Annotated in this window: 55 protein-coding genes, 2 tRNA genes and 2 pseudogenes (2 of these 59 running past the window's edge); 24 read left to right on the plus strand and 35 right to left on the minus strand. The window is 63.9% G+C overall.

Features of this window, described 5'->3' with window-relative positions; all coding sequences use genetic code 11:
* Positions 1-681, plus strand: partial view of an ABC transporter ATP-binding protein gene (locus HYN69_RS08085; RefSeq protein ID WP_108435293.1) — the 3' portion only. Its footprint begins 408 nt before the window's first position; the window shows 681 of its 1,089 coding nt (coding positions 409-1,089); its start codon lies beyond the left edge, outside the window; its stop codon occupies positions 679-681.
* An 11-nt stretch (positions 682-692) separates the two neighbouring features.
* Here the strand turns inward: HYN69_RS08085 and HYN69_RS08090 are convergent, their stop codons facing one another.
* Positions 693-1,577: a LysR family transcriptional regulator gene (locus tag HYN69_RS08090; protein WP_108435294.1), complete on the minus strand. Its 885-nt coding sequence runs from the start codon at positions 1,575-1,577 to the stop codon at positions 693-695.
* 88 nt (positions 1,578-1,665) lie between these two features.
* On the opposite strand from HYN69_RS08090, the gene HYN69_RS08095 reads away from it, so the two are divergent.
* Together HYN69_RS08095 and HYN69_RS08100 are read left to right on the plus strand one after the other, a co-directional pair.
* Positions 1,666-2,454, plus strand: coding sequence for a phytanoyl-CoA dioxygenase family protein (locus tag HYN69_RS08095; protein WP_108435295.1), 789 nt, complete (start codon positions 1,666-1,668; stop codon positions 2,452-2,454).
* A 67-nt stretch (positions 2,455-2,521) separates the two neighbouring features.
* Complete coding sequence (locus HYN69_RS08100) at positions 2,522-3,511, plus strand: TDT family transporter (RefSeq protein WP_108435296.1); 990 nt, start codon at positions 2,522-2,524, stop codon at positions 3,509-3,511.
* Positions 3,512-3,515: 4 nt separating this feature from the next.
* On the opposite strand, the gene HYN69_RS08105 is transcribed toward HYN69_RS08100, so the two are convergent.
* Together HYN69_RS08105 and hemB are read right to left on the minus strand one after the other, a co-directional pair.
* Positions 3,516-4,073 (minus strand): lipid-binding SYLF domain-containing protein, encoded by a 558-nt coding sequence (locus tag HYN69_RS08105; RefSeq protein ID WP_108435297.1) that lies wholly within the window; start codon positions 4,071-4,073, stop codon positions 3,516-3,518.
* Between the two features lie 157 nt (positions 4,074-4,230).
* Positions 4,231-5,244 carry a porphobilinogen synthase gene (gene hemB, locus HYN69_RS08110; protein ID WP_108435298.1) on the minus strand — a complete coding sequence of 338 codons (1,014 nt, stop codon included), beginning with the start codon at positions 5,242-5,244 and terminating at the stop codon, positions 4,231-4,233.
* A gap of 149 nt (positions 5,245-5,393) precedes the next feature.
* Between hemB and HYN69_RS08115 the strand changes: the two genes are divergently transcribed.
* A complete protein-coding gene (locus HYN69_RS08115; RefSeq protein ID WP_108435299.1) occupies positions 5,394-5,918 on the plus strand; it encodes a component of SufBCD complex in 525 nt (174 codons plus the stop codon).
* A gap of 37 nt (positions 5,919-5,955) precedes the next feature.
* Positions 5,956-9,405: a transcription-repair coupling factor gene (gene mfd, locus HYN69_RS08120; protein ID WP_108435300.1), complete on the plus strand. Its 3,450-nt coding sequence runs from the start codon at positions 5,956-5,958 to the stop codon at positions 9,403-9,405.
* A gap of 9 nt (positions 9,406-9,414) precedes the next feature.
* On the opposite strand, the gene HYN69_RS08125 is transcribed toward mfd, so the two are convergent.
* The 3 genes from HYN69_RS08125 to HYN69_RS08135 all read right to left on the minus strand — a co-directional run bounded on the left by HYN69_RS08125 (position 9,415) and on the right by HYN69_RS08135 (position 12,880).
* Positions 9,415-10,659, minus strand: a complete 1,245-nt coding sequence (locus HYN69_RS08125) for a multidrug effflux MFS transporter (protein ID WP_108435301.1) — start codon at positions 10,657-10,659, stop codon at positions 9,415-9,417.
* Positions 10,660-10,757: 98 nt separating this feature from the next.
* Positions 10,758-11,396, minus strand: a complete 639-nt coding sequence (locus HYN69_RS08130) for a DsbA family oxidoreductase (protein ID WP_108435302.1) — start codon at positions 11,394-11,396, stop codon at positions 10,758-10,760.
* Positions 11,393-12,880, minus strand: coding sequence for a class I adenylate-forming enzyme family protein (locus tag HYN69_RS08135; RefSeq protein WP_108435303.1), 1,488 nt, complete (start codon positions 12,878-12,880; stop codon positions 11,393-11,395). Before HYN69_RS08135 ends, HYN69_RS08130 begins: the two co-directional genes overlap by 4 nt.
* Before the next feature lie 64 nt (positions 12,881-12,944).
* On the opposite strand from HYN69_RS08135, the gene HYN69_RS08140 reads away from it, so the two are divergent.
* Positions 12,945-13,568 carry a helix-turn-helix domain-containing protein gene (locus HYN69_RS08140; RefSeq protein ID WP_108435304.1) on the plus strand — a complete coding sequence of 208 codons (624 nt, stop codon included), beginning with the start codon at positions 12,945-12,947 and terminating at the stop codon, positions 13,566-13,568.
* Here HYN69_RS08140 and HYN69_RS08145 read toward each other — a convergent pair.
* From HYN69_RS08145 to HYN69_RS08155, 3 genes are all read right to left on the minus strand, one after another.
* Positions 13,565-14,101 carry a four-helix bundle copper-binding protein gene (locus tag HYN69_RS08145; protein ID WP_108435305.1) on the minus strand — a complete coding sequence of 179 codons (537 nt, stop codon included), beginning with the start codon at positions 14,099-14,101 and terminating at the stop codon, positions 13,565-13,567. The genes HYN69_RS08140 and HYN69_RS08145 overlap by 4 nt on opposite strands.
* A 116-nt stretch (positions 14,102-14,217) precedes the next feature.
* Positions 14,218-14,340 (minus strand): entericidin A/B family lipoprotein, encoded by a 123-nt coding sequence (locus tag HYN69_RS08150; RefSeq protein ID WP_108435306.1) that lies wholly within the window; start codon positions 14,338-14,340, stop codon positions 14,218-14,220.
* 7 nt (positions 14,341-14,347) lie between these two features.
* Entirely contained in the window at positions 14,348-16,171 is a 1,824-nt protein-coding gene (locus tag HYN69_RS08155) for an extracellular solute-binding protein (RefSeq protein WP_407925251.1), read from the minus strand.
* Positions 16,172-16,498: 327 nt separating this feature from the next.
* On the opposite strand from HYN69_RS08155, the gene HYN69_RS08160 reads away from it, so the two are divergent.
* Entirely contained in the window at positions 16,499-17,272 is a 774-nt protein-coding gene (locus tag HYN69_RS08160; protein WP_108435308.1) for a 3-hydroxybutyrate dehydrogenase, read from the plus strand.
* A 119-nt stretch (positions 17,273-17,391) separates the two neighbouring features.
* Here the strand turns inward: HYN69_RS08160 and HYN69_RS08165 are convergent, their stop codons facing one another.
* From HYN69_RS08165 to HYN69_RS08180, 4 genes and pseudogenes are all read right to left on the minus strand, one after another.
* Positions 17,392-18,075: a DUF502 domain-containing protein gene (locus tag HYN69_RS08165; protein ID WP_108435309.1), complete on the minus strand. Its 684-nt coding sequence runs from the start codon at positions 18,073-18,075 to the stop codon at positions 17,392-17,394.
* Positions 18,076-18,128: 53 nt separating this feature from the next.
* Positions 18,129-19,037, minus strand: coding sequence for a pseudouridine-5'-phosphate glycosidase (locus HYN69_RS08170; RefSeq protein ID WP_108435310.1), 909 nt, complete (start codon positions 19,035-19,037; stop codon positions 18,129-18,131).
* Complete coding sequence (locus HYN69_RS08175) at positions 19,038-19,625, minus strand: DUF1349 domain-containing protein (protein ID WP_216824672.1); 588 nt, start codon at positions 19,623-19,625, stop codon at positions 19,038-19,040. It lies immediately after the preceding gene.
* Positions 19,622-20,535, minus strand: a pseudogene (locus HYN69_RS08180) (PfkB family carbohydrate kinase). The gene HYN69_RS08175 and the pseudogene HYN69_RS08180 overlap by 4 nt, the downstream one beginning before the upstream one ends.
* A gap of 160 nt (positions 20,536-20,695) precedes the next feature.
* Here HYN69_RS08180 and HYN69_RS08185 point away from each other — a divergent pair.
* The 3 genes from HYN69_RS08185 (at position 20,696) to tsf (ending at position 23,448) form a co-directional block, all read left to right on the plus strand.
* Entirely contained in the window at positions 20,696-21,502 is an 807-nt protein-coding gene (locus HYN69_RS08185; RefSeq protein ID WP_216824673.1) for a homocysteine S-methyltransferase family protein, read from the plus strand.
* Positions 21,503-21,703: 201 nt separating this feature from the next.
* Entirely contained in the window at positions 21,704-22,468 is a 765-nt protein-coding gene (gene rpsB / locus HYN69_RS08190; protein ID WP_108435312.1) for a 30S ribosomal protein S2, read from the plus strand.
* Positions 22,469-22,539: 71 nt separating this feature from the next.
* Entirely contained in the window at positions 22,540-23,448 is a 909-nt protein-coding gene (gene tsf / locus HYN69_RS08195) for a translation elongation factor Ts (protein ID WP_108435313.1), read from the plus strand.
* A gap of 295 nt (positions 23,449-23,743) precedes the next feature.
* Here tsf and HYN69_RS08200 read toward each other — a convergent pair whose 3' ends face one another.
* Positions 23,744-24,571 carry a helix-turn-helix transcriptional regulator gene (locus HYN69_RS08200; protein ID WP_108435314.1) on the minus strand — a complete coding sequence of 276 codons (828 nt, stop codon included), beginning with the start codon at positions 24,569-24,571 and terminating at the stop codon, positions 23,744-23,746.
* Positions 24,572-24,630: 59 nt separating this feature from the next.
* On the opposite strand from HYN69_RS08200, the gene HYN69_RS08205 reads away from it, so the two are divergent.
* Positions 24,631-25,803 carry an NAD(P)/FAD-dependent oxidoreductase gene (locus tag HYN69_RS08205; RefSeq protein WP_108435315.1) on the plus strand — a complete coding sequence of 391 codons (1,173 nt, stop codon included), beginning with the start codon at positions 24,631-24,633 and terminating at the stop codon, positions 25,801-25,803.
* A gap of 37 nt (positions 25,804-25,840) precedes the next feature.
* Here the strand turns inward: HYN69_RS08205 and rpe are convergent, their stop codons facing one another.
* Positions 25,841-26,542 carry a ribulose-phosphate 3-epimerase gene (gene rpe / locus HYN69_RS08210; protein ID WP_108435316.1) on the minus strand — a complete coding sequence of 234 codons (702 nt, stop codon included), beginning with the start codon at positions 26,540-26,542 and terminating at the stop codon, positions 25,841-25,843.
* Between the two features lie 967 nt (positions 26,543-27,509).
* Between rpe and HYN69_RS21910 the strand changes: the two genes are divergently transcribed.
* The 6 genes from HYN69_RS21910 to HYN69_RS08240 all read left to right on the plus strand — a co-directional run bounded on the left by HYN69_RS21910 (position 27,510) and on the right by HYN69_RS08240 (position 29,743).
* Entirely contained in the window at positions 27,510-28,187 is a 678-nt protein-coding gene (locus tag HYN69_RS21910) for a phage integrase central domain-containing protein (protein WP_159082404.1), read from the plus strand.
* Entirely contained in the window at positions 28,114-28,290 is a 177-nt protein-coding gene (locus HYN69_RS20975) for a hypothetical protein (RefSeq protein ID WP_174213584.1), read from the plus strand. Before HYN69_RS21910 ends, HYN69_RS20975 begins: the two co-directional genes overlap by 74 nt.
* Positions 28,290-28,544: a hypothetical protein gene (locus tag HYN69_RS08225; RefSeq protein ID WP_159082405.1), complete on the plus strand. Its 255-nt coding sequence runs from the start codon at positions 28,290-28,292 to the stop codon at positions 28,542-28,544. The genes HYN69_RS20975 and HYN69_RS08225 overlap by 1 nt, the downstream gene beginning before the upstream one ends.
* Positions 28,545-28,618: 74 nt before the next feature.
* Positions 28,619-29,116, plus strand: coding sequence for a hypothetical protein (locus tag HYN69_RS08230; RefSeq protein WP_159082406.1), 498 nt, complete (start codon positions 28,619-28,621; stop codon positions 29,114-29,116).
* A complete protein-coding gene (locus tag HYN69_RS21355; RefSeq protein WP_230426530.1) occupies positions 29,113-29,631 on the plus strand; it encodes a hypothetical protein in 519 nt (172 codons plus the stop codon). Before HYN69_RS08230 ends, HYN69_RS21355 begins: the two co-directional genes overlap by 4 nt.
* A 38-nt stretch (positions 29,632-29,669) precedes the next feature.
* Positions 29,670-29,743 (plus strand) — tRNA-OTHER (locus HYN69_RS08240).
* Positions 29,744-29,840: 97 nt separating this feature from the next.
* On the opposite strand, the gene HYN69_RS08245 is transcribed toward HYN69_RS08240, so the two are convergent.
* The 11 genes from HYN69_RS08245 to iscR all read right to left on the minus strand — a co-directional run bounded on the left by HYN69_RS08245 (position 29,841) and on the right by iscR (position 38,370).
* Positions 29,841-30,122 carry a hypothetical protein gene (locus tag HYN69_RS08245; RefSeq protein ID WP_108435321.1) on the minus strand — a complete coding sequence of 94 codons (282 nt, stop codon included), beginning with the start codon at positions 30,120-30,122 and terminating at the stop codon, positions 29,841-29,843.
* A gap of 347 nt (positions 30,123-30,469) precedes the next feature.
* A tRNA-Arg gene (locus tag HYN69_RS08250) sits at positions 30,470-30,546 on the minus strand.
* Between the two features lie 54 nt (positions 30,547-30,600).
* A complete protein-coding gene (locus HYN69_RS08255; protein WP_108435322.1) occupies positions 30,601-31,824 on the minus strand; it encodes a cysteine desulfurase in 1,224 nt (407 codons plus the stop codon).
* Positions 31,825-31,827: 3 nt separating this feature from the next.
* A complete protein-coding gene (locus HYN69_RS08260) occupies positions 31,828-32,412 on the minus strand; it encodes a YIP1 family protein (protein WP_108435323.1) in 585 nt (194 codons plus the stop codon).
* Complete coding sequence (locus tag HYN69_RS08265) at positions 32,412-32,891, minus strand: YIP1 family protein (RefSeq protein WP_108435324.1); 480 nt, start codon at positions 32,889-32,891, stop codon at positions 32,412-32,414. The genes HYN69_RS08260 and HYN69_RS08265 overlap by 1 nt, the downstream gene beginning before the upstream one ends.
* 1 nt (position 32,892) lies before the next feature.
* Positions 32,893-34,179, minus strand: coding sequence for a Fe-S cluster assembly protein SufD (gene sufD / locus HYN69_RS08270; protein ID WP_108435325.1), 1,287 nt, complete (start codon positions 34,177-34,179; stop codon positions 32,893-32,895).
* Complete coding sequence (sufC, locus tag HYN69_RS08275; RefSeq protein WP_108435326.1) at positions 34,179-34,934, minus strand: Fe-S cluster assembly ATPase SufC; 756 nt, start codon at positions 34,932-34,934, stop codon at positions 34,179-34,181. Before sufC ends, sufD begins: the two co-directional genes overlap by 1 nt.
* Positions 34,935-34,967: 33 nt before the next feature.
* On the minus strand, positions 34,968-35,279 hold the full coding sequence (locus HYN69_RS08280; protein ID WP_108437102.1) for a YbjQ family protein: 312 nt from the start codon (positions 35,277-35,279) through the stop codon (positions 34,968-34,970).
* A gap of 17 nt (positions 35,280-35,296) precedes the next feature.
* Positions 35,297-36,832 carry a Fe-S cluster assembly protein SufB gene (gene sufB, locus HYN69_RS08285; protein ID WP_108435327.1) on the minus strand — a complete coding sequence of 512 codons (1,536 nt, stop codon included), beginning with the start codon at positions 36,830-36,832 and terminating at the stop codon, positions 35,297-35,299.
* Between the two features lie 37 nt (positions 36,833-36,869).
* Positions 36,870-37,889, minus strand: coding sequence for a cysteine desulfurase family protein (locus tag HYN69_RS08290; RefSeq protein WP_108435328.1), 1,020 nt, complete (start codon positions 37,887-37,889; stop codon positions 36,870-36,872).
* Positions 37,890-37,896: 7 nt separating this feature from the next.
* A complete protein-coding gene (iscR, locus tag HYN69_RS08295) occupies positions 37,897-38,370 on the minus strand; it encodes a Fe-S cluster assembly transcriptional regulator IscR (RefSeq protein WP_108437103.1) in 474 nt (157 codons plus the stop codon).
* A gap of 153 nt (positions 38,371-38,523) precedes the next feature.
* On the opposite strand from iscR, the gene HYN69_RS08300 reads away from it, so the two are divergent.
* From HYN69_RS08300 to typA, 5 genes are all read left to right on the plus strand, one after another.
* Positions 38,524-39,183, plus strand: a complete 660-nt coding sequence (locus HYN69_RS08300) for an alpha/beta hydrolase (RefSeq protein WP_108435329.1) — start codon at positions 38,524-38,526, stop codon at positions 39,181-39,183.
* Between the two features lies 1 nt (position 39,184).
* The gene (locus tag HYN69_RS08305; RefSeq protein ID WP_108435330.1) at positions 39,185-39,448 is read left to right on the plus strand and encodes a hypothetical protein; all 264 of its coding nucleotides are present in this window, start codon (positions 39,185-39,187) and stop codon (positions 39,446-39,448) included.
* Complete coding sequence (locus HYN69_RS08310) at positions 39,448-40,038, plus strand: HD domain-containing protein (RefSeq protein WP_108435331.1); 591 nt, start codon at positions 39,448-39,450, stop codon at positions 40,036-40,038. Before HYN69_RS08305 ends, HYN69_RS08310 begins: the two co-directional genes overlap by 1 nt.
* Before the next feature lie 225 nt (positions 40,039-40,263).
* A complete protein-coding gene (locus HYN69_RS08315; RefSeq protein ID WP_108435332.1) occupies positions 40,264-41,478 on the plus strand; it encodes an NADP-dependent isocitrate dehydrogenase in 1,215 nt (404 codons plus the stop codon).
* A gap of 210 nt (positions 41,479-41,688) precedes the next feature.
* Entirely contained in the window at positions 41,689-43,506 is a 1,818-nt protein-coding gene (gene typA, locus HYN69_RS08320) for a translational GTPase TypA (RefSeq protein WP_108435333.1), read from the plus strand.
* Here typA and HYN69_RS08325 read toward each other — a convergent pair.
* The 4 genes from HYN69_RS08325 to recA all read right to left on the minus strand — a co-directional run bounded on the left by HYN69_RS08325 (position 43,503) and on the right by recA (position 48,739).
* Positions 43,503-44,378, minus strand: coding sequence for a LysR family transcriptional regulator (locus HYN69_RS08325; RefSeq protein WP_108435334.1), 876 nt, complete (start codon positions 44,376-44,378; stop codon positions 43,503-43,505). The two genes, typA and HYN69_RS08325, sit on opposite strands and share 4 nt — an antisense overlap.
* Positions 44,379-44,565: 187 nt before the next feature.
* Positions 44,566-44,856 (minus strand): DUF1330 domain-containing protein, encoded by a 291-nt coding sequence (locus HYN69_RS08330; protein WP_108435335.1) that lies wholly within the window; start codon positions 44,854-44,856, stop codon positions 44,566-44,568.
* Between the two features lie 3 nt (positions 44,857-44,859).
* The gene (alaS, locus tag HYN69_RS08335; RefSeq protein ID WP_108435336.1) at positions 44,860-47,514 is read right to left on the minus strand and encodes an alanine--tRNA ligase; all 2,655 of its coding nucleotides are present in this window, start codon (positions 47,512-47,514) and stop codon (positions 44,860-44,862) included.
* Between the two features lie 151 nt (positions 47,515-47,665).
* Entirely contained in the window at positions 47,666-48,739 is a 1,074-nt protein-coding gene (gene recA, locus HYN69_RS08340) for a recombinase RecA (protein WP_108435337.1), read from the minus strand.
* A gap of 202 nt (positions 48,740-48,941) precedes the next feature.
* Here recA and HYN69_RS21915 point away from each other — a divergent pair.
* Positions 48,942-49,540 (plus strand): annotated as a pseudogene (locus HYN69_RS21915) (hypothetical protein).
* Here HYN69_RS21915 and HYN69_RS08350 read toward each other — a convergent pair.
* From HYN69_RS08350 to HYN69_RS08365, 4 genes are all read right to left on the minus strand, one after another.
* The gene (locus HYN69_RS08350; RefSeq protein WP_108435338.1) at positions 49,513-51,240 is read right to left on the minus strand and encodes an ATP-binding response regulator; all 1,728 of its coding nucleotides are present in this window, start codon (positions 51,238-51,240) and stop codon (positions 49,513-49,515) included. The pseudogene HYN69_RS21915 and the gene HYN69_RS08350 sit on opposite strands and share 28 nt — an antisense overlap.
* Positions 51,241-51,297: 57 nt before the next feature.
* Entirely contained in the window at positions 51,298-52,437 is a 1,140-nt protein-coding gene (locus HYN69_RS08355) for an RsmB/NOP family class I SAM-dependent RNA methyltransferase (RefSeq protein ID WP_108435339.1), read from the minus strand.
* Positions 52,434-53,180 (minus strand): SDR family NAD(P)-dependent oxidoreductase, encoded by a 747-nt coding sequence (locus tag HYN69_RS08360; protein WP_108435340.1) that lies wholly within the window; start codon positions 53,178-53,180, stop codon positions 52,434-52,436. The genes HYN69_RS08355 and HYN69_RS08360 overlap by 4 nt, the downstream gene beginning before the upstream one ends.
* An 88-nt stretch (positions 53,181-53,268) precedes the next feature.
* Positions 53,269-53,568 carry a hypothetical protein gene (locus HYN69_RS08365; RefSeq protein WP_108435341.1) on the minus strand — a complete coding sequence of 100 codons (300 nt, stop codon included), beginning with the start codon at positions 53,566-53,568 and terminating at the stop codon, positions 53,269-53,271.
* Between the two features lie 74 nt (positions 53,569-53,642).
* Between HYN69_RS08365 and HYN69_RS08370 the strand changes: the two genes are divergently transcribed.
* On the plus strand, positions 53,643-54,119 hold the full coding sequence (locus HYN69_RS08370) for a BON domain-containing protein (protein WP_108435342.1): 477 nt from the start codon (positions 53,643-53,645) through the stop codon (positions 54,117-54,119).
* A 75-nt stretch (positions 54,120-54,194) separates the two neighbouring features.
* Here the strand turns inward: HYN69_RS08370 and guaB are convergent, their stop codons facing one another.
* On the minus strand, positions 54,195-55,378 hold the 3' portion of the coding sequence (gene guaB, locus HYN69_RS08375; protein ID WP_108435343.1) for an IMP dehydrogenase. Its footprint extends 265 nt past the window's final position; 1,184 of the gene's 1,449 nt are visible here — the last part of the coding sequence; its start codon lies off the right edge, out of view — the gene reads right to left on this strand; its stop codon occupies positions 54,195-54,197.

Here is a 55,378-nt window from a genome sequence, read left to right on the forward strand (position 1 = left end):
GGCCAGCGCCAGCGCGTCGCCATCGGGCGGGCCATCGTGCGCGACCCCAAGGTCTATTTGTTCGACGAGCCGCTCTCCAACCTCGACGCCGCCCTGCGCGTGGCAACCCGGATCGAGATCGCCCAGCTCAAGGAAAACATGCCCGACTCGACGATGATCTATGTGACCCACGATCAGGTCGAAGCCATGACGCTGGCCAGCCGAATCGTCGTTCTGGCGGGGGGCGGCATCAGCCAGGTCGGCACCCCGCTCGAACTTTATGAACGGCCCGAAAACGAATTCGTAGCACAATTCATCGGCTCTCCGGCGATGAACCTGCTAGCGGGCGAAATCACCGGCACGGGGGCCGTGACCACGATCAAGCTCGACAACGGCGGAACCGCTCGGTCCACCGTGCCCACCACCGACAAGGACATGGGCCTGCGCGTCAACATCGGTGTGCGCCCCGAAGACCTGACCGCCGCCACGGGCGACGCGCTGTTCAGGGGCGAGGTCGAGATTACCGAAGCCCTGGGCGAGGTGACGCTGCTTTATTTCAAGCGCGACACGCCCGACGCCGCGCAACTGGTCGCCAAACTGCCCGGCATCCATGCGGGCCTGCGAAAGACCCATGTCGCCCTGACTGCAATTCCTGAAAAGGTGCATCTCTTTGCGGGTGGCCGGTCGCTGTTGTATCGCTGACCTCGGCAGGGTCATTCGACTTCGGGTGCCGCCAGCAGCGGTGCCAACAGATCGGCAAGCTCTGCCGCCTGTCCGGTCAGCGGGGCGGCATGGGCCAGAACGATCGGCTCGGTCCCCGCATCGGCAATCGGAACCGTGATCACCCGTTGCCCGTCATGGCTGTGGCGCGAGGCGGGGCGCGAATAGCTGATGCCCACCCCCAGCCCGTTTGCAGCAAAGCTCCGCATCAGTTCAAGCGACGCCGTCCGGTGCGCTATGCGCGGGCCAAGCCCCGCACGGCTGAACAACCCCCGCATATGGCCGACCGACAGGCCCTGATCGGTCAGGATCAGCGGCCATTCTGCCACCTCGGCCAGCGTAGCGCCTCGCCGCAGCGTGGCCAGCGGATGCCCCTTGCCCACCACGGCATGCGGCGCGACACGGGCCAGCACGCGCCGCGCTACCTCGTCGCCAAGGCCAAGGTCCCAGGTCAACGCAAGGTCGATCCGCCCTTGCCGCAGCGCCTCGGTCATTGCCTCGAAGCCGGTCACCACCGGCTCGACCCGTATTGCGCTGCCCTCTATCGCGCGCAGCACCCGTGCCAGCAGCGAGGGGGCGAGGTCTTCAAAGCAGGCCAGCCGCAACGGTACCGTCGCCACATCGCCCGCCATCAACCGCCCGAACCCTGCCAGCAGGGTCTGCGCCTCGGCCAGCCAGCCACGCCCGAAGGCGGTGGTGGTGATCGGCCCGCCCGGCCGCCGCAGGAACAGCGGTTGGCCCAAAGCCCCTTCAAGTTGGCCAAGAGCCACCGAAAGCGCGGGCTGCGACACGTTCAACGCCTCGGCCGCCGCCGTGACGCCGCCGAACCGCGCAACCGCGCAGGCATATTCGATCTGTCGCAGCGTGGCATTGAGCATCCCTATGGCCCCGATGAATTCATATTATTTGAAGCTATAAAGCCGGTCTGTCATTCCTGTCACCAGCAAAAGACAAAGGGGGGCGCAGATGGTCACGGTCACGGAACAGATGGTTCAGGATTACCAGCGCGACGGGGTGGTACTGGTCAAGGGCCTGTGGGCCGACTGGGTCGAAACCCTGCGTGAGGGCATCGCCCGCAACATGGCCGAACCGGGCCCCTACGCTGCCGAAAACCTGAAACCGGGCGAGGGCGGTCGCTTTTTCGACGATTACTGCAACTGGAACCGCATCCCCGAATTCGAACGCGTCATCCGCGAAAGCGAAGTGGCCGGGGTCGCGGCCAAGCTGATGCAATCGCGTCGCGTGCAGCTTTTCCACGACCACGTTCTGGTCAAGGAACCCGGCACCTCGAAGCCTACGCCGTGGCATCAGGACGGCCCCTATTACTTTGTGCAAGGGCAGCAGACCGTCAGCTTCTGGTCGCCGCTCGATCCCGTGCGCGAGGCGTCGCTGCGCTGTGTGGCTGGGTCGCACCGCTGGGAGAAAGAGGTTTTGCCAACCCGCTGGCTTGCCGAAACCAGCTTCTACCCCGACAGCGACCGCTACATGCCCGTCCCCGATCCCGATGCCGAAGGCATGTCGATCCGCGAATGGCAGATGGAGCCGGGCGACGCGGTCGCCTTCAATTACCGCACGCTGCACGGCGCGCGGGGCAACGAAACCGCCCAGCGCCGCCGCGCGTTTTCGCTGCGTCTGGTAGGCGATGATGCGGTCTATGTCGAACGCCCCGGCCGCACCTCGCCGCCCTTTCCGGGCCATGACATGCAGCCGGGCCAGCAATTGCGGAGCGATTGGTTCCCCGTGTTGCGCGGCTAGCGGCTTACCATCGGCGGCTTCCCTTTCCGGCACTTGCCCCTATGCTTGCGCCCCAAAAGGAGCCGCCATGGAACCCGCACGCCATCGTCCCAAACTGTTCCCGCCGCCAGAATTTCCGCCGCGCAAGAAGGCCATCTTTTCCCGCATGCCGCCCGCGGTCTTTCCCGCGATCCTGGGATTTGTCGGCCTTGGCCTTGCGATGCGGCGGGGGCTTTCTTCGCACGGTTTCGACGCCACGCCAGCCGATCTGCTGCTTGCCATGGCATGCGCGCTCTGGGCTTTTGCGAGTTTTGCCTATCTGGTCAAGCTGTCCCGCAGGGCAGGGGTGCTGGCCGAGGATCTGCGCGTGCTTCCCGGCCGCAACGGCCTTGCTGCCGCCACGATGGGCGGCATGGCGGTCGCCGCCGCCCTCGTCCCCGTCGCGCCACATGCCGCAGCGATCCTGCTGGTCGTCTCGCTTCTGGTCCATACCGCGCTGACCGTGTTCTCGGCGCTCATGGCCTGCCGCCTGTCGCCCGAGGCGCGGCCCGTCGATCCGGGTTGGCACCTGCGCTTCGTCGGCTTCATCGTCGGCGCGATTGCCGCGATCGGCCTTGGCTGGGCTGCGCTGGCAAACGCGCTGCTCTGGCTGACCATCCCGCTTGCCGTGGCGATCTGGGCTGCGTCGGCGCACCAGTTCCGCCACGCCGCACCGCCCGCCCCGCTGCGCCCCCTGCTTGCGATCCACCTCTCGCCCGCAGCGCTTTTTGCGACCGTCGCCGCGATGCTCGGCCATGATGGCGTGGCGACCGGCTTCCTCGCGCTCGGCACCCTGCTGTTGCTGGCATTGCTGGCCTCGGCCCGCTGGATCACTGCCGCAGGCTTCACGCCGCTGTGGGGGGCCTTCACCTTTCCGCTTGCCGCCTATGCCTCGGCCCTTTTCGCCAATGGCCTTATATGGGCAGGCACAGCCCTTTTTCTGGCCGGAGCCGTCATCATCCCGGCAATCCTGTGGAAAACGCTTACCCTCTGGGCCGCAGGCAGCCTCGCCGCGAAAACCAACGCGGCCGAGGCCTGATGCCTTACGGGATGATGCGCGTGTATTTCACGCCCGCAAGCGTGGCCCCCGCAATCAGACCCTGCTGGCCAAAGACGAAGGGGATGACCGGATCGAGTTCGGTCGTTTCCTTGCCGATGCTGGCGCCCTGTTCGGGTGTGGCATAGCGCAGATCGCCGCTTGCCGCCCAACCCGACCCGCGCCGGAATTCGGCCAAGGCCTGATCGGTCATGAAGAACAGCGCATGGGCATATTGCTGCGCCCCGATCTGCAAGCCGATGCTGGCCTTGGTCGCCGAATAGTAATCGACCGTCACGCCGCGGATCCGCAACGCGCCGCGCCCATAGGCCCCGCCGTAAAGGAACCCCGCCTCGGTGACGAGCGGCATGTAAAGCACCCCCGCCGCACGGTCGGCCAATTCGCGCGTGCCGGGATAGCGCCCGAACAGGTATTCTTGCGTCGCATCCACCCGCGCATCGATCTGGCCCCCGCCGTTCGATCCGACACCGTTGTTGCAAGCGGCCGTCAGCAACAGCGCCGCTCCGGCCCCGCCCAAAAGCGCCCTGCGTGATACATGGTCCATCTTGTCCGCCCTCTCTGGCCTCATCCGGGGCTCTCTGGCCCCGCTCGTCACGCCTAGATTAACCCTTTTCACCGCGCCTGTCATGCCCCGCCATCGGCGCGGGCGGGGATCGGCCCATCACGACACGGCGATCAGGATGGGCGATCAGGATGGGCGATCAGCCCCAGACCCAGCCCGCGCGCAGTTTGCGCGCCACCGCAGGCGCGAAATAGGTCAGGACCCCGTCGCATCCGGCCCGCTTGAAGCACATCAGGCTTTCCATCATCGCCTTGTCGCCGTCGATCCAGCCACGGTCGGCAGCACCCTTGATCATCGCGTATTCGCCCGACACCTGATAGGCATAGGTCGGCGCACCAAAGGCGTCTTTCACGCGGCGGCAGATATCCAGATAGGGCATCCCCGGCTTGACCATCACCATGTCGGCCCCCTCGCGCAGGTCACGTTCGACCAGACGCAGCGCCTCGTCGCCGTTGGCGGGGTTCATCTGATAGGTCTTCTTGTCGCCCTTCAACGCGCCCGATGCCCCCACCGCATCGCGGAACGGCCCGTAAAAGGCGGATGCATATTTCGCCGCATAGGACAGGATCGCCACATCGCTGTGGCCCGCACTTTCCAGCGCCTGACGCATCGCGCCGATCCGCCCGTCCATCATATCCGACGGCCCGATGATATCGGCCCCGCAGTCGGCCTGCACCAGCGTCATCCGCACCAGCGCCTCGACCGTCTCGTCGTTCAGGATCACCCCGTCGCGCACCAAGCCGTCATGACCGTTGGCGTTATACGGGTCGAGAGCCACGTCGGTCATTACCGCAATCTCGGGCACTGCGGCCTTGATCGCGCGGATCGCGCGGTTCGCCAGATTGTCGGGGTTCCACGCTTCCTCGCAGGCTTCGGTCTTCAGCGACGGGTCGGTATAGGGAAACAGGCAGATCGCCGGTATCCCCAGCCCCGCCGCTTCTTCCGCCGCCTTGACCACCTGATCGACCGACAGCCGTTCCACCCCCGGCATCGACGCGATCGGCTCGCGCAGGTTCACCCCGTCACGCACGAAGACCGGCCAGATCAGATCGCCCACCGAAACCACGGTTTCCTGCGCGAGCGCCCGCAGGGCAGGGGTCCGGCGCATACGGCGAAAGCGCGTCATCGGGGTCGGGGCGGCAATCGGGCGCAAGGGAGGTTCCTTTCTGGTGACGGGCAAGCGTATAAGGTCCAAAGGCATAGGTTCGAGGGCTTGCGGTCTTTGCCTCTGACTGCCAGAGAAGAGCATGCGCCTCAAGCCATGTCGTAACGGGCGCAGGACAATCGGGCGGAGAACGCGTCTTGCAATGGTATCAAACCATCTTCGAACTCATCGACATGCGGTCTTTTTCGAACCTGTGGTACTGGGTCGGCCTTTCGGTCTTCTGGTCCACCGTCGGCCATTGGGTTCTGGGCGTGCCGCATGACCTGATCCGCCGCGCCGAAAAGAACGAGGATTTCGCCCGCCACGATGTCGAAACCCTTGTCGCGGTCTATGTTCGCCGGTTGCTCTTTATCGTCCGCACCGCCGGTATCTGGATGGTGGCGGTCCTCTCCTTCGTCCTGAGCGGACTGATGCTGCTGGCAACGCGCTACAATGTCGAATTCGCCCAAGCCGTGCTCTGCCTGTTGCTGCCCGGCTGCATCGTGTTTCTGCTGACGCTTCGCACCGCGCGGATCATCGAGGCGGGCGAGAATGCGGGTACACCGCTTTTGCAGCGCCTGCGCCGCCACCGGCAGAGCGTGCAGGTTGTGGGCATGATCTCGATCTTCTTCACCGGGGTTTTCGGCATGTACCAGAACATGTTGATCGGCGTTTACGGCTAGTGCTTGACCCTGCCGCAGGGGCGGTTAAGTCAGGCCCATGCAGACAGGTCCGAAAATTCTCCTCGGTGGTGCGCCCGAAGGCTATGACGCGCGGCTTCTGGCCCGCGAACTTGCCAAGGGCCAGCCGGTCATCCACATCGCCCGCGACGACAAAAGGGCTGAAGCGATGCGCGCCGCCCTTGCCGTCATGGCGCCGGGTGCGGTGGTGCTTGACCTGCCCGCGTGGGATTGCCTGCCCTACGACCGCGTCTCGCCCAACCCCGAGATTTCGGCACGCCGCATGGCCACGCTTGCAGCACTCGCCGATGGCATCAAGGGCGCGTTCGTCCTGCTCACCACGCTTTCCGCCGCGACCCAGCGCCTGCCCGCGCGCAGCGTGATCCGCGACGCCGCCTTTTCCGCCCGCGTGGGCGACAGGGTGGATGAGGCGCGGCTCAAGAACTTCCTCGTCCGCATGGGCTTTTCGCCCTCGTCCACCGTGGCCGAACCGGGCGATTACGCGCTGCGCGGCGGCATCATCGACATCTGGCCGCCGGGGTCACGCTCGCCCATCCGGCTCGATTTCTTCGGGGACGTGCTCGACGGTGCGCGCCGTTTCGACCCCGAAACCCAGCGCACCACCGAAAAGCTGACCCAGATCGATTTCGCCCCGATGTCCGAGGTCATTCTCGACGAGGCCGCGATCACCCGTTTCCGCCAGACCTATCGCATCGAATTCGGCGCGGCAGGCACCGACGACCCGCTTTACGAAGCGGTCAGCGCAGGCCGCAAGCATCAGGGGATGGAGCATTGGCTGCCCTTCTTCCACGAACGGCTGGAAACCCTGTTCGACTATCTGCCCGATGCCACCGTCATGCTCGACGACCAGTTGACCCCCGCGCGCCTGTCGCGGTGGGAGGGTATCGAGGACCAATATGACGCCCGCAAGGATGCGCTTTCCGCCAAGGGGCGGCTCGATTCCGTCTACAAGCCCTGCGCCCCCGCGTTGCTTTATCTCGACGATACCGCATGGGAGGCCGCAATCGCGCCCCATCGCGCGATCCAGCTATCCCCAAACCCGCAAGCCCCCGGCCCGAACGTACTCGACGCACAGGGCCGGATGGGGCGCAGTTTCGCACCCGAGCGCCAGCAGGAAAACATCAGCCTTTTTGGAGCCTTGGCCGATCATCTTAAGACATTGCTTCAAGACGGCAACGTCATCATCGCCTCATGGTCCGAAGGTGCCCGCGAACGGCTTGAGGGGCTGCTGCAAGACCAAGGCGTAAGCGGCTCGAAACGTGCCAAGGATTTCCGCGACGTGGCCGAGGGTAAGGGAAACCTGTACCTGATGGTCTGGGCGCTCGAATCCGGCTTTACCGCCCCCGGCCTTGCGGTGATTTCCGAACAGGATGTGCTGGGCGACCGTCTGGTCGGCAAACCCAAACGCAAGCGCAAGGCCGAGAATTTCCTGCGCGACGCCGACACGCTGACGCCCGGCGATCTGGTGGTCCATGTCGAACACGGGGTGGGGCGCTACCTTGGCTTGGAAACCATCACCGCCCTTGGTGCGCCGCACGCCTGCGTGGCGCTGGAATATGCCGAAGGCGCAAAGCTGTATCTGCCGGTCGAGAACATCGAACTGCTGTCGCGCTACGGGCACGAAGAAGGCCTGCTCGACCGTCTGGGCGGCGGCGCTTGGCAGGCGAAAAAGGCCAAGCTGAAAGAGCGTATCCGCGAAATCGCCGACCGCCTGATGCGGATCGCTGCCGAACGCGCCCTGCGCCACGCCCCCATTCTGGAAGCCCCCCATAACCTGTGGGAGGCCTTTGCCGCCCGCTTCCCCTATACCGAAACCGACGACCAGCTTTCCGCCATCGCCGATGTGGTGGCCGATCTCGAATCCGGCCGCCCGATGGACCGTCTGGTCGTGGGCGATGTGGGCTTCGGCAAGACCGAGGTTGCGATGCGCGCGGCTTTCGTCGCAGCCCTCGCCGGCATGCAGGTGGCGGTGATCTGCCCGACAACGCTTCTGGCCCGCCAGCACTACCGCAGCTTTGCCGAACGCTTCCGTGGCTTTCCCATCACCGTCCGCCCGCTGTCGCGCTTCGTGTCGCAAAAAGAAGCCAACGCCACCCGCGATGGCCTTGCCGATGGCACGGTCGACATTTGCGTCGGCACCCATGCGCTGCTGGCCAAGGGCATCCGCTTCAAATCGCTGGGCCTTTTGATCATCGACGAAGAACAGCATTTCGGCGTGACCCATAAAGAACGCCTGAAAGAGATGCGCTCGGAAATCCATGTCCTGACGCTGACCGCAACGCCCATCCCGCGCACCTTGCAACTGTCGCTTGCAGGCGTGCGCGACCTGTCTATCATCGCCACGCCCCCCGTCGACCGTCTGGCAATCCGCACCTACATTTCCGAATTCGACACCATCACCCTGCGCGAGGCGCTCTTGCGCGAACGCTACCGTGGCGGCCAATCTTTCATCGTCGTCCCGCGCATTTCCGACCTGCCTGAGATCGAGGAGTTCCTGCACACCCATGTGCCGGAATGCAGCTACGTCATCGCCCACGGCCAACTCGCCGCAGGCGATCTCGACGAGCGGATGAACGAATTCTACGACGGCAAATATGACGTGCTGCTGTCCACCACCATCGTGGAAAGCGGTCTCGACATCCCCACCGCCAACACCATGATCATCCACCGCGCCGACATGTTCGGCCTGTCCCAGCTCTACCAGATCAGGGGGCGCGTGGGGCGGTCAAAGACCCGCGCCTATTGCTTCCTCACCACCAAACCCCGCGCGCCGCTGACGCCCCAAGCCATGAAGCGCCTGCGCCTGCTCGGCGGGCTGGACAGCCTTGGCGCCGGTTTCAACCTCGCCTCGCACGACCTCGACCTGCGCGGCGCGGGCAACCTTCTGGGCGAGGAACAGTCCGGCCATATCAAGGAAGTGGGATACGAACTTTACCAGCAGATGCTGGAAGACACGATCGCCAAGATCAAATCGGGCGAACTCTCTGGCCTGTCCCCCATCGACGACCAATGGGCGCCGCAGATCAACCTCGGCGTGCCTGTGCTGATCCCCGAAGATTACGTGACCGACCTCGACGTGCGGCTTGGCCTTTATCGCCGCCTGTCGTCCTTGCAAACCAAGGTCGAACTCGAAGGCTTCGCCGCCGAATTGATCGACCGTTTCGGCGCATTGCCGAAAGAGGTGAACACGCTGCTCTTGATCGTCCGCATCAAGTCGATGTGCAAACGCGCAGGCATCAGCCGGCTTGATGCAGGGCCAAAGGGCGCGACCGTGCAGTTCCACAACGACAAATTCGCCAACCCCGCAGGTCTGGTCGATTTCATCAAGGCCGATCCGGCGGCAAAGGTGAACGGCAACAAGATCGTCATGCTGCGCGACTGGAAAACCGAAGGCGACCGCATCAAGGGCGCCTTCGCCATCGCCCGCGATCTGGCGGAAAAGGTGGTCAGGCCAAAGGCTAAGGCCTGACCTCGGCGGTCAGCGCCCAGCCTTTGGCAGCCAGCGCATCAAGGCCAGATTGACCACCGAAAACGCCAGCACCCCCAGCATCAGGGGCAGGGGTGATCCGTCAAAGGCCAGCCCCACCGGCACCGCCAGCACGACCGAAAGCACCGTCGACACCGCCCCGATCACGCTTGATGCCATGCCCGCCTGATGTCCCACAGGCTCCATCGCCATGGCGTTCAGGTTGCCCATCGTCAGGCTGGTGACGAAAAACACCGAAGCCGACCACAAAAGATGCGCCCAAAAGGCAGCACCCGCAGGCCAGACGCCAAAGGCCCATGCCGCCGTCATCACCGCCGTAAACCCCGCATGCGCGACGAGCGACCGCGAGATCATCCCGCGCATCCCCACCCGCATCACCAGACGCGCATTGATGAAAGCGGCCGTCGCCGAACACAGCGCGATCAGCGCGAACCACACGGGGAATTCATCGGCCCGCCCGAAGGTCACGTCGAAAATCGGCTGCGTCGCCGAAAGCGTGGCAAAAAGCCCCGCCAGAAACAGCGTCTGCATCGCGGTCGAGATCACCACCACGCGGTGCGACAGCACGATCTTGAACGCCTCCCACAGCGCGGCCGCCTTCAGGGGGTGGCGGTCCTCGGGGTGGATCGTCTCGGCCTGCCGCAGCCCGATCCACAGGCAGGACACCAGCGAGAACACGAGGAAGGCAAGGAAGATCGTCCGCCAATCGGCAACCGCGATGATGCCCGCCCCCATGAAGGGCGCGATGGCGGGCACCAGCATGAACACCATCATGGTGAACGACATGATCCGCGCCATCTCGCGCCCTTTGAACAGGTCGCGCACCAGCGCCATCGACACCACGCGCGGCCCCGCAGCGCCAAGCCCCTGCACCAGCCGCGCCAGCAGCACGGTTTCCAGCGTGGGCGCGAAATAGGCCGCGACCGCCGCCACGCAGTAAAGCACCGCACCGGCCATGATCACCGGCTTTCTGCCGAACGTGTCCGACAGCGGCCCCGCAAACAGCGTACCGATCCCCATGCCAAAGACAAAGGATGTCAGGATCAACTGCGCCGCATTGGGTGCATCCGGCGTCAACTCGGCCGCGATCTGCGGCAGGGCGGGCAGCATCGCGTCTATGGAAAACGCGATGGTGGCGAAAAGCATCGCGATCATCGCGATGAATTCGGTCTGCCCCAGACGGGCGACAGGCGGACGGGCAGGGGCGGGGCGGGTTGTGTGTATGGTATCGCTCATCCGACCCACGTATCCACGCGCGCCCGCGCAGGCAATCCGGCACCGGCGCACAGAGCGCCCTGCGATTTGGCCCGAAACCCGCCGCGCGAACGCGCGCGCTACTCTTTCGCTTTTGCGGTCAATTCGTCGATCACGCCCTGCCATAGATGCACGGGCTGCGCGCCCGAGACCACATATTGCTGCGCGATCAGGAAGGTTGGCACCGCCGTTACCCCCTTTTGTCGCGCATCCTGATCCCGCGCAAAAAGGTCGTCGCGGTCCGCATCGGTCGCCAGCAGCCGCGCCACGGCGGCAGAGTCCATGCCGACCTCGCCCGCAATCCGCGCCAGAGTGGCGTGGTCGCCGACATCCAGCCCCTCGCGCCAATGGGCGCGGAACAGGCGGGACACCATCGCCGTCTGCCGCCCCTCGATCCCGGCCCAATGGATCAGCCGGTGCGCGTCAAGGGTGTTGGGAAGATGCGCGACCTTGTCGATCTCCATCTCGGCCCCGGCCTCTTTCGCGGCCTTGGCCACGTTCTGCATCATGGAAAGCGCCCGTTCGCGCCCGCCGAATTTGCCCGCCAGATAGTCCACATGCCCCACCCCTTCGCGCGGCATGTCGGGGTTCAGCTGGAACGGATGCCATTCGATGCGGAACGGATGATCCGCCCGGCTTTCCATCGCACGGTCCAGATGGGTCTTGCCGATGTAGCACCACGGGCAGACGATGTCGGAGAAAATATCTAAACGGATCACGGTACAGCCCTTTCGGCATAAAGCGCCCTCAGGGCGCGGCGGTTGAGCTTGTTGTTGGCCGAACGGGGCAGGGCGTCAACCCGCATCCACAGCCGCGGCTGCTTCCATCGCGCAAGCGTGAGCGCGGCGCGTTCCTGCAAGGCGGCTTCGTCGGCGTCGCCTGTATGGAACCCCGCGATCACCCGCACGCCGGGTTTCACCTCGACCTCGGTCACCGCGACCTCGGCCAGCCCCGCAAAGGCCGCTTCCACCTCCAGCGGCGACACGCGAAACCCGCCCGCATTCATCATCTCGTCGGCGCGTCCCAGATAGGAGATCGCCCCGTCTGTCGCCTGCCGCACGATATCGCCGGTCGCGAACCATTCGCCCCGATACCGCGCCTGTGTCGCCGCCTCGTCGCCCAGATAGCCCAGCATCAGCCCCGGATCGCTGCGATGCACCGCCAGAACCCCTTCACCCTCCACGGCATCGAGCACCATCACCCTCCGCCCGTCTTGCGGATAACCCGCAGCCCCCCGTGGCGCGGGCCGAAGGGGTGAACCGGAAACAAAGGTCGAACACTCCGACATGCCCAGCGCCTCGTGCACATCCGTCCCGGTCCGCGCCCGCCATTCGTCGGCCAGCGCCACCGGCATCGACTCGCCCGCCACCAGCGCGTGGCGCAGGCGCGGCAGCGCGGGCAAAGCCCCCCGCAGCACCTGCCGCACCACGCCGGGGGCGGCGGCAAAAATCGTCGCATCGAAGCGTTTGAGCAAAAGCCCCAGCGCCTCGACCGGCACGCCCGCCGCAGGCACCAATGCAGTCGCGCCCACCGTCCACGGGTCCATCAGCCCCGTGCCCAGCGTATAGGTCCAGTTCATCGCCCCCGCATGCAGCAGGCGGTCGGCCTCGGCCAAGCCCTCCCAGCCCTGATGCATCATCCGACGCGCCCAGATCGCACGGTGCGCGTGGCCCACCGCCATCGACCGCCCGCTGGTGCCGCTGGTAAAGACCACGTAGCCCAGCCGTTCCGGATCGCCCATGGCCCAGTCGCAGGGCGGCAGCGCCTCCATCGCCAGCACGTCGCGCGCCGCCATGACGGGGCAGGGCAGCGGGTCGGGCAGTGCCACGCCGTCCTCGGCCACGATCAGCGCAGGCCCGATACCCCCCGCCATCCGCGTGATCTCGGCCACCGTCAGTGCGGCCGAGGTCGGCACCGGCACCAGCCCCGCCGCGATCGCCCCCAGAAACAGCACAGGGAATGCGACGCCGTTGCCCACCCGCATCAGCACGCGGTCGCCCGGCTGCAGACCCCGCGCCAAAAGCCCCGTCCCGCAGCCCCGCGCTGCCGCTTCCAGCCGCGCGTAACTCCACCGCTCGGCACCCGTTTCGCGCAACACCTGCAGCGCAATCTTGTCGGGCAGGCGCGCGGCACTGTCGCCCAGCACATGACGGGCGAGGTTGAAGGGCGCGGGGCAGGGGTCGGCGGGCGGGGTGACTGTCATGGTCTCCGTTCTAACGCAGCCCTCCACGGTTGCAAGCAAGCGCGCCGCCCTGTAAGGGCCTGCCATGGCCGGAAGCGACCCCAAATCCATGATCCGCATCGCCCGCGAAAGCGGAGACGAGACGCCTGCGCTTCCGCTCGATCTTGGTTTGCGCGTGCGCGAATTGCGAAAAGCCAAGGGCTGGACGCTGGAACAGGCCGCCGTGCAGGCAGGGCTCGCCCGCTCGACCTTGTCCAAGATCGAAAACGGCCAGATGTCGCCCACCTACGAGGCGTTGAAAAAGCTGGCCGAGGGCCTGTCGATTTCGGTGCCACAGCTGTTTACCCCGCCGTCGCGCGCGCAGGTTTCGGGCCGGATGACCACCACCAAGGCGGGCGAGGGGGCAGGTCACGCAACCGCCACCTACGAGCACGAACTTCTTGCCGCCCAGATGTCGCGCAAGCAGATGCTGCCCTATCGCGCCCGCATCCGTGCCCGCGATGTTGCCGAATTCAACGGCTGGGTCCGTCACGACGGCGAGGAATTCCTGTACGTCCTGACCGGCGTTGTCCGGCTTTACACCGAATTTTACGAACCCGTAGACCTGCGACGCGGCGACAGCGCCTATTACGACGCCAGCATGGGCCACAACGTCATCAGCTTGTCGGATGAGGATGCGACGATCCTCTGGGTCACCTCGCTGGTCTAGATCGCAGTGCTTCGGCCGGCTCCATCCGGTCCGTCGTCGCCGATGTCCATGCCCTCCGGCACATCGATCGCTGCCCCGGCATCCTGACCCGGATCGTTCCCTGCCGATCCGACAACCCGATCCGAAGGACCACCCCCGACATCGCCGATCGCCCTCTGGCAGGCATCGGCGCAGGCGCGGCAGGCTTCCGCGCAGATGCGGCAATGGTCGTGCATGGTGGCGTGGCGCTCGCATTCCTCGGCGCACAGGTGGCAGGCCGTGGCGCAAACCGACAGCATCTGCGCGATCAACTGCGCGTTCGATCCCGTCCGCCGCGTCGCCAAAAGCCCCGTGGTCGCGCAAATATCGGCGCAATCGAGGCACAGCCGCACGCATTGGCGCAACCTCTCGACCATGTCCTCGGCCAGACAGGCATCGGCGCAACTGGTGCAGGTCTGCGCGCAGGACAGGGTTTCTTCGATGGCCGCGATCAGCAGATTGGCGGTGCCGCCCTTCACATCGGGATGGGCGGCGATGATCTCTTCTACGCGCATGGGTCGGCTCCTCTGGCGGGTTTGTTCCGGTCAACGCCGCCCCCGCCCCCCTGTTCCGCGCAAATGCAAGGGGCCGGACATAGCTGTCCGGCCCTTTGGCATCGCTGGAAACCGGTTCAGCCGCCGAACCAGCCCTGCACGGTCTGGGCACCTTGCGACACATCCTGCCCCACACCCGAAACCGTGTTGCAACCCGTCAGGGCCGCAGCCAGCATCCCGATAAGCACGATCTTCTTCATCCTGTCCTCACTCCTCATACCACCAGACATCCGGCTGCCAGCCCGGCCAGTCGCCATAGATCGGCAAGCGGTCGGGGTGGCGCAGGCCCTTGGCATAGGCCAGCCGTGACACGTCCGAATACCAGATCGGTATGACATAGCGCCCCGAGGTCAAGACACGATCCAGTGCCTCGACATGGGCGTCGAACTCGGCAGGGTCCGCCGCCGCAAGCATCCCCGCGATCAGCGCCTCGGCTGCGGGGGAATTCATCCCCATCCAGTTGCGCGATCCGGGTTCGGTGATGCCCGCAGCACCCCAGTAAAGCGTCTGCTCGTTGCCCGGCGACAGCGACAAAGACCGCACGTAATGCGTCATGTCGAAATCGTAATTCGTCGTCCGTTCCTTGTATTGCGCCGAATCGACGGTGGTTACCCGCGCGTCGATGCCCAGCCGCTTGAGCGCCTCGACATAGATGGTCGCGGCATTGATGATGTCATCGGCCCCGTTCGTGATCAGGATCTCGAAGCTGAACGGTTCTCCCGCAGCGTTCTGCAACACACCATCCGTCACCGTCCAGCCGGCCGCCTCCAGCAGCTTGGTCGCCGCCCGCACGTTCTTGCGGTTCGGCTCGGTGCCATCCGAAGCGGGCAGGGTGTACCCCTCGATCGCGCCGGGCAGCAGACCGGCCTTGAACGGCTCAAGCAACTCGGCCACGCGCGCTTGGGCGGGCGCACCCGCCTGCATCCCCAGCGTGGAATTGCCGAAATAGCTGGTGATCCGCGGCGGGATGCCCCCGTTCAGCGTCTTGTTCACCAGCTCGAAGTTGAACGCATAGGTCAGCGCCTCGCGCACCCGCCAATCGGCAAACATCGGCTTTCGGGTGTTGAACACAAACCCTTCGATCCCCGAGGGGCGCCGATGCGGGATCACCTCTTTGATGACCTTGCCTTCGGTCACCGCCGGAAAGTTGTAATTCTGCTCCCATTTCACCGGATTGGTCTCGCGCCAGCTGGTGATATCGCCGGCCTTGAACGCCTCGAACACCACGCCGGCATCGCCGAAGTATTCAAAGCGCACCTCGTCGAGGTTATAAAGCCCGCGGTTGAAAGGCAGATCCTTGCCCCACCAGTCGGGATTGCGCTTGTAAGCGATCGATTTGCCCGGATCCACCGAGTCCACCACATAAGGCCCCGACCCGATGACCGGATCGAGCGTTGATGCGGTGAAATCCTTGCCCTCCCACTGGGCCTTTTTCAGCACTGGCCTGAGGCCGAGGATCAGCGGCAACTCGCGGTCGGCTGTGTTGAAGGTGAATTTCACCGAACGCTCGCCCGTCACCTCGGTCTTGGCGATCTTTTTCCATGCGGTAGCGTAGCGCGGCTGCCCGAGCGTGCCGAGCGTCTCGAACGACCAGACCACATCTTCGACCGTCACGGGTGATCCGTCAGAGAATCGGGCCGCGGAATTGATCGTGAATTCCACCCAATTGCGCGCTTCATCGGTCCGAATCGACTCGGCCAACAGACCATAAAGCGTGAATGGCTCGTCAATAGAGCGGCCCATCAAAGTTTCGACCGTGTAGCCGGTGATCCCGCTCGGCGCGATTCCGTTCACGATAAAGGGATTGAGCGAATCGAACCCGCCACTCTCGCCGAAGATAATCTTTCCCCCCTTCGGTGCGTCGGGGTTGGCATAGGGCAGCGACACAAAATCAGGGGGCAAAGCCGGTTCGCCATACATAGCTATGCCATGCCGGGGCGCGGTGTCCTGTGCCGAAGCCACCGCGACACAACCCCAAAGTGATACGGCCACCGCCGCCCCGCGCATCGCTTGAAAAACGACCTGTCTCATACCGGCAACAATCCCTCGCGGTGTTTTAGCGTTCCGGCAAGCCTAAGCGCCTGTCACGGCAGTTTCAAACTTTTAACTTGGCCGCCGCGCGCAGGCGGCGTATATAGGGTGCACTGCTCGATAGGTTTCTTGCCTGTATGAAACCTGCCTCAATAACTTAACGCCGGCCTCGTGCCGGCGTTTTTTTATGCCCGAAGCGCAGCCATCCGGTCGGCATCTGCCCAATCCCCATGCAATCCGCGAACCCTCCGCGCAGGCCCTTGGCGCTGGATTTCGCACCCGCAGCATGTCATCCTCGCTGCAAAGCAGCATGACGCGAGGCCCCCCATGACCCTCTTTGGCAAGACCGCCATCATCACCGGCTCGAATTCCGGCATCGGCCTTGGCGTTGCCGAAGAACTGGCCCGCGCCGGTGCGGATGTGGTGCTGAACAGTTTCACCGACCGCCCCGAAGACCACGCGCTTGCCGCGCGCATCGGCTCGAACTACGGCGTCAAGGCGCGCTACATCGCAGCCGACATGTCCAGGGGCACCGATTGCCGCGCCCTGGTCGAGCGGGCAGGCGGCTGCGACATCCTCGTGAACAACGCAGGTATCCAGTTCGTCGCCCCCGTCGAGGAATTCCCGACCGAGAAATGGGACCAGATCATCGCGATCAACCTGTCTTCGGCCTTTCACACCAGCGCCGCCGCCTTGCCCTTCATGCGGGCCAAGGGCTGGGGCCGCATCGTCAACATCGCCTCGGCCCACGGGCTGACCGCAAGCCCGTTCAAATCGGCCTATATCGCCGCCAAACACGGGGTGGTCGGCCTGTCCAAGACCGTGGCCCTCGAAACCGCGGGGCAGGGCATCACCTGCAACGCCATCTGCCCCGGCTATGTGCTCACCCCGTTGGTCGAGGCGCAGATCCCCGACCAGATGAAGGTGCATGACATGGACCGCGAAACGGTGATCCGCGAGGTGATGCTGCAGCGCCAACCGTCGCGCCAATTCGCCACCACATCGCAGATCGGTGGCACAACGGTCTTCCTGTGCTCGGAAGCCGCCGACCAGATCACCGGCACAACGATCAGTGTCGACGGCGGCTGGACGGCGTTGTAGGCGAAGTTTGACGCAAACTTCGCGCCGGAATTTTACGAAAATTCCGGTCCCACCCGCGCGCCCCCGATTTCTGCGTCAGAAATCGTCGCGGAATTTGCGTCAAATTCCGCCTGCGGCGATCATTTTGCCGCCGCAACATCCTTGACCGCCGGATAGACCAGCCCGCCCGATACGATCAGCTTGGCCGCCTCGTCCGGTTTCATGTCCAGAAACACCACCTCGCGCGCAGGAACGAAGACCAGCATCCCCGAGGTCAGCGGCGTCAGCGCAACGAAAACCGCGATCATCTCGTCGCCCTGCGGCAGGCGCGCCGCGATCTCGCCCTTGGGCTTGGTCGCGACCAGCCCCACGGCCCAGCACCCCTCGCGCGGGAATTGCACAAGGCAGGTCCGGTCGAACGACTTTTCCTTCTGGCTGAACACGGTTTCGGTGATCTGCTTCAATCCGCCATAGATCGACCGCACCACCGGCACGCGGTCGACCAGCGTTTCGGCCTGACGCACCAGCGTGCGTCCGATCAGCCCGCGGGCCATCCAGCCGATGATGACGGTAAAGACCAGAAACACCGCGACCCCGACCCCCCGCAGCGGAAAGGCGGATTCCGGCCCGAAGATCCGGTGCATGATCTCTTCGGGCTGATAGGCCGCAGGGATCAGCGGCAAGATCCACGCATCGAGCCAGCCTATGGCCGCCCATGTCAGCCATAGCGTCAACCCGACAGGCAGCACCACCACCAGACCGGTCAGGAAACTGGCCCGCAGCCCTGCAAGAAAGCCGCGCTTTTGCGGTGTGGTCGGTGTCATGTTCTGCCTGTCCCCTTTGGCGCCAATCTAGGCGCGCCCGCGCCCCCGCACAATCACCCTGCCGCCAATGCCTTGGCGATTGCCGCAGCGAGCCGCGCATTGTTCAGCACAAGGGCGATATTGGCGGCAAGCGAGCGTCCTTCGGTCAGTTCGAAAATCCGGCCGAGCAGGAAGGGCGTCACCGCCTTGGCCGCAATCCCCTGCGCCGCCGCTTCCGCAAGCGCGGTCTCGATCACCGGACCGATCAGCTCGCGCGCGATCTCGGCTTCTGCGGGAATGGGGTTCGCCACCAATTGTCCGCCCGGCAGGCCGAGCAGGGCGCGCATCCGGTGTGCTGCCGCAATCGCTTCGGCGCTGTCCATCCGCAGCGGGGCCTTCAGCCCCGAGTCCCGCGACCAGAAGGCGGGAAAGGCATCCTGACCATAGGCGATCACCGGAACCCCTGCCGTTTCCAGATATTCCAGCGTCTTGGGCAGGTCCAAAATCGCCTTGGCCCCTGCAGCCACCACCGTCACCGCCGTCTGCGCCAGTTCGGCAAGGTCGGCCGAGATGTCGAACGAGGTTTCCGCCCCGCGATGCACCCCGCCGATGCCGCCGGTGGCAAAGACCGAAATCCCCGCAAGCCGCGCGCAGATCATCGTCGCGGCCACCGTCGTGGCCCCCGTGCCGCCCGTGGCCACGCAAGCCGCAAGGTCGGCGCGGCTGAGCTTGGCCACATCCCGCGCCTGCCCGAGACGCTCCAGTTCCGCATCGGTCAGCCCGATATGAATGCGCCCGCCCATCACCGCCATCGTCGCAGGCACCGCGCCCCCGTCGCGCACCGCCGCTTCCACCGCGCGCGCGGTTTCCACGTTCTGCGGCCAGGGCATCCCGTGGGTGATGATGGTCGATTCCAGCGCCACCACGGCATGGCCCGCCTTCAATGCGGCATCGACTTCGGGGGAATAGACCAGCGGCAACATTCAGTGATCCTCGTGCAAGGCGCGGGGTATGGCAGGCCCGCAGGTGTAATCCGAAAAAACCGCCCGAAATCCCGCGCGTTCCGGCGAACAGGCCATGATGCCGACCCGTGCCGGACCATCGGGCAGATATCCCAGCCGCGCCATGATCCAGCCGCCCGCAGGGTCTTGCACCTGCACCCGCACCGCATCGCCATGCCGCGTCAGGCGCAGCCGCAAGCGGTCAGCCGCAAAGGGCAGGGGCATCACGGCCCAGTCCGACCGGCCATTGGTCAGCACGGTGGAAAACACCGCCCGCCCGTCGGTCACCTCGACCCCGCATTTGATCCAATGCGTTTCCGAAACGATCAGCATCAGCCCCGCCTGATCGTAAAGCGTGTCATAGGCCCCCGTCACCGTGACCTCGGCGCTGAAATCACCCGTCACGGCGTGGTGCAGCACATGGCCCGAGTGGCGGGTGAAACCATAGAATGTCTCGCGCCAGAAATCGGTCGCCCCCGCTGTCACCACCGCCAGCCCGTCCGGCCCTTCGGTGCAGGTGGCCGGAGGGTTAAGCCATTCCATTGCGTGAAAGCCCGTCTTCGAATTCATGCCGGAACCTCTCCTCCCACATAGACCGCCGCCGCCTTGATCGCTGCGGCCAGCGCCGCCTCGCGCCCCTCGCCACGGCGTTCGGCCACGATATGCGCCGCCATAAAGGTATCGCCGGCCCCTGTGACGCGCGTAACCAGCACCTTGGGGGCGTGCCCGATATGACGCCGACGCCGGCTGTTCCCTCGGCGCAGGTGCGCCCGCCATCCGTCACCAGCACCCGCGCGGCGCCCAGCGCCAGCAACCCCGCCGCCGCCGCCGCTGCATCGGCAAATTCGGTCCGCGCGATCAGCCCCGCTTCTTCGAGGTTGACGTAAAGCACCGCGCCGCCATGCCCCAGCATCGGCACCAACCGCTCGGCCTTGCCCGGTGACGCTGGCGCTATCCGCAAATCCGCCGCCGCAAACAGGGCCGAGCCCGCAATCTCGGCCAGCAAAGCCGCCGTCAGGTTGCCGTCAAGCGCAATCGGCCCGCGCCATGGCGCTTGCGCCGACCCCAAAGACCCATCCGCCAAGGGTCGCAAGATCTTGTCGCCCGCCGCTTCCAGCGAATGTGCATCGGCAATCGCCGCGATCAGCCCGTTCGCCCCCTCGACCGCCATGTAGCGGTCGGTCGGCAGATCGTCCGACCGATAGGCATAGCCCGTGGCGACCCCCATGCGCTCGCAGGCTGCGACCAGTTCGTCGCCTTCGGCATCGCGGCCGATCGCGGTCAGCACCGCTGGCCGCATCCCGAATCGCGCCAGCGTCATGGCGATGTTCATCGCCACGCCCCCCGGCAGCCGCGTGATCCGGCCGGGCACGTCCGACCCTTGCCGCATCGCCAGATGCGACCGGCCGATGATATCCCACAGGATGGACCCGATGCACAGGATGTCGGGCAGGGCAGGGTAAGGGGCGTCATGTTCCATGGACCGCCTTCTAGGGCCGTCACGCCCCGTCTTGCAAGCCTGCCACAGTCGCAGCCCAACTCGACCGGGCAGTTAAAACTGCTTTTCGCCTTTGCCTGCCGTGCTAACCTTGGTTGGTAATATGAATGAACGAAAAGGGCGCGATGATTCCCGCTTGAACATGACCGGGCAGAACATGGCAGCTACCCATCTTCTCCGTTTCATCCACAACCGCGCAGTTTGGCTGGCAACCGATGGCATCGATGCAGGCACCGCGCAGACAGCCGTAACGCTGGACCCCGTGCTTGCGCTCGTGCGGCGGACGGGTGGCGGTCTGGTGATCGAGACGACGACAGTCTGGGCAGGGCAGCCACAGGGCGAACGCCTCGGCCTGTCGGCGCAAGGTATCGCGCATCTGAACAGCAAAGCCGTTGCCTATGCCATTGGCCTGCGGGCGCGCTTCCCCGATGTGCCGTCTGTCATCAACGGCATGGTCGGCCCCTCGGGCGATACCGCAAGCGGACAGGATATCTCGGCCTGGCACGCGCGCATGGCCCATAGCGCACAGATCGCCGCTCTCGCCCAAGCGGGTGCCGAGATGGTCACGGCAAAGGGCATGACCCATGTCGCGGAAGCTATCGGTATCGCAGGTGCCGCAAGCGCGGCGGGCTTGCCTTGCGTGGTATCCTTTGTGATCGACGCAGAAGGCCGCCTTCCCTCGGGACAGGCGCTGGACGAGGCGATCTATGATGTCGAACAGCTTGATGCGGCCCCGCTCTGGTATGGTGTCGAAGGTGCAGACCTGCCCGCCGACCTGTTCCACCCCGCGCAACACTGGACCCGCCGCATCGGTGCCCTGCGCTTGCAAGGGGTCGGCCTGTCCCACCTGATCAACCGTCTGCCGCACCTGCGCGTGATCGCAGCCCCCGTGCCCGCCCTGCAAAGCGCCCTTGCCCCAAGGCGCAAAGCCGCCGCCTCGCGCGCCTGACCCCCGCGCCCCTCTGACCCCCGGCCCCTCTGGCCCGCGTGCAACGATCCGCTTGCACACCCCCCCGAAACCCGCTAAGGCACCGCCACTTCACAGGCGAGGCTTGGGCTGTGCGGGGAGAAATCCCGTATGGTCCGCCGGTTGGGGGCATCCGCCCCTGAAGACGGCTTCGCCAAGGTTCAAACCGGAAAAGGATAAGACATGGCTCTTCCCGAGTTTTCCATGCGTCAGCTGCTTGAAGCAGGCGTTCACTACGGCCACCAGACCCAGCGCTGGAATCCGCGCATGGGCGAATACATCTACGGCGACCGCAACGGCATCCACATCATCGACCTGACGCAGACCGTCCCGATGCTGGATCAGGCGCTCAAAGTCGTGCGCGACACGGTTGCCAAGGGCGGCCGCATCCTGTTCGTCGGCACCAAGCGTCAGGCGCAAAAGGCAATCGCCGAAGCCGCCGAAAAATGCGCCCAGTTCTACATGAACCACCGTTGGCTCGGCGGCACGCTGACCAACTGGCAGACCGTGTCGAAATCGATCCAGCGCCTGAAGCAGATCGACGAGCTGATGGCACACGGCGCCGAAGGCCTGACGAAGAAAGAGCGCCTGAACCTCGAGCGCGAGCAGGGCAAACTGCAAGCCTCGCTCGGCGGTATCCGTGAAATGGGCGGCACCCCCGACCTGATCTTCATCATCGACGTGGGCAAGGAAGACCTCGCCATCCTCGAAGCGCAGAAATTGGGCATCCCGGTCGTCGCCATCGTCGACACCAACTGCTCGCCCAAGGGCGTCGATTACGTGATCCCCGGCAACGACGACGCCGCACGCGCCATCGCGCTGTACTGCGACCTGATCGCCCGCGCCGCCCTTGACGGCATGTCGGCCCAGCTTGGCGCCGCAGGCGTCGACCTCGGCGCGCTGGAAACCGCGCCCGAAGAAGAAGCTGTCGCCGAAGTCGAAGCCTGATCGGCTGTCACACCAAATTCACCCGGCAGCGATAGCTGCCGGGTCATTCAATCCGAATTATGGAGTCTGACATGACCGTCACCGCTGCAATGGTCAAAGAACTGCGCGATTCCACCGGCGCAGGCATGATGGATGCCAAAAAGGCACTCACCGAAACCGATGGCGACATGCAAGCCGCCGTCGATTGGCTTCGCACCAAGGGCCTTGCCAAAGCCGCCAAGAAAGCCGACCGCGTCGCCGCCGAAGGCCTTGTCGGCGTGTCGGTCAAGGATGGTCGCGGCGTCGCCGTCGAGATCAACTCGGAAACCGATTTCGTCGGCAAGAACGCCGATTTCCAGTCGCTCGTGCGCGAAATCACCAAGCTCGCGCTTGAAACGGGTGAATCGATCGACGTGCTGAAATCGACCCACTTGAACGGCGAGCCGGTCGAAACCGTGATCCAGAACGCCATCGCCCGCATCGGCGAGAACATGACCCTGCGCCGCATGCACGTTCTGGATGGTGACACCGTGGTGTCCTATGTCCACAACGCCGCGACCGAAGGCATGGGCAAGATAGGCGTGCTCGTCGCGCTCAAGGGCGACGCTGCCAAGGCGCAAGCCATCGGCAAGCAATTCGCCATGCACATCGCCGCGACCTCGCCGCTGGCACTCTCGGAAGCTTCGCTCGACCCGGTCGTCGTGGAACGCGAACTCGCCGTGCAGACCGCCAAGGCGCTGGAAGAAAACGCAGCCTCGGCCAAGCCCAAGCCCGAAGCCGTCATCCAGAACAACATCATCCCGGGCCGGATGAAGAAGTTCCTGTCGGAAGTCACGCTTCTGGGTCAGGCCTTCGTCATCAATCCCGATGTGACCGTTGAACAGGCCGCCAAGGATGCTGGCGTCGAAATCACCGGCTTTGCCCGCGTCGCCGTCGGCGAAGGCATCGAAAAAGAAAAAGAAGACTTCGCCGCCGAAGTCGCGAAAATGGCGCAAGCCTGATCGCAGCGGGGCAGGGGCCGGTTGTCCGGCCCCTCTTGGCGCAAAAAATAACGGTGCAACCGCAAGGCTGCACCGTTTTTTCATGCCTTCGGGGAAAGAAGGCACTCTACGCTAAACGGATGGCGGGAATGTCCACCCGGTACTGAAAGATCGGTCCGGCCGGGGAAAAAGCCGAACCGCAACGGCGTATTGCGGGACCAATAATCCGCAACGGCCGTGTGCCCTTCTTAAAAAGGCACCCCGACCATCAGACTTTCCGTCACGGAACGTAAGTATGGAAAACCCTACCGCAGACTTACGCGCCGCGCAGGAAGATCATGTTCAAAAGCGCGGCCTTCGCCACCGCCTGCGCTGTCGTCTCGACATCCAGCGCCTCGCGGGCCAGCCTCAGGTGCTTTTCCACCATCGCCGCCGAAACCCCCATCAGCGTGGCGATATCTCCGGCCGTCTTGCCATCCGCCACCCATTCCAGCGCCTCGCGCTGCCGGTCGGTCAGGTTGCGCCTGCGGTTCTGCGCGGGCATCTGGCTGATCTTGAGATGCATCATATGCGCGACCGATTGTATCTCGGCCCCGCGCCGCGCCCAGATATCCTCGACATCCTCGGTCGTCAGCCCCACGTCGGCGATCAACCCCAAGGCGCCCTTCGCCCGTGCCGAGCTTTGCGGAAAGCTGATCGTCACCCCCGCCGTGATCCCCATCGCGGCATTCTGCATCACGGCGTCGATTTCGTCGGGCGACAACTCGCCCCGCGCCAGCTTTTCGCGCACCCATCCCCAGGTGCAGCAGCCGGTATTGGCCTGCGCCCATTTCCAGACAGGCGTGCGCGCATAAAGCCCCTCGGCAAAGTAGCGCCGCGCATATTCCGGCCCCGCGGTCGTCAGGTAAACCACATCGTCGGGGTTCCCGATCGACCGTTCATAGCGGAAGCGCGTGAACCCGTAATTGGCCCGCGAGAACCCGCATTCGCGGTAAAAGTGCGCTGCCACGTCCCAAACCGCACCTGTCGCCCCTGCTTCCGCGATCCGGATCAGCAGGTCGAGCACCTTTTCCAAAATCGTTTCCCCTGCCCAAATCACCGGCGCAATTTCCGGTTCGGCTTGTCCTGCCAATACAACTGTCATACCCAAGCATCCGACAGGCTGTCGAGTTGGTATGCGACAAAAAACGGGAGCAGACGCAAATGCAAGCGGACGTGGTGGTGATCGGCGGCGCGGTCATGGGCGCATCGGTTGCTTTCTGGCTTACCAAACTGCACCCCGGCCTCGATGTGCTGGTGGTCGAACGTGACCCCAGTTTCGCCCGCGCCTCGACAGCCCTTTCAGCCGCAGGCATCCGCCAGCAGTTCACCACCGCGATCAATGTCGAAATCTCGCGCTTCGGCATTGATTTCATAAAGAATTTCCAAGAGTGCCTTGGCCATGACGTGGGCATCCCCTCGCTTGGGTTGCGCGAAAACGGCTATCTCTTCCTCGCCACCACCGACACCGCACTTGCCACGCTGACCGATGTCGCCGCCATGCAACGCGAGCACGGCGCCGCGACCGAGATATGGGGCGTCGACCAGACTGCCGCACGCTTCCCGTGGCTGAACACCGACGATCTGACAGGCGCGAGCTTCGGGCCGCGCGACGAAGGCTTTTTCGACAACATGGGCCTTCTGTCAGGCTTTCGTGCCGCAGCCAAGGCACAGGGCGCAAGGTTTCTCACTGACACCGTCACCGGCCTTACCATCTCTGCGGGGCGCGTTACGGGGGTCACATTGGGGCAGGGGGGCCACGTTTCCTGCGCGCACGCAGTCAATGCCGCAGGCCCTCGTGCTGCCGAAATCATGGCGATGGCGGGCCTGCCCTTGGCGGTCGAGCCGCGCAAACGCACCGTCTTTGTGATCGACGCCCCGAACGCCCGCCACCCCGACGCGCCCTTGATGATCGACGCCGATTACTGGATCCGGCCCGAACACGGCCAATGGATCACCGCGACCGTCCCGTCGGATGACGGACCCTGCGACGCGACCGATTTCGACGCCGATTTCCACCTGTGGGAAGATGTGATCTGGCCCGCGCTCTGGCACCGCGCGCCGGGTTTTGACGCGGTCAAGGTCGTGCGCCACTGGGTCGGCCATTACGCCTATAACACGCTCGACCAGAACGCGATCCTCGGCCCGCATCCGGCGTTGCCGAATCTTTACCTGATCAACGGCTTCTCCGGCCATGGCCTGCAGCAATCGCCAGCTGTAGGCCGTGGCATTGCCGAACATATCCTGCACGGCGGCTGGCGCAGCCTCGATCTGTCCGACCTGTCGGTTGACCGGATGCTATCGGGCAAACCTTTCGCAGAACTTGCCATCGTCTGAAAAAGCTGTGCATCGGTTGTGCATCCGGGCAGACCGGTCAAACCAACCCCGGAACCGCCATTTCCGCCGCCTTGCGGATCGCCGCGATGTTGCGCCCGTAAGCCTCGGGCGCATCGACCGATCCGCCGGTGAACACCGCAGAACCCGCCACCAGCACATCGGCACCCGCCGCCGCGACCAAGGGCGCGGTCTCGACGGTCACGCCGCCGTCGATTTCGATATGGATCGGGCGCGCCCCGATGACGCTACGCAAGGAACGCACCTTATCCACTTGGGAATGAATGAATTTTTGTCCGCCAAAGCCGGGGTTGACGGTCATGACACACACAAGATCGATCAGGTCGATCAGATGCGCCACCTGTTCGATCCCGCTGCCCGGATTGATCGCCAGACCTGCTTTTTTCCCTGTGTTCCGAATAGCTTGCAGCGTGCGGTGAATGTGCGGCCCGCTTTCCAGATGCGCGGTGATCACATCGGCGCCGGCGGCGGCATAGGCCTCGATATAGGCATCGACCGGCGCAATCATCAGATGCACGTCCATCACGCCCTTGATATGCGGGCGAATGGCTTTGCAGGTCGCAGGACCAAAGGTCAAATTCGGAGCGAAGTGCCCGTCCATCACATCGACATGCACCCAATCGGCACCTTGCGCCTCGATGGCGCGGCACTCGGCACCGAAATTCGCAAAATCGGCCGACAGGATCGACGGGGCGATCTTGATACTGCGCGAGAACGCCATGGAAACCTCCGCTTAAGCTTTCTGTGCTTTGGTGTACAGCGTGAACGGGAGCAGGGCCAGTGCAACGCGCGGCGAATTCTTCTGCGAAGAATTCCGGTGACGAAGTTTCTGCGAAACTTCACCGCGTATCTGATCCATCGCAAAAAGATCACCGGCAGGGGTTTTCGGTTCAAAACCCGGGCCGGCCAAACGGTACAATTCAGATTTATTACATAATATTCATTATGCGAAATATGGATTTACGGGGGACGGAGAGCGAGGCTTCGCGCGGCCTCGTGGGCAAGTACGTCGACACCGTTGCTTGGCCGGATGAGCGGTTCGAAGTGCGCTCGAAAGGGTTTTCACTGCCCTGCGGCCGAAGCGGCAGCTCACGCGGCCGAATGAGCCTGACCGCAGGACCGGTCAGGTCTGCGATATTCAGGTCTGCGATATCGGGGGTCTCCGCCCTGCCCGGTCCTGCTCCGACAGCGAAACGCGACAGTTCTACTTTGCACGGCTGACGACGAATAAACTTGGTGACAAGAATGACAAGCTAAACCAACAACCCAACCGCTCGAACGATCATATGGAAATTGGCGCACCCGGAACGTGCCGAATTCATCTTTTTGCATTTGTTCATCCTCGTGCGTTTTGGCATAAAGATGTAAATCTTATCAGATGCTTGTCGTTCGAACTTTGCGCGCCGCCTCAGTTCATCTTGTATATATTAGTCTAAGTATGTTTAAATTAGTCAATCCATTTATGGCTATGCAGTCGGCTATGCCGCTTTTCGGGAAAAAGTTCGAATCCCGATTTTTGCGGTAGGCCGACGGTCTGAGGAGTAACCAGTGCCCAAGCGAGCGAAGGAACTTTCGGCGATCGAGATTCGCCGCGCGTCTCATCCCGGAACGCCAGACCGCAACATTTGGTTTCCCGTCGGTGGTGTCTCCGGTCTGTTGCTGCAGATCACCCCCCGTCAGGCAAAGTCGTGGCTGCTACGGACAACCATTGGAGGGCAGCGTCGCGGGATTGGGCTGGCCCCTACCCCGAGGTTGGCATCGCTCAGACCCGAGAGCGGGCGCGGGACGCAAAGGAGAAGATTGCCTCAGGTATCGACCGAGTAGAAGCTCGGCGCGCTGCTAGGGCCGCTCTGGCGGCCGCGCAGCGCCGTGGTCTGAAGGTGGACAATGCTCTTGATCGATGGATCGAAGCGAAAGGCCCTCAGATCGGGAACGAGAAGGCCGTCAAGTATCTCCGGGCATCGTTCGCGTCCTACGTGATGCCCCACATCGGCGACATGGCCGTGCACGAGGTTGCGACCCAAGACGTGCTTCGGATCCTGCAGCCCATATGGGCGGAGAAGAACGAAACCGCCCGCAAGGTTCGCATGCGTCTTGAGGCTGTGCTTTCGTGGGCCGCCGTCGCTGGCCACCGGCCACACGACCAACCCAACGCCGCCCGGTGGAAGGGCAACCTCGCCGAGCTTTTCCCCGCGCCCGAAAAAGTAGCGTCCAAGGTGAACCAACCGGCCATCGGGCAGGCTGACCTTGCGCCGTGGTGGGCATCCCTCGCCCGGCGCGGCGGTATGACCTATGGCGCGGCGCGGTTCGAGTGCCAGAGCGGGGGGCAGGGCCTATCGCCCCGCCCCCTTCCTTTCCGAGGATGACGAGCTGCTCATGGTGGAACTCGCCGATGCCCTCGCCTTCACTCTCGAATGGCTGGAATGGGCGGCCTCAGCCTCGCGCGGCGCCTCATGGAGGGGCCGATAATGGCCCGCAAAGGCGCAGCGGTGGACAAGCGCGTCCGCAAGATCGAAGGCCGCTTGCGCGACCGTCTGGCGCGCATGTTCCCCCAGGTGGACGCACACGACCTGATCCTAGAACTTCGTCCCCTGATCCACGAAATCGCCCGTGACGGGGTCGAAGACCATGACGCCCTGTTTCGGCGGGCGGCGACGGAACCGAAGTTCCGCGAACTGGTCGCGCGGATCGGCGAAAGGATTGCAGCGAAGACCCGCGCATAACCGGCGGTTGCATCGGAACGCGAGCAAGGCGAGAATTCGGCCTGCCCCTGTCCCCCTCTTTGCGAGTGCCCGCCATGCCCGAGCCGTTCCTCCCCCTTCTGGACCGTCAGGCCACCATCCGAGGGCGCGAGGTCGTCTTCACTTGCGGCGACGCCACCGAGGCCGCCGCCGCGCTGGCACAGGCGCGAGACCGCGCTGCCCGAGGCGAAGACGCCATCGCGACGCTCCTGTCCATAGCCGAGACCATTGAGCAATGGGGCAAGGCTGAATTGGTCGACGGCAAGGGGATCGGCAACGACCTTCTGGACCTCGCCGACATCATCGGCGCCGAAGACGCCGCCCGAGCACGTGGCCTGTCAAAGTTCTTGCCGTCTCGCAGCCAAACCTACCGCGACGGCGCGCGTTGGGCGCTACGTCGCTGCATTGCGTGGCTTCATGCCGAGGCCGCGTCGATGAACGATCCCAAAGCGCGGAGCGTGCTGCACTCCGCAGCCTTCGGCATGGGGTGCTGGAAGCGGAAGGCGCTGGAAGACGCGCCCGACAGCGTCTCACGCGCTGGCGGTTCGCTATGACCGCCCGCACGCCAAAGCCCCGCCTCGCGCGTGTGGCGGCCCTGCCAGAGCCGCAATGGACGCCCGAGCTTGTCGGCGACGCGCTGGTCACCGCGATGCGCTGGGCCGCCTCTCAGGGGCCGGTGGGGCCTCGGGGCTACAACCATGTCAGGTTTGCCTTCTCTGCCTCTCTGGACGACCATCTGGACGAAGGCTGGGGATTGCCCGAGGTTGCTGGTCAGGACGAACCGCCCGAAGACCGGCCGCTTCGCCTCATGCTTCCCCCGGCGGTCGTCTCGCGTCATCGCGCGGCGCTGGAATGGCCCGCAACCTACCTCTGCCCCGCCCATGTGGGCAGCGCCCGCGCCCTTGGCCTGTGGGCAGCCTGCAAGGCCACGGGGCGGTCCTTCGACGGGGCACTCAAGGCGCGGGCCACCATGCACCGATCGGTGGCTTACAGACTACGGGACAAGGGCCTGTCGCTGGTGAGCGTGGGCCTTGCCCGCGACGGAGTGCTGGTTGACGTTGCCGCATAGGCTTGGCAGGCGGTGGGCAGGCGATGTAGCCTGCCCTTCTGCCCGTGGGCGAACTGGTGAAGCCATATGGTCGATAGGCCTAGGATTGGGGGTTCGAATCCCCCCGGGCAGTCAAAAGGCGGGCCGGATAGACCGGCCCGCCAGGTAACATGCCGGGTAGCGCAAAGGGCCGCCCGGTGATCCGGGCGGCGCATGTGTTTCGGGTGTGCTCAGGCGTTCAGAAGAGCGACTTCCTCGACCAGCTTGGCGACGCGCGGGAAGTCGTCGTCATTGATCTGGTCAAGCGCCCAAAGACCGCCCGTCACGCCCCTGTAGATCATCAGGGAACGCGCCTTGAGGGCGAGGTCGTCGCGGCTTGTCGAAGGGATATCCATGACACGGTGCCACGCCGCATAGCTGGCGTCGATGACCGCAGGCTCTTCGGACAAGGCCGCCGCCCGGTTCGCCTCAACGAATGCGTCAAAGGCAGCGGTTACAGTGGTCGCATTCATGGCTTCACCTCGTAATGTTGAACGTCAGGCAAGCATCGGCGGCTGCTGAAAATCTGTCAAGTTATTGTTTTTGTTGGTTTTTATCCAACATTTTGACGGGCTTTCTGCGGAGAAGTTGGTTTTTATCCGGCAAAATCCGCGATGCAGCGCACAAACGGGCGGGCGATGTTGGATTGTATCCAACATCGACTCGGTCACACCGCAGCGCGACACGGTGCGACAGGCTGTCGCACCAAAGAGGCAGTCAGCCGTCGGCTCCTACCGTTTTCATGTTGGCTCTGTGATTGGCTAGCGGCGCGTGCCGCGATCAATAAATCGCAGTAAAAACAAGCACATATGCATGATATTGGCGCACCCAGAAGGATTCGAACCTTCGACCTCTGCCTTCGGAGGGCAGCACTCTATCCAGCTGAGCTATGGGTGCGCGCTGTGCGAACCGATTACCGAAAACGGCGGTCGGTTGCAACGCCTTACCGCATCAGCCGTTGAAAAGTTCGTTCGCCAGTTCCAAGGCCGACACCAGCGCATCGACCTCGGCCTTTGTGTTGTAAAGCCCGAACGACGCACGGCATGTCGCGCCAACGCCCATATGCTCCATCAGCGGCATCGCGCAATGCGTTCCGGCCCGAACGGCGATCCCGCGTTTGTCGAGGATGGTCGAGATGTCATGCGCATGCGCCTGCCCCGCCAGCGTAAAACTGAAGATCGCGCCCTTTGTTTCGGAATTTCCCTGCACGTTCAACCAGTTCAGCCCCGCCAACCGGCTGCGGGCATAGTCGCGCAAATCCCGCTCATGCGCTGCGATATTTGCCATGCCAAGACCCATCATGTAGTCCAGCGCCACGCCAAGCGCGATCTGGGACACGATGCTGGGCGTGCCAGCCTCGAACTTCATCGGCGGATCGTTCCATGTCACCGCATCGCGGCCAACCTCGCGGATCATGTCACCGCCGCCGATGAACGGCCGCATTTCCGCCTGCCGCTCGGCCCGTACGTAGATCGCGCCCGATCCGGACGGCCCATAAAGTTTATGCCCCGTCACGGCATAGAAATCGCAGCCAATCGCCTGCACATCGACCGGCATATGCACCGCCGCCTGCGACCCGTCGACCAGCACGGGCACGCCCTTTTCGCGCGCGCCCCGGCAAATGGCGGCCACATCGACCACCGTGCCCAGCACGTTCGACATATGCGTGACCGCCACCAGTTTCGTGCGCGGCCCGATCGCATCGATCACCGCCTGCGGGTCGAGGTCGCCATTGGTGTCACAGTCGACCCATTTCAGCACCACCCCCTGCCGCTCGCGCAGGAAATGCCACGGCACGATATTGGCGTGATGCTCCATGATCGACAAAACGATCTCGTCCCCCGCCTGCAAGCGGGGTGCGGCCCAGGCATAGGACACCAGATTGATCGCTTCCGTCGTGCCGGAATTGAAGATGATCTCGTCTTCCGAAGCGGCGTTCAGAAACCGTTTGACGATTCCGCGTACGCCTTCATACCGTTCGGTCGCAAGGTTGGAAAGATAATGCAAGCCACGGTGAACATTGGCATATTCCATCGAATAGGCCTGTGTGATCGCATCGATCACCACCTGCGGCTTTTGCGCCGACGCGCCATTGTCCAGATAGACCAGCGGCTTGCCGTTGACCTGACGCGACAGGATCGGAAAATCGCCGCGCACCGCATCTACATCATACATGGCCTAGATCCCCGCCGGAAAGAACGGCAACAAAACGACCGTCATCACCAGCACCATCACCACAAAGGTCGCAATCACCCCCGCCAGAACCATCCCCACCGACCGGAACCCGTGCAGCTCGGCCACGAAATTGGTCAAGAGCCACAGGAAAATCACCACCGAGGCCACTTCCAGCAATGACGCCAAGGGCGGCATCACCACCAGCAACACCATCTGCATGAAAACCAGCGCAAGCTGCACCACCTGCAACCAAGCGACCAGCAGCACCGCATCGGGCAAAGACCCGCTGCCCCCGCGCCACCGCCCGACCCCGTAAACCAGCAGCGCCGTCACCCCCATGCCGAACCCGACCATCCCCGCCCAGAAGAACGGGCCGGGCATCGCGATCACCTCGCCATCCGGCCCGATGGTGGGCGCCATGGCCGACACGGCATACATCACGATGGCCGAGGCCACCGCCATCAGCACAAGTGCCGCCCAACGCGCGTTGTCGGGCAGGCCCGATTGCACGATCATCGCCGCCGCCTTGCGCGGGTTCTGAAACGTCAGCTTCAACAGTGCGACCAACCCGCCAACCGTCACGTCCATCACCGCTCCGCCTCGATCAGCATGTTGATCCACAAGTATAAAAACCCCGCCGCTACGGCGATGCCAACTGCGGTCAATGCCGCACCCTGCCCCAGAAAGCCCGCGACCAGCCCGTTCAGAAGCATCAAAGGGGCCACCGACAGCAGCGCCCAGAACAGCGCCAAGCGGGCCGAAAACCACGTTCCCTTGCCACCGAAAAGCCGCGCCACTAGGTGACTTAGCGCCGCCACCGCGTAAAGGAACAGGGGCAGCAGGAACACCACCCCCATCAACGCCCCGACCATCCGCGCTTCCAGCGGCACCTCGGGCTGCAAGAACGCCTCGCGCGACAGGCGCGGCCATTGCGACACGAAGATAAGCGCGCAAGCCCCCATCACGGTTGCCAGCGCGCGGTCTTCCCGCGGGCCGTCGGCCAGCTTGGCGCGGATCACCCCGCGCGGGTCGCGCCAAGACCGCAGCATATCCAGCGTGACAGGCATATCAGTGCTCGTGCCGCGCCAGCCAGCCTTCCAGCCGCGCGCGGATATCCTCGGCAATGGTCTCGTCCTCGATCTCGGCAATCGCCTCGGCAAGGAAGGCCAGCACCAGCAACCCCTGCGCCTGCCGCAGCGGCACGCCGCGCGATTGCAGATAGAACAGTGCTGTCTCGTCGATCGCGCCACTGGTCGATCCGTGCGAACACTTCACGTCGTCGGCGTAAATCTCCAACTCTGGCTTGGCGAGGAACTGGCTATCCCCGTCCAGCAGAAGCGACTGGCTGATCTGGTAGCCATCGGTCTTTTGCGCGCCCTGTTTGACAAGGATCTTGCCCTGAAACACACCCACGGCACCGTTCTTCAAGACCTTCTTGAACACCTGACGGCTTTCGCAGCGCAGTCCCGCATGGGTGACAAACACCGTATCGTCGTGGTGGAAGGCCCCGTCCCCGACCGCAGCCCCCGCGACATGGGCCACCGCATCATCGCCCAAAAGCTCGATCACCGCCTCGTTGCGCGTCAGCACGCCATTGGCGGTCAGCGTGAAGGATTTGAACAGCGCCCCCTCGGCCAGACGGGCAAAGACATGGGTCACCGCGCGGCGTTCATGGTCGCGGCCCTGCGACCGGATATGGTGGAACCGCGCGCCCTTGGCGACATCGACCTCCATCACCTTGTTGAACCGCGCCGCGGCGGGGCCGTTTTCCAGAATGGTGATCTCGGCGCCTTCCTCCAGCTTCACGCAATGGTGCAGGGTCGCATCGGAAACTTCTGATTTATGGTGATAAATCAGCGAAACCGGACGCGCCGCCTTGCCCGTCACGCGGATCAGCACGCCGTCGGTCGCAAAGGCCGTGTTCAGCACCGCGAGCGGCCGCTCGACCGGAACCTGCCCCCGCGCCTCAAGCACACCATACAAGCCCTGCGCCCAGTGGATATCGCGCCCGCCCGCATCGCCCAGCCGTTCGATCTCGACCCCGGCAAGCGACAGATCGTCCGACTGCGCCGGATCGAAGACACCATCGACAAAAACCAGCTTCAGCCGGTCCAGACCGGCAAAGGTCATCGGCTCGTCATCCGCCGCGAATAGCGCCGCCTTCGGTGCTGCCGCCGCCGTCAAACTCGCCGGATCGGTATAGCGCCAGTACTCGTCACGCTTTCCCGGCAATCCCATCGCCGACAACCGCGCCAGTGCCCCTGCCCGCGCGGCCCCCAGCCACCCGTCGGGCGCAAAGGACAAACCGGCGATCCGCGCCGCCAGCGCGTCCTGCTTTGCGACAGCCAAAGCCATCACGCGCCCTCCGCAAGCAGATCGGCGTAACCGTTGTTCTCGACTTCCAGCGCCAGCTCCGGCCCGCCCGTCTTGATGATCCGCCCCGCCGCCATGATATGCACCACGTCCGGCTTGATATGGTCCAGAAGCCGCTGGTAATGCGTGATAACCAGAAACGACCGCCCCGCGCTCCGCAGCGCGTTCACGCCTTCGGACACCAGTTTCATCGCGTCGACGTCGAGGCCCGAATCCGTCTCGTCCAGAATGCACATGCGGGGTTCCAGCATGGCCATCTGCAAGATCTCGTTGCGCTTCTTTTCGCCGCCCGAAAAGCCCACGTTGACGGGCCGCTTGAGCATATCGGCATCGATCTTCAGCGTCTTTGCCTTCTCGCGCACGACCTTCAGGAATTCACCCGCCGACATTTCCTCTTCGCCACGCGCCTTCCTCTGCGCGTTCACCGCCGTCCGCAAAAAGGTCATGTTGCCGACGCCCGGAATCTCGACCGGATACTGGAACGCAAGGAACAGCCCCGCCGCAGCCCGCTCTTCCGGCTCCATCTCCAACAGTTCCGCCCCGTCCAGCGTGGCCGACCCTTCGGTCACCTCATAGCCGTCACGGCCCGACAGCACATAGGACAGCGTCGATTTGCCCGACCCGTTCGGCCCCATGATCGCATGCACCTCGCCCGCGCCGATGGACAGGTTCACACCCTTGAGGATCTGCTTATCCTCTTCCTCAAGTTTCACGTGCAGGTTCTTGATCTCAAGCATAATTCTGTCCCGTCATCATTGGCCCCTCGGGCCTTATCCCAGTCTGACCGCCGTGCCGCTGGCCGAAACCATCAGCATCTGCCCGATCACCTCGTAATCCAGATCGACCCCGACCACCGCATTCGCCCCGCGCTTGGTCGCCTCGGCCTGCATCTCGGCCAGCGCGGTTTCACGCGCATCTGCCAACTTCGCCTCGTAAGCCCCTGACCGGCCACCGATAATGTCCGTCACGCTGGCGAAAAGATCACGCACGATATTCGCCCCCATGATCGCCTCACCCGTCACGATGCCAAGGTATTCGGCAATCTGGTAGCCCTCGACCGAAGGCGTCGTCGTGACGATCATCGGTTTGGCCCCCCACATCAGCCGACAGACCCTTCCAGCGAAATCGCCACAAGGCTCTGCGCCTCCATGGCAAATTCCATTGGCAGGGCCTGCAACACTTCCTTGCAGAACCCGTTCACCACCAGCGCCACCGCCTCTTCCTCGTCCATCCCGCGGCTACGGCAATAGAACAGCTGGTCCTCGTCCACCTTGGACGTGGTCGCCTCGTGCTCCACACGGCTCGAGTTGTTCTTGACCTCGATATAGGGCACCGTATGCGCCCCGCATTTGTCGCCGATCAGCAGGCTGTCGCACTGGGTGTAATTACGCGAATTCGTGGCCTTGGGGTGCATCGACACCAATCCGCGATAGGTGTTCTGCGCCCGCCCTGCCGAAATCCCCTTCGAGACGATCCGGCTTTTGGTGTTCTTGCCCAGATGCACCATCTTGGTGCCCGTATCGGCCTGCTGGGCATTGTTGGCGATGGCGATGGAATAAAACTCGCCCTGTGAATCATCCCCCCGCAAGATGCAGGACGGATACTTCCAAGTGATCGCCGACCCGGTTTCGACCTGCGTCCACATCACCTTTGACCGCGCACCCCGGCAATCGGCGCGCTTGGTCACAAAGTTGTAAATGCCGCCAACCCCGTTCTCGTCGCCCGGATACCAGTTCTGCACCGTCGAATACTTGATCTCGGCATCGTCCAGCAGCACCAGCTCCACCACCGCCGCATGCAGCTGGTTGGTGTCGCGCTTGGGCGCGGTGCAGCCTTCAAGGTAGCTGACGTAAGCCCCTTTGTCGGCGATGATCAGCGTCCGCTCGAACTGTCCGGTATTCTCGGCATTGATCCGGAAATAGGTGCTCAATTCCATCGGGCAGCGCACGCCTTCGGGGATATAGACGAAAGACCCGTCCGAAAACACCGCGCTGTTCAGCGTCGCAAAATAGTTGTCCGACTGCGGCACGACCGAGCCGAGGTATTTCTTCACCAGTTCCGGATGCTCGCGCACCGCTTCGGAAATCGAACAGAAGATCACCCCCGCCTTGGCCAGTTCCGCCTTGAACGTGGTCCCGACCGAAACGCTGTCGAACACCGCATCCACCGCAACCTTGCGCTCGCCGGCCTCCTCGGCCCCCTCGACGCCCGCCAGAATAAGCTGTTCCTTCAGCGGAATACCCAGCTTGGCATAGGTCGCCAAAAGCTTCGGGTCCACCTCGTCCAGCGACTTGGGCTTGACGGCCATGCTTTTGGGCGAGGCATAGTAATACTGGTCCTGATAGTCGATCTTCGGGTAATTCAGCATCGCCCAATTCGGCTCTTCCATCAGCACCCAGCGGCGGTAAGCGGCCAGACGCCAATCGAGCATCCACGCAGGCTCGCCGTTCTTTTCCGAAATCAGCCGCACGATATCTTCGGACAGGCCCTTGGGCGCATAGTCCATCTCGATGTCGGTTTCCCAGCCGTATTTGTACTTGCCGGCCATCGCCTGCACGGTCTCGATGGTCTCGCGGTCCACGCCGTCGCGGACTTCGGTTTCCTCGATCACGGTATCTGCGGCAAGATCGGTCATCGTCGTCTCCTCCAAGGCCCGAAAGCCCGTTTTATTCTCAGGCAGCCCGTGCAAGCGCCTTGGCATACTGCGCCGACCACACATCGGCAAAGTGCAACACCTGTTCTTCGGTCGTGATCGGCCCCAGCGAGATGCGGATCGCCTGCGCGGCCAGCCCCTCGTCGAACCCCATCGCCGTCAACACGCGGCTCGCCTTGACCTTCCCGCTGGAACAGGCCGACCCCGCCGAAATGGCGAAACCGGCAAGGTCCATCGCCATCACCTGCGTCTCGCCCTTCCAGCCGGGTGCGATCAGGTTCAGCGTGTTGGGAAGACGGGGTCCGCCTTTCCCGACTGAAATAGTATTGTTTGCCGATGCTGACAACGCGGTTTCTAGAATATTTCTAAACTCGGCCACTTGGTCCCAGACTCCATCCGCCAGATCACGCGCCGCCGCCTCGGCCGCAGCGCCCATGCCCGCGATGCCGATGATGTTCTCGGTCCCTGCACGACGCCCCATCTCTTGCCCGCCGCCGGTCAGCACCGGCGGCACCTCGAAGCCGTCGCGCACAATCAACGCGCCCACACCCTTTGGCCCGCCGAACTTGTGCGCCGACACGATCGCCATCTCCGCGCCCGACCAGGCAAAGGAAAACGCCACCTTCCCCACTGCCTGAACGATATCGAGCATGACCGGCCCCTCAGGCACAGGCGCCTCCGCGATCACACCCGTCTCGTTGTTGGCATAGCCCCAGCCCAGCACCGGCACGCCCTGCCCTGCCCGCGCCTGCGACATCAGGCAATCATGCGCGGTCGGCTCCACCACCACCGCGCCAAAGCCGCGCAACACCGCCGCAGCTTCCGTCGCGCCGCTGGTAAAGACCACCTCGGCAGGCTTGCAACCCACCGCCGCCGCCACTTGCGCCCGTGCCTTTTCCACCAGCGCCCGCGCCGCCCGCCCCTCGGCATGCACCGACGAAGGGTTTCCGGCCACATCCATCGCCGCAATCATCGCCGCCCGCGCCTCGGCGCGCAGCGGCGTGGTCGCGTTCCAGTCGAGGTAAACCCGCTCCCTCATGCCCCGGTCAGACATTCTCGTCCACCACATCCACCACGCGAAACAGGGCCGGAACCGCAGGGCATGGCGTCATCGTATTGCCGATCACGTCCGAAAGCCGCGTCTGGTGCAAGAACACATAGACCTGCGCCGAAAGCCCCTCCCACAGCCGGTTTGTCAGGCTTTGCGCCCGCGTGCCCGACACGCCGCCCGACACGCCTGCGCCTGTGTGCAGCGCGTCGACATTCTCGTCCACCGCCTCCATCACATCGGAAATCCGGATCGCATCGGCGCTTTTGGCCAGCTTGTAGCCGCCCCCCGGCCCGCGCACCGCCTCGACCAGCCCAGCGCGGCGCAGCTTGACGAACAACTGCTCCAGATAGGGCAGGCTGATGTCCTGACGCTTGGCCACCGCCGCCAGCGACACCAGATCATCCCCCTTGGCGAGCGCGAGATCGGCCAGCGCCACCATCGCATAGCGCCCCTTGGTCGAGAGTTTCATCGCAAAGCCCCGCAAAAACATTGACGCCAAGGCATCGGCCCATTACCTGAAAACCGACCCCGCAGGATGGCATTTCGGCCTCCCTTTGGAATGGTTCTAAATTACCCTAGCGATTTCGTCAACAAATCGCTCATGGAAAGACAGGCGCGACGCATGCCCGAAGTCATTTTCGCTGGCCCCGAAGGCCGGCTCGAAGGCCGCTACCATCCGCAAAAAGACCGTGATGCACCGATCGCCATCGTGCTCCATCCGCATCCGCAATACGGCGGAACGATGAACAACAAGGTGGTCTACAACCTCCATTACGCCTTCTACAATCTCGGCTTTACCGTGCTGCGCTTCAACTTCCGTGGCGTCGGCCGGTCACAGGGCGAATATGACCAGGGCATCGGCGAACTGTCCGACGCTGCAAGCGCGCTCGACTACCTGCAATCGATGAACCAGAACGCGAAACACTGCTGGGTCGCGGGCTTTTCGTTCGGCGCATGGATCGGCATGCAACTGCTGATGCGCCGCCCCGAGATCACCGGCTTCATCTCGGTCGCCCCTCCGGCCAATATGTATGATTTCTCCTTCCTCGCCCCCTGCCCCTCGTCGGGCCTGATCATCAACGGCACCGCCGACCGCGTGGCCCCGCCCAAGGATACCAAAACCCTTGTCGGCAAGCTGCACGAGCAAAAGGGCATCACCATCACCCATACCGAAATCGAGGGTGCCGACCACTTCTTCAAGGACGAAGAGCAGCATATGAAACCGATGATCGACACGGTTTCCACCTATGTGCGCCGCCGTCTGGGCGAAGGCTCGCGCTGATATGGGCGTGGTCGAAGACCTCGCCGACGGCCTCGCCCGCGACGTGCTTGCGGCGCAGGGCGAACTCGACGACGACCGCTTCTTTGAGAAGGTCTCCAAGGTGCTGGGCGACCTCTCGCCCACCACGCAAGAAGCCTTCATGACCGCAATCCGTGTCCGCCTTGCTGAAAAGCGCGGGCGCGAGTTTATGGAAAAGTCACTGCGCGCCAAGCGCGGCCAAGGTGTCGCCCCCGTAGCCCCGCGCGGCCCCGACACGGGCCACTGATGACCCAAGACGCCCGCCTGACCGCGCAATTCGCCTTCCTCAACGAGGCCGACCGCCTGAAATCGGTGCTGCGCGCTACCACTCTTTGCGACGGATCGCGCCGCGAGAATTCGGGCGAACACTCTTGGCACCTTGCGCTCTATGCCATGGTCCTTGCCGACCAATCCGCCCCCGGCGTCAACATCGACCGCGTGATCCGCATGCTCTTGATCCATGACCTCGTGGAAATCGACGTGGGCGATGTGCCGATCCATTCCGAAAACGGGCAGGCCCATGCCTCTGAGGCCACGGTGAAAGCCGAACAGGCCGCCGCCGCCCGCATCTTCGGCCTGCTTCCGCCCGATCAAGCCGCAAGTTTCCGCGCCCTCTGGGACGAATTCGAAGCCGCCGGAACGCCCGACGCCATCTTCGCCAAAAGCCTCGACCGCGTGCAACCTGTGATGGCCAACCTGCAATCGGGCGGCGGTACGTGGATCACCTATAACGTCACCGCCGATCAGCTCGAAACCCGCGTGGGCAGCAAGATCGCCCGCGGCGCGCCACGGCTGTGGGATTGGGTCAAGGCGCAAACCACAGCCTTCTTCCGCTGACGGTCCCCACAAAGCGAAGTCTGACGCAGACTTCGCGCCGGAATTTGACGCAAATTCCGCCTACCACCCGCGCGCCCCCGATTTTTGCGTCAAAAATCGACGCGGAATTTGCGTCAAATTCCGCTTCCGCGGCATTTCGGTATGCCGTTGCATACAACGCTTCCCAAGCCACCTGCGATCCGCTAAGACGCGCCCAATCGAATCCAATCGCAAAAGGGGCCGGACATGACCAAGATCAAGGTGGCAAACCCCGTCGTCGAACTCGACGGCGACGAGATGACCCGGATCATCTGGGATTTCATCAAGCAAAAGCTGATCCTTCCCTATCTCGACGTCGACCTGAAGTACTACGACCTCGGCATGGAAGAGCGTGATCGCACCAACGACCAGATCACCATCGATGCCGCCCTTGCGATCAAGGAACACGGTGTCGGCGTCAAATGCGCGACCATCACCCCCGACGAGGCGCGGGTCGAGGAATTCGGTCTCAAGCAGATGTGGAAATCGCCCAACGGCACCATCCGCAACATCCTCGGCGGCGTGATCTTCCGCGAACCGATCATCTGCAAGAACGTCCCCCGCCTCGTTCCGGGCTGGACCAAACCCATCGTCGTGGGCCGCCACGCCTTTGGCGACCAGTACAAGGCCACTGATTTCCTTTTCCCCGGCGCAGGCAAACTGACGATGAAATTCGTCGGCGACGACGGCACCGTGATCGAGCGTGACGTCTACCAAGCCCCTTCGGCGGGCGTCTACATGGGCATGTATAACCTCGACGACTCGATCTACGATTTCGCCCGTTCGTCGATGAACTACGGCCTTCTCAAGGGCTGGCCGGTCTACCTTTCGACCAAGAACACCATCCTCAAGGCCTATGACGGCCGCTTCAAGGATATCTTTGCCAAAGTCTACACCGAGGAATTCGAAGACCGCTTCAAGGCCGCAGGCATCCATTACGAACACCGCCTGATCGACGACATGGTGGCTTCCGCGATGAAATGGTCGGGCGGCTATGTCTGGGCCTGCAAGAATTATGACGGCGATGTGCAGTCCGACACCGTTGCCCAAGGGTTCGGCTCGCTCGGCCTGATGACGAGCGTCCTGATGACGCCCGATGGCAAGGTGGTCGAGGCCGAAGCCGCCCACGGCACCGTGACTCGCCACTACCGCGAGCATCAAAAGGGCAAGGCGACCTCTACCAACTCCATCGCTTCGATCTTCGCATGGACCGGGGGCCTCAAGCACCGCGCCAAGCTCGACGGCAACGAGCAACTGATGCGCTTTGCCACCACATTGGAAAAGGTCACGGTCGACACCGTCGAAGACGGCTGGATGACCAAAGACCTCGCCCTGCTGGTCGGCCCCGACCAGAAATGGCTGACCACCATTGGCTACCTCGAAAAGGTCGACGAATACCTCAACAAGGCCCTCGCGGGCTGAACCGGTCGGGGCCGCGCGAAAAGCGTGGCCCCGTTTCGTTAACCTTAACGCTTCACGACCTGCCCCGTGCAAAACCGTGCATCGGTTGTGCATGCACCGATTCCCGCATTTCGCAGCCGCAGCAAGGTTTCTCTGGCCTTTCGGGCCAATTCGGGCTAAGGCCGCGCCAACACACACTGCCAACACTTCTGATGAAAGAGACCCTCCCCGATGGAGCTTCGCAACATTGCCATCATCGCCCACGTCGACCATGGCAAGACCACGCTCGTTGACGAGCTTCTGAAACAATCCGGCTCGTTCCGTGACAACCAGGCCGTTGCCGAACGCGCCATGGACAGCAACGACATCGAACGCGAACGCGGGATCACGATCCTTGCCAAATGCACCAGCCTCGAATGGGGCGGCGCACGCATCAACATCGTCGACACCCCCGGCCACGCCGATTTCGGCGGCGAGGTTGAACGTATCCTGTCGATGGTCGATGGTGTGGTGCTGCTGGTCGACGCCGCCGAAGGCCCGATGCCGCAAACCAAATTCGTGACATCGAAAGCCCTCGCCCTCGGCCTGCGCCCCATTGTGGTGCTCAATAAGGTCGACAAGCATGATGCCGAACCGTCGCGCGCCCTGAACGAGGTGTTCGACCTGTTCGCCAACCTTGGCGCCGACGACGAACAGCTTGATTTTCCGGTGCTTTATGCATCGGGCCGCAACGGTTGGGCCGATAACGAGCTTGACGGTCCGCGCAAGGACCTGACCGCGCTTTATGAACTCGTGATCAAACACGTGCCCGAACCAAAGCAGATTGCCCGCCGCAGCGAGCCCTTCCAGATGCTTGCGACTACCCTGTCTGCCGACCCTTTCATCGGTCGCATCCTGACAGGCCGGGTCGAGGCGGGCACCCTGCGCGCAGGCGAAACCATCAAGGCCCTGTCGCGCGACGGCGAGCGGCTCGAACAGTTCCGCGTGTCGAAAGTGCTGGCCTATCGCGGCCTCGTCATGACGCCGATCGATGCCGCCGAAGCCGGTGACATCGTCACCCTCGCAGGCATGACCAAGGCCACAGTGGCCGACACGCTTTGCGCCCTTGAAATCGACACGTCCCTTCCGGCCCAGCCGATCGACCCGCCGACCATCTCGATCACCTTCGGCATCAACGACTCACCCCTTGCCGGCAAGGAAGGCACGAAAGTGCAATCCCGCGTCATCCGCGAGCGCCTGATGAAAGAAGCCGAGATCAACGTGGCGATCAAAGTGACAGACACCCCAAGCGGCGATGCCTTCGAAGTCGCCGGTCGCGGCGAGTTGCAAATGGGCGTCTTGATCGAAAACATGCGCCGCGAAGGGTTCGAGCTGTCGATCAGCCGCCCCCGCGTGCTGTTCCAGGAAATCGACGGCGTCCGCCACGAGCCTGTCGAGGAAGTCACCATCGACGTCGATGACGAATACACCGGCCCCGTGATCGAAAAGCTGACCGGCCCGCGCAAGGGCGATCTGCTCGAGATGAAACCGGCAGGCGCGGGCAAAACCCGCATCATCGCGCACGTGCCCTCGCGCGGCCTGATCGGCTATCATGGCCAGTTCATGACCGATACGCGCGGCACCGGCGTTCTGAACCGCGTCTTCCACGGCTGGACCCCGCACAAGGGCCCGATCGAAGGCCGCCGCCAAGGCGTTCTTATCTCGATGGAATCCGGTATTTCGGTCGCCTATGCGATGTGGAAGCTCGAAGATCGCGGCCACTTCTTCATCGGTGTCCAGGAACCGGTATATACCGGCATGATCATCGGCGAACACAGCCGCGACAACGACCTCGAGGTGAACCCGCTCAAGGGCAAGCAGCTGACCAACGTCCGCGCTTCGGGCACCGACGAAGCCGTTCGCCTGACCACGCCGGTCAAGCTGTCGCTCGAACAGTGCATCGCCTATATCGATGATGACGAACTGGTCGAAGTCACCCCCAAATCGGTGCGGATGCGTAAACGCCACCTCGATCCGCATGAGCGCAAGCGGTCCGCCAAGGCGTCTTAACCGGCCCTACGCTCGCCGGGCGCGTGATTGCGAAAGTGATTGCGCGCCCAGCGGAAAAACCCTGCGATCTGCGGCTCTTCTGCCCGCGCCGCGTCGCAGATTGCCCAGACCTCGCTTGACGCAGGCCGTGGCCCATCGACCGGCAAAAGCCGCGCATCGCTCTCGGCCAGCAGGGTTGGCAACAGGGCGATCCCCATTCCCGCCGCACAGCCCTCGATCATCGCACCCGTGCTTGCGGCCAGCATCGCGACCACACCGCCCTGCCGGGGCAACCAGCGATAGGCCGCCGTCTCGGCCAGACTGCCGGACGCGCGGATCATCGACTGGCCCTCCAGCGTGTCCAACCGCCCCCTGATCCGGTTCGCTACAACATAGGCCGGCGCAGAATAAAGCCCCCACTCGATCCGCCCTAACGACTGGCCCGCACAACGCTCGGGTACGGCTGTCATCGGGCCAACACTCACATCGGCCCCCGCAGCCAGCGTGATGTCCTCGACAATCGTCAACTCTGCCGGACTTTCCGCCCGCCCCGACCAAAGCGGCAGCGCAGATGACAAAAACAGCCGCGCCGACACATCGCATGTCGCGATCCGCAGCGGCGGCGGCGCATCGGTCAACCGCTGTCGCAGCTTTTCGAACACCTCCTGCATGTCGCGCGCGGCGGCCACCATGTCACGGCCACGCGAATTCGGGGTCATCCGCCCGGATTCGTCGCGCAGGAAAACCGGATTTCCGGCAGCCTCGATCGCCGCAAGCCGCCGCGACATCGTGGATTGGCTTACCCCGGCCGCCCGCGCTGCCGCCGAAAGCGTGCCCGCCTCGGTGATCAATAGAATGTCGCGAAGATCGTTCCAGTCCGGAAAAGCAGCCATGCGCGTGGTCCTTGCAAGCTCGGGTTTCGGCAGCACCAACGAAACTCGGCAAGGCACATGGTCAGAGTTAGTTACAAAAGATTAACGATTGGGTCGCCGCCGTCAACCAAAGGCAGGCAGAAAGCAACTGTCGGGCACAAATGAAAACGGCCCCGAACGGGGCCGCCCTCATGCAATGGCAGGTCTGTCAGCCGATTTCCTCGACCACCATCAGATCGCGCAGCGAAGCGCCTTTGGCATGGGCCAACGCCGCCTGATACTCGGGCGAATTGTAGCAGGCCACCGCCGCCTCGAGGCTTGGAAAGCGTGCCACCACGTTGCGGGCGCGGTCGTTTCCCTCAAGTTGGACATAACGCCCGCCACGTGCAAGGAACACCCCGCCATGGGTCGCAATCGCAGGCCCTGCGCCGGCAGCATAACGACCATAGGCCTCGGCATCGGTCACATGCACATGGGCAATCCACAAAGCTGTCGGCATGTCCTATCCCTCCAGCACGGCCATTGCCGCCTTGATCGCCGCATCTGCCCCGCCGATATCGGCACCACCGGCCTGCGCCATGTCGGGCCGGCCACCGCCGCCCTTGCCGCCCATCGCTTCGGCCGCCGCCTTGACCAGCGCCACCGCACTGATCCGCGCCGTCAGGTCTGCCGTCACCCCCGCTGCAACCGCAGGCTTGGCCCCGGTATCGGCGATCAGCAGCACCGCACCCGACCCCAGCCGCGCCTTCATCTCGTCAATCAGCGCGGGCAGATCCTTGCCCGAAACACCCGAAATCACCTGAGCGATGAATTTCACGCCACCCACCTCGACGGCCTCCGGTCCGGCAGACTTGCCGCCCATCGCAACCTCGCGGCGCAGCTGCGCGACCTCGTTCATCAGCGCCCGCCGTTCTTCGGCCAGCACCTTGACGCGGTCCACCACCTCGGAAACCGAAGCCTTCAGCACCGCAGCCACATCGGCCAGACGCGCATCCTGCGCGCGCAGATGGTCAAGCGCCGCCTGCCCCGTCAGCGCCTCGATCCGGCGCACCCCTGCCGACGACGCGCTTTCCGACAACAGTACGAAGGCCCCGATATCGCCGGTGCGCGCGACATGGGTGCCACCGCACAGCTCGAGGCTATAGGTGCGCCCGTCCGCGCCCTTGCCCGACCCGTCCAGCGCGCCCATCGACACGACGCGAACCTCGTCGCCATACTTCTCGCCGAACAGTGCCTGCGCGCCCAAGGCCCGCGCATCGTCCGGCGTCATGATCCGGGTTTCAACCGCAGTGTTCTGGCGCACATATTCGTTCACCTCGGCCTCGACCGCAGCGATTTCACCCGCTGACATGCCCGCCGAATGGCTGAAGTCAAAGCGCAAGCGGTCCGGTGCGTTCAAGCTGCCGCGCTGCGCGACGTGATCGCCCAAGGCACGCCGCAGCGCCTCGTGCAGCAGGTGCGTTGCGGAATGGTTCGCCCGGATCGCCCCGCGCCGCTTGTGATCGACCTCAAGTTTCGCCGGTTGGCCCTTGATGATCCGACCCTCGACCACCTCGGCGACTTGGATGAACACCCCCGCCGATTTCTTGGTGTCGGTCACATGGGCAAGACCCGTTTCGGTACGCACCCAGCCCGCATCGCCGACCTGACCGCCCGATTCCGCATAGAACGGCGTCTGGTTCACCACGATCTGCACAGACGTTCCGGTCGCGGCCTCAGCCACTTCGCCGCCCTCGCGCACCAGCGCGTTTACCACGCCCTCGGCGATTTCGGTGTCATAGCCGAGGAATTCGGATACGCCATGCGCCTCGGCCAATTCGTACCAGATGTTGGCGTCCTTCGCCTCGCCGGTGCCCGACCACGCCGCCCGCGCCTTGGTTTTCTGTTCTTGCATAGCAACATCGAAACCGGCCACATCCACGGCCCGCCCCTTTTCGCGCAGCGCGTCCTGCGTCAGATCGAGCGGGAAACCATAGGTGTCGTAAAGCTTGAACGCGGCCGCACCGGGCAGGGCCCCGCCCTCTGGCAGCCGTGCCAATTCGTCATCGAGCAGCCGCAAGCCACGGTCAAGCGTCTGCTTGAAGCGCGTTTCTTCAAGGCGCAGCGTCTCTTCGATCAGCGATTGCGCGCGCGCGAGTTCGGGGTATGCCGCCCCCATCTGCCGCACCAGCGCCGGAACCAGCCGGAACATCACCGGATCATCCGCGCCCAGCATATGCGCGTGCCGCATCGCGCGGCGCATGATCCGCCGCAGCACATAACCGCGCCCTTCGTTCGACGGCATCACCCCGTCGGCGATCAGGAACGAGGTCGAGCGCAGATGGTCGGCGATCACGCGGTGATGCACCTTGCCCGGACCATCGGGATCGCTGCTCGTCGCATGGGCGCTCGCCTCGATCAGGCTGCGCATCAGGTCGGTGTCGTAATTGTCGTGCTTGCCCTGCAACAACGCGCCGATCCGCTCCAGCCCCATGCCGGTGTCGATCGACTGCATGTCGAGCGGGCGCATCGACCCATCTGCGAACTGCTCGTTCTGCATGAAGACGTTGTTCCAGATCTCGATGAAGCGGTCGCCATCCTCGTCCTTGCTGCCCGGAGGGCCACCCCAGATGTGGTCGCCGTGATCGTAGAAGATCTCGGTGCAGGGACCGCAAGGGCCGGTCGGCCCCATACGCCAGAAGTTGTCATCGGTCGGAATACGGATGATGCGGGCATCGTCGAGGCCCGCGACCTTTTTCCAGATATCCGCCGCCTCGTCATCGGTATGGTAGACCGTGACGCACAGTTTCTTCGGGTCGATTGCGAAATCGCGAGTCAGCAACTCCCACGAAAACGCGATGGCATCGGCCTTGAAGTAATCGCCAAAGCTGAAATTGCCGAGCATTTCGAAGAACGTATGATGCCGCGCGGTGTAGCCCACATTGTCGAGGTCGTTGTGCTTGCCGCCCGCGCGCACGCATTTCTGTGCCGTAGTCGCCCGCTGGTAGTCACGTGTCTCGACGCCGGTGAAGCAGTTCTTGAACTGGACCATGCCGGAATTCGCGAACATCAGGGTCGGATCGTTGCGTGGAACCAGTGGCGAGCTGTCGACCACGCGGTGCCCGTTGCGCTGGAAAAAATCGAGGAAGGTAGAGCGGATATCGTTCAGCGACGCCATGCCCGAGGTGCCCTTTCAAAAGGCGGAAAACCGGTTTTCGGCCTTTCAATTATCCCCGCCGCGCGTCCCTGTCCACCGCTGCGGGCCTGCCCAATGAAAAAAGGCCGGAACCCCATGGCTCCGGCCCCTTTTTCGACCTTTCGGTCAAATTCTACATATCCACCACGTCCGCATCGCCTTCGCTTTCGGCCATCATAAAGTCCAGACCGTTGGCCGCCCTGATCTTTTCTTCGATCTCTTGCGCGGTGGCCGGGTTTTGCTTGAGGAACAGCTTGGCATTCTCGCGCCCCTGTCCGATCCGCTCGTCGCCATAGGAATACCATGACCCGGATTTTTCGACGACACCGGCCTTGACCCCGATATCGACCAGCTCGCCGGTCTTGGAAATCCCCTCGCCATACATGATGTCGAATTCGACCTGCTTGAAGGGCGGAGCTACCTTGTTCTTCACCACTTTCACGCGGGTCGCATTGCCCACCACATCGTCCTTTTCCTTGATCGCGCCGATGCGGCGGATGTCCAGACGGACGCTGGCGTAGAATTTCAGCGCGTTGCCGCCCGTCGTGGTTTCGGGGCTGCCGAACATCACGCCGATCTTCATGCGGATCTGGTTGATGAAGATGACCATGCAGTTGCTGCGCCCGATGCTGGCGGTCAGCTTGCGCATCGCCTGGCTCATCAGACGGGCCTGCGCGCCAACCTGCGCGTCGCCCATGTCACCCTCGATCTCGGACTTCGGCGTCAGCGCGGCGACCGAGTCGACCACGATCAGACTGACCGCGCCCGACCGAACCAGCGTGTCGACGATTTCCAGTGCCTGCTCGCCTGTGTCGGGCTGCGAAATCAGCAACTCGTTCAGATTGACGCCCAGTTTCTTGGCATATTGCGGATCGAGCGCGTGTTCGGCATCGACAAAGGCGCAAACTCCGCCTTTTTTCTGCTCTTCGGCAACGACATGCAGCGTGAGCGTGGTCTTACCGGAAGATTCCGGCCCGTAAATTTCGATGATGCGCCCCTTGGGCAGGCCACCGATTCCCAGCGCGATATCAAGGCCCAGCGATCCGGTCGAGGTTGCCTCGATGTCCATGATTGGGTTGTTTTCCCCAAGTTTCATGATCGAGCCCTTGCCGAACTGCCGTTCGATCTGTGCCAGTGCGCTTTCCAGCGCCTTCTGCTTGTCCATTTCGCGCTTTCCGTTCAAGTCGAGGAGTGTCGCTGTCGACATAGTCCGTCTCCCTATATTTCACAGCCGCGGATCGGCGGCAATCGCTGCGCTTGTTCCCCAAGTGTTCTCACCGTTATGAGCACAAAACAGGAACATGGCAAATGGTTTTTTCGCCATTCCACTATCGACGCGAATGGTTAAGGCTTGGTTTAGATCAGCCGCAGCGTGTAGAAGGGCAGAGTTCGTAACAGGGTGCTTTGAAATGCTGGTTTTCTGGGAACAACGTCTGGCCATCCTCGCCACGCCCAAGACCGGATCGACAGCCATCGAATCCGCTCTCGAACCGCTCGCGACCATGGCGGTGCAGCGCCCGCCGGTCTTGAAACACACACCCGTGCAGCGCTTCCACCGCTTCATCGGCCCCTATCTCGAAGTGACCTCGGGCCAGCCCTTCACCCTTGTGGCCCTGATGCGCGAGCCGCGCGACTGGCTCGGGTCGTGGTTCCGCTACCGCCAGCGCGACGAGGTGACCGATCCGGCGAAATCGACCGCCGCGATCTCCTTCGACCGCTTCGTGAACGCGTGGTGCGATGATCCGCAGCCCGAATTCGCCGCTGTCGGCAGTCAGGCCAAATTTCTTCAGCCCAAGGGAGACAAGGGCGTCGACCATCTGTTCCGCTACGAGGAGATCGACACCTTCCTGCATTTTCTCGAAGATCGCCTGAACTGCGAAATCATCCTGCCGCGACTGAACGTCTCGCCCCCGGGGACCTGCAGCTTTCGCCCGAAACCGAGGCGCGGTTGCGAAAGACCGCAGCCCGTGACTTTGCGCTTTACGAAACGCTCAACACTTCGGGCTGATCGGTCGGCGGGCGCGGCATCTGCGCGCCGACGGTTTCGGAAAGCTCGGCCAGCGAAAACGGCTTTGACAGGAAGACCGATGCAGGGATTCGTCCCTGCGCTTCCGATGGCGCATCGGCGGCGTATCCGGAAATGAACACGACCGGCGTGCCCGCCCGCCCTTGCAGGGCCTGCTCGACCCATTCGGGTCCGGTCAGACCCGGCAAGATGACATCGGTCACGAAGATATCGATCTTTACGTCGGTCGCGGCGATTTCCAGCGCCTGTTCGCCACTTGCCGATTCCAGAACCGTCAAACCGCGCAGCCGCAGCGCACGTGCGGCAAAGGCGCGTACCGGTGCCTCGTCCTCGACCAGCAGCACGACGCCTTCTGTCGCCGCGCGTCGCCGGGTTACCACCTTTTGCGCCGCTTCGGCGGGTGTGGTGCATAGCGGAAACCACAGCTGGAATTCCGTCCCCTCGCCATGCGCCGAGTCGACGAAGATGAAGCCGCCCGATTGCTTTACGATGCCGTAAACCGTCGCAAGCCCCAGCCCTGTCCCCTCACCCGTCCGTTTTGTCGTAAAGAAGGGTTCAAAGATCTGTGGCATGATGTCGGCCGGAATTCCGGTTCCGCTGTCCACGACCCGGATCACCGCATAGCTGCCGGCAGGAACCCTGACGCGGTCACGTTCGGCCGCGACAGTCAGCTCCATCACCTCGGACTCGATCCGCAAGACCCCGCCGGTCGGCATCGCATCGCGCGCATTGACCGCCAGATTGACGATGACCTGCTCGAACTGTCCCTTGTCCACCCGAAGGGCGATGGGCACCGGCGCATGGTTCAGGTCCAGATGCACCGCCCCGCCCAGCAGCCGGTTCAGCAGATGCGCCAGTTCCCCGAGCACTTCGGTCAGGTCGATCCGTTCGGGCACCAGCGTCTGCTTGCGTGAAAATGCCAGAAGCTGCTTGACCAGCGCGCCCGCTCGGTAGGCGTTTTGCTGGATCTGCTGCAAATCCTCATGGTCCAGATCATCGGGGCGATGGCGGAGCAGCAAAAGATCGCAATGGCCGGTGATTGCGGTCAGGATGTTGTTGAAATCATGTGCGATACCACCTGCCAACTGGCCAACGGCCTGCATCTTCTGGCTCTGCGTGAACTGCGCCTCCAGGCGTTTCAGGGCGGTAGCGTCCTGCAAGACCCCCATAACCTCGGCTTCGCCGAACCGCTGCGCCGTGATCTGCACGAAATGCCGCGTTTCGCGCGCATTTCGCAAGCGCAACACCTCAGCCCCGCCCGGGTGCCGCCCTTCGGCCACGTCGCGCAGCCAATCGGCGACCGGACGTCCCAGATCCTCGAACATGTCATGCGCCATGCGGGTCTTTGGCCCGTTTCCCGCCAGATCGCGCGCCGCAGCATTCATCGCAAGCACTGTGCCGTCCGATGCGAACCGGATCAACGGCACGGGCAAAGCCTCGAACTTCGGCTCTTTGCGAAATCGCAGAACCGCAGCCAAACCCCGCCACCGCGCCGCAACCTGGCGTGCAAAATGCGGCAACAGCCAGATGATCGCCAGTCCCGTCGCCGACCCTAGCGCGGCCAGAGCGACCGCGACAGGCTGTTGCGACCAAAGCGCGATCACGGCGAAGGCGGCAATGCAGATCGCAATCGCCAGCCAAACGATCTTTCGCTCTGATCCAACCCGTCCGCCAGCCTGCATTTGCCCCCCTGCCCTGCCACGTTTCTGGCATCGAAGGTTTAACAAGGGGTTAAGGTTTCAGGGCGCGCGCAGGACAGCGCCGAAAAATCCGTCACCGCCCTCGAGCGGGGTAAAGCTGCGCTCGGCCTCGATGCGCCAGCCTTGGTGGCGGCCCAGAAACGCAGCGACCTGCGCCCCGTTTTCGGCATCGAGAAGCGAGCAGGTCGCGTAGCCGATCACGCCGCCACGCCCGACCATCCCCGCCGCACGGTCCAGAATCGCGGCCTGCACCACCGTCAGCGCGGCAAGCCTGTCGCCATCAAGCGCCCATTTGCCCTGCGGATCGCGCCTCCAGCTGCCCGATCCCGAACAGGGCACGTCCGTCAGCACCAGATCGAATGGCGCAGCAGTTTCGGGCCGCGCCAAAGCCGTCACCGAAACCCCGGCCCGCTTGGCCCGCGCCGGCAGGTCCGCCATGCGCCGCGCCTCGGCGTCATGGGCAAAGAGCGACAGCTTCGCCCGCGCCGCCATTGCCAAGGTCTTGCCGCCGCCCCCGGCGCAAAGGTCAAGCACCCGCATCCCGTCTCGCAGCGGCAGCATCGCCACCACCGCCTGCGAGGCCGCGTCCTGCAACTCGACCAGACCATCGCCATAGGCTTCGCTCGCCTGCACCTTGCGTGCGCCTTCGGTCACCTCAAGCGCGCTGTCGGCAAGGGGATGTGGCCGTGCAACGATTCCCTCGGCGGCCAGTGCCGCAATCGCGGCCTCGCGCCGTGTCTTTGCCAGATTGACCCGCAAAAACACCGGCGCACGCTGCCGCATCGCCTGCAACACAGCGGCGAAATCCGCCCCGAGGCTGTGCGAAAGCGCAGGCCCCAGCCATTCGGGACAATCCAGCGCCTCTAACCCCAAGGGCTCGCGCCCCGCGTCTTGCGGTACCGCAGGGGCATGTCCTTCGCCGGAAAACAGCGCCTCTTGCCCCGACGACCGCGCCCAGCCAAGCACCAGCCCATAACCCGTCTCACCGCCACCAAGCGCCGCGAAAGACCGGCGGCACCGCAGCGCATCATAGACGATGTCACGCACTGCCGCCCTGTCACCCGATCCGGCATAGCGGCTGGCGCGGCCCCAGTTGGTCAGCGCGACTTCGGCCACCTGCCCGTCCAGAATCCGGTCGAGCACCCCTATTGCCGCAGCGGCCCTTGCGGCGGGCGTCATGCCTTGCGCTCTTGCAGGATGTTGCCGCCATCGACGACCAGCGTCGCCCCGTTCACGTAAGACGCCCCTTCGGATGCAAGGAAAGCCACCACTGCTGCCACCTCGCCCGGTCGCCCCGCCCGACCGGTCGGCGTGGCACGCCCCGCCGCGCGTTCGTCATCGGTCAAGGCCTCGGTCCCGATCCAGCCCGGTGCAACCGCGTTCACCGTCACCCCGCGCGCCGCAACCTCGAGCGCCAGCGCATGGGTCAGGCCGATCATCCCCGCCTTGGCGGTCGAATAGGCGGCCTCGCCGGGGTTGCTGACCAAAGGCCCGGTGACCGAGGCCATCATCACCACCCGCCCCCAGCCCCGCTTGACCATCGGCGGCAGAAAGGCCCGTGTCACCAGCACAGCCGTGGTCAGCGACGCATCCATCGCCCGCCGCCACTGGTCGGGATCGATGTCGAGAAACGCAACCTGCTCGGCCGGCGACCCGACAGACCCCATGCCTGCATTGTTGACCAGAATGTCGACGGCGCCAACCTCGGACCAAAGCCGCGCGACCTGAACCGGATCGGTCAGATCGGCGACATGGGCGGTCACGTCGAAGCCTTCGGCAAGCAATTCGGCGGCCCGTGCATGGATACGGCCAGTCGTCGCGGTGATCGCAAGCGCACAGCCTGCAGCCCCCAGCGCCCGCGCCGTGGCAAGGCCGATGCCTCCCGCAGCACCCGCCCCCGTTATCAATGCCTTGCGCGCCATACTGCCTGTCCCTTGTCTTGGCACAGACTAGCCTGCCCGCCACAGGGATGCCAGATGGCCCCGCAAACCGGCCCCGCAAATCACCCCGTCAATCGGCAGGCGGCACATCCGGCCACTCTGGCCCTGTCGCCGGATAGCTCTGCTCCTCGCCTTGATCGGTCAGCGTGGGAAACTCGCCCTGATTTTCCACCGCGATCAGGGACTCTGCATCTGGCCCCCCATCCACCGGCTTCGTTGTCGCTGCCGGATTTTCCTCGATGGCCAGCAGTTCGCGTGCCTGCTCCTCGAATCGTTCCGGCCCGCCTTCGGGTTCGCCTGCGTCGGTCCACAACAGCCGTGCCCGCCCCGAAACCCTGTCCTGCCATGCGTCGAAATCCTTGCGGTCCATTCCCGTCTCCCTTCGAGGAGCCTGAGGAACCCCCGCGCCCCCGCTGCCGTTCCCGATGTGAACCGGAGGATGACATGCCAGAACCCAAAGATCCGCACCACGGCACTGCCCCATCGCAGGGCGAACGTGACGAAAGCCGCCTTGACGCAGGCGGATATGACACCCAGCCCCCGCCATCGCGCGCGGGGCAAACCCATCCCAACCCCGGCAATCACGGTGAACCGTCTCCCGAACGCGAAGGCTGGCGCGAATTCGACGCCAACGTTGATTGGCAAGGCGACGCGCCCTATCCGGCGCCCGACACCACGCCCGAACCCGAGACCGAGGTAGAAGCCGAAGGCGTCCCGCCCGATGACCTGCTCGGCGCGGCAACGACCGCGCTCGACGGCATCGACGGGCTAGACACCAGCGGCATCACGCTGGAACAGCGCGGCGACACGGTCTATCTGCGCGGCAGTGCCGCCACGCCCGAAGACGCCCGCCGCGCCGAAGAAACGCTGCTGCGGATTGCGGGCATAGGACGGGTGGAAAATCTGCTCGACGGGATTTGATCGGATTGATCGTGCGGTAAAGCCGAACGGGGCAAGACCTGCGCCCCGCCCCGCTTCATCCTTTTGCAACGCCCGTCAGCCCACGCGGTAGTTCGGGGACTCGCGCGTGATCTGCACGTCATGCACATGGCTTTCCTTCAGCCCCGCGCCGGTGATCCGCACGAACTGGCAGTTTGCCTGCATCTCGGCCACGGTGGCGCAGCCGGTATAGCCCATCGCGGCGCGCAGGCCGCCGACCATCTGGTGGATGACCGCCGCAGCCGACCCCTTGTAGGGCACCTGTCCCTCGATCCCTTCAGGCACCAGCTTGTCACTGGCGGCATCCTTCTGGAAATAGCGGTCCGCCGACCCCCGCGCCATGGCACCCAGGCTACCCATGCCGCGGTAGGCCTTGAACGACCGGCCGTTCCACAAGATCACCTCGCCGGGGGACTCGTCGGTTCCGGCAATCGCCGAACCCACCATCGCACAGGACGCGCCCGCCGCGATGGCCTTTGCGAAATCACCCGAATACTTGATCCCGCCATCCGCGATGACCGGAATATCGCCCGCCGCCCGCGCCGAATCCATGATCGCGGTCAGTTGCGGCACGCCCACGCCCGCCACGATCCGCGTGGTGCAGATAGACCCCGGGCCGATCCCCACCTTGACCGCATCTGCGCCCGCGCCGATCAACGCCCGCGTCGCCTCGCCCGTCGCCACGTTGCCAGCCACGACCTGCACGGTATTGGACAGCTTCTTGATCCGCTCGACCGCGCGGGCTACCCCTTCGGAGTGTCCATGCGCGGTGTCGATCACCACCATGTCCACCCCCGCTTCGATCAGCGCCTGCGACCGCTCGAACCCGGCATCGCCGACGGTCGAGGCCGCCGCCACCCGCAGCCGCCCCATCTCGTCCTTGCAGGCATGCGGGTTCAGCACGGCCTTTTCGGTATCCTTCAGCGTCAGAAGGCCGGTCAGCACACCCTTGCCGTCGGTCACCAGCAGTTTCTCGATCCGCCGCGCCTTCATCAGGCTGATCGCGGCATCGCGATCTACGGGTTCGCGCAGCAGCGCGAGGTTTTCCGAAGACATCATCACCGAAACCGGCGTGCGGTCGTCGCTGGCAAAGCGCATGTCGCGGTTGGTCACGATCCCCACCACGCGGCCTTGCGCGTCGACCACCGGAAATCCGGTGATGTTGTAGCGTTCCATCAGCACCTTGGCATCCGCCAGCGTCTGGTCGGGTGTCAGCGTGATCGGCGCATAGACCACACCGC

Source organism: Gemmobacter aquarius (assembly GCF_003060865.1).
GTDB lineage: Bacteria > Pseudomonadota > Alphaproteobacteria > Rhodobacterales > Rhodobacteraceae > Paragemmobacter > Paragemmobacter aquarius.

Excerpts from the sequence above, each read along its gene's own strand:
- HYN69_RS08090 (WP_108435294.1), bottom strand. The coding sequence starts at position 1,577 with ATGCTCAATGCCACGCTGCGACAGATCGAATATGCCTGCGCGGTTGCG.
- HYN69_RS08095 (WP_108435295.1), top strand. The coding sequence starts at position 1,666 with ATGGTCACGGTCACGGAACAGATGGTTCAGGATTACCAGCGCGACGGG.
- HYN69_RS08100 (WP_108435296.1), top strand. The coding sequence starts at position 2,522 with ATGGAACCCGCACGCCATCGTCCCAAACTGTTCCCGCCGCCAGAATTT.
- HYN69_RS08105 (WP_108435297.1), bottom strand. The coding sequence starts at position 4,073 with ATGGACCATGTATCACGCAGGGCGCTTTTGGGCGGGGCCGGAGCGGCG.
- mfd (WP_108435300.1), top strand. The coding sequence starts at position 5,956 with ATGCAGACAGGTCCGAAAATTCTCCTCGGTGGTGCGCCCGAAGGCTAT.
- HYN69_RS08125 (WP_108435301.1), bottom strand. The coding sequence starts at position 10,659 with ATGAGCGATACCATACACACAACCCGCCCCGCCCCTGCCCGTCCGCCT.
- HYN69_RS08135 (WP_108435303.1), bottom strand. The coding sequence starts at position 12,880 with ATGACAGTCACCCCGCCCGCCGACCCCTGCCCCGCGCCCTTCAACCTC.
- HYN69_RS08140 (WP_108435304.1), top strand. The coding sequence starts at position 12,945 with ATGGCCGGAAGCGACCCCAAATCCATGATCCGCATCGCCCGCGAAAGC.
- HYN69_RS08145 (WP_108435305.1), bottom strand. The coding sequence starts at position 14,101 with ATGCGCGTAGAAGAGATCATCGCCGCCCATCCCGATGTGAAGGGCGGC.
- HYN69_RS08150 (WP_108435306.1), bottom strand. The coding sequence starts at position 14,340 with ATGAAGAAGATCGTGCTTATCGGGATGCTGGCTGCGGCCCTGACGGGT.
- HYN69_RS08155 (WP_407925251.1), bottom strand. The coding sequence starts at position 16,171 with ATGAGACAGGTCGTTTTTCAAGCGATGCGCGGGGCGGCGGTGGCCGTA.
- HYN69_RS08160 (WP_108435308.1), top strand. The coding sequence starts at position 16,499 with ATGACCCTCTTTGGCAAGACCGCCATCATCACCGGCTCGAATTCCGGC.
- HYN69_RS08165 (WP_108435309.1), bottom strand. The coding sequence starts at position 18,075 with ATGACACCGACCACACCGCAAAAGCGCGGCTTTCTTGCAGGGCTGCGG.
- HYN69_RS08170 (WP_108435310.1), bottom strand. The coding sequence starts at position 19,037 with ATGTTGCCGCTGGTCTATTCCCCCGAAGTCGATGCCGCATTGAAGGCG.
- HYN69_RS08175 (WP_216824672.1), bottom strand. The coding sequence starts at position 19,625 with ATGAATTCGAAGACGGGCTTTCACGCAATGGAATGGCTTAACCCTCCG.
- HYN69_RS08185 (WP_216824673.1), top strand. The coding sequence starts at position 20,696 with ATGACCGGGCAGAACATGGCAGCTACCCATCTTCTCCGTTTCATCCAC.
- rpsB (WP_108435312.1), top strand. The coding sequence starts at position 21,704 with ATGGCTCTTCCCGAGTTTTCCATGCGTCAGCTGCTTGAAGCAGGCGTT.
- tsf (WP_108435313.1), top strand. The coding sequence starts at position 22,540 with ATGACCGTCACCGCTGCAATGGTCAAAGAACTGCGCGATTCCACCGGC.
- HYN69_RS08200 (WP_108435314.1), bottom strand. The coding sequence starts at position 24,571 with ATGACAGTTGTATTGGCAGGACAAGCCGAACCGGAAATTGCGCCGGTG.
- HYN69_RS08205 (WP_108435315.1), top strand. The coding sequence starts at position 24,631 with ATGCAAGCGGACGTGGTGGTGATCGGCGGCGCGGTCATGGGCGCATCG.
- rpe (WP_108435316.1), bottom strand. The coding sequence starts at position 26,542 with ATGGCGTTCTCGCGCAGTATCAAGATCGCCCCGTCGATCCTGTCGGCC.
- HYN69_RS20975 (WP_174213584.1), top strand. The coding sequence starts at position 28,114 with ATGGCGCGGCGCGGTTCGAGTGCCAGAGCGGGGGGCAGGGCCTATCGC.
- HYN69_RS08225 (WP_159082405.1), top strand. The coding sequence starts at position 28,290 with ATGGCCCGCAAAGGCGCAGCGGTGGACAAGCGCGTCCGCAAGATCGAA.
- HYN69_RS08230 (WP_159082406.1), top strand. The coding sequence starts at position 28,619 with ATGCCCGAGCCGTTCCTCCCCCTTCTGGACCGTCAGGCCACCATCCGA.
- HYN69_RS21355 (WP_230426530.1), top strand. The coding sequence starts at position 29,113 with ATGACCGCCCGCACGCCAAAGCCCCGCCTCGCGCGTGTGGCGGCCCTG.
- HYN69_RS08245 (WP_108435321.1), bottom strand. The coding sequence starts at position 30,122 with ATGAATGCGACCACTGTAACCGCTGCCTTTGACGCATTCGTTGAGGCG.
- HYN69_RS08255 (WP_108435322.1), bottom strand. The coding sequence starts at position 31,824 with ATGTATGATGTAGATGCGGTGCGCGGCGATTTTCCGATCCTGTCGCGT.
- HYN69_RS08260 (WP_108435323.1), bottom strand. The coding sequence starts at position 32,412 with ATGGACGTGACGGTTGGCGGGTTGGTCGCACTGTTGAAGCTGACGTTT.
- HYN69_RS08265 (WP_108435324.1), bottom strand. The coding sequence starts at position 32,891 with ATGCCTGTCACGCTGGATATGCTGCGGTCTTGGCGCGACCCGCGCGGG.
- sufD (WP_108435325.1), bottom strand. The coding sequence starts at position 34,179 with ATGGCTTTGGCTGTCGCAAAGCAGGACGCGCTGGCGGCGCGGATCGCC.
- sufC (WP_108435326.1), bottom strand. The coding sequence starts at position 34,934 with ATGCTTGAGATCAAGAACCTGCACGTGAAACTTGAGGAAGAGGATAAG.
- HYN69_RS08280 (WP_108437102.1), bottom strand. The coding sequence starts at position 35,279 with ATGATCGTCACGACGACGCCTTCGGTCGAGGGCTACCAGATTGCCGAA.
- sufB (WP_108435327.1), bottom strand. The coding sequence starts at position 36,832 with ATGACCGATCTTGCCGCAGATACCGTGATCGAGGAAACCGAAGTCCGC.
- HYN69_RS08290 (WP_108435328.1), bottom strand. The coding sequence starts at position 37,889 with ATGAGGGAGCGGGTTTACCTCGACTGGAACGCGACCACGCCGCTGCGC.
- iscR (WP_108437103.1), bottom strand. The coding sequence starts at position 38,370 with ATGAAACTCTCGACCAAGGGGCGCTATGCGATGGTGGCGCTGGCCGAT.
- HYN69_RS08300 (WP_108435329.1), top strand. The coding sequence starts at position 38,524 with ATGCCCGAAGTCATTTTCGCTGGCCCCGAAGGCCGGCTCGAAGGCCGC.
- HYN69_RS08305 (WP_108435330.1), top strand. The coding sequence starts at position 39,185 with ATGGGCGTGGTCGAAGACCTCGCCGACGGCCTCGCCCGCGACGTGCTT.
- HYN69_RS08310 (WP_108435331.1), top strand. The coding sequence starts at position 39,448 with ATGACCCAAGACGCCCGCCTGACCGCGCAATTCGCCTTCCTCAACGAG.
- HYN69_RS08315 (WP_108435332.1), top strand. The coding sequence starts at position 40,264 with ATGACCAAGATCAAGGTGGCAAACCCCGTCGTCGAACTCGACGGCGAC.
- typA (WP_108435333.1), top strand. The coding sequence starts at position 41,689 with ATGGAGCTTCGCAACATTGCCATCATCGCCCACGTCGACCATGGCAAG.
- HYN69_RS08325 (WP_108435334.1), bottom strand. The coding sequence starts at position 44,378 with ATGGCTGCTTTTCCGGACTGGAACGATCTTCGCGACATTCTATTGATC.
- HYN69_RS08330 (WP_108435335.1), bottom strand. The coding sequence starts at position 44,856 with ATGCCGACAGCTTTGTGGATTGCCCATGTGCATGTGACCGATGCCGAG.
- alaS (WP_108435336.1), bottom strand. The coding sequence starts at position 47,514 with ATGGCGTCGCTGAACGATATCCGCTCTACCTTCCTCGATTTTTTCCAG.
- recA (WP_108435337.1), bottom strand. The coding sequence starts at position 48,739 with ATGTCGACAGCGACACTCCTCGACTTGAACGGAAAGCGCGAAATGGAC.
- HYN69_RS08350 (WP_108435338.1), bottom strand. The coding sequence starts at position 51,240 with ATGCAGGCTGGCGGACGGGTTGGATCAGAGCGAAAGATCGTTTGGCTG.
- HYN69_RS08355 (WP_108435339.1), bottom strand. The coding sequence starts at position 52,437 with ATGACGCCCGCCGCAAGGGCCGCTGCGGCAATAGGGGTGCTCGACCGG.
- HYN69_RS08360 (WP_108435340.1), bottom strand. The coding sequence starts at position 53,180 with ATGGCGCGCAAGGCATTGATAACGGGGGCGGGTGCTGCGGGAGGCATC.
- HYN69_RS08365 (WP_108435341.1), bottom strand. The coding sequence starts at position 53,568 with ATGGACCGCAAGGATTTCGACGCATGGCAGGACAGGGTTTCGGGGCGG.
- HYN69_RS08370 (WP_108435342.1), top strand. The coding sequence starts at position 53,643 with ATGCCAGAACCCAAAGATCCGCACCACGGCACTGCCCCATCGCAGGGC.